Here is a 57,671-nt window from a genome sequence, read left to right on the forward strand (position 1 = left end):
AATAATCTGCGTCCTGAGGCGCGCTTCACGCGCTTGCGCACCGCGCAGCTCGTTGCGCTCCATGCCGTTAACGAACACATCTCCTTCGGTCGCGGGAAGCATCCCTGCAATGACACGACCAAGCGTGGACTTGCCGCAGCCGGACTCTCCAACCAGGCCAACGACCTCACCCTTTCGCACCACCAGATCAACGCCGTCCAAGGCATGCACCACCTTGCGCGTCGAGACTGCACCAAGCCTGGAAGCTACGCGTTCGGCGAAATCCGGTTCATGCGTAAAGCGTTTCGAGACGTTGCGAACTTCTGCAAAGATTTCATTCATCGGGCTGCCTCCGCAGTTTCGGCTTGCAATGGATTGAAGCAGCGCCAGCGATGGTTGCTTGCAGACAAGGTTTCAGCAGGTTCCTGAAAGCAGGCTTGCGAAGCGAAATCGCATCGTGTGCGGAATGAACAGCCCTCCGGTCGGCGAAGGGGATGTGGTGCGGAACCACGTATCTGGGTCAACCGTTTGCCACGGCTGTTTGCTGCGGGAGCCGAGCCTATCAGACCGGCGGTGTAGGGATGCCGTGGACGGTCGAGTACGTCATCAACACGTCCCTCTTCAACGATCCTTCCCGAATACATCACAGCAATTCGATCTGCGAGACCTGCCACGACGCCTAGATCGTGACTGATCCAGATCAGTCCCATGCCCAACTCCCGGCACAGCGTCTGGACTTCCGATAGAATCTGACTCTGGATCGTCACGTCAAGTGCGGTAGTAGGCTCATCTGCTATGATCAGATCGGGTTTATGCAATAGCGCAATGGCGATCGCTACGCGCTGTCGCATGCCACCGGAAAACTCGTGCGGATAGCTGTCGATACGAGATTCCGGCTGCGAAATTCCCACCATGCGCAAGGCTTCTATTGAACGTCTGAGCGCTTCAGTTCTGGATACGCTTTCATGGGCGAGGACTGTTTCGACCATGTGCGTCCTCACCGTGAGGACCGGATTCAGGGTCATCATCGGATCCTGAAAAATCATCGCGATCCGGTTACCACGTAAAGAGCGCAAACGCTCTTGCGACGCCGTAAGAAGCTCTTCACCTCTGAACAGTATAGACCCTCCAACATTGCGTCCGGGAGGGTCAACCAGACCAAGGATCGAGAAACCGGTGATCGATTTGCCGGAGCCGGATTCTCCCACCAGTCCGACGATCTCTCCACGGCGGACTGTCAGACTCACATTATCTACAGATTTGACGACCCCGGCGCTGGTAAAGAAATGCGTCTGCAGATCACTAACTTCCAGGACAACCTCGGACGTTTCAGGGATTGTTGTCATTTCACCAGCCTCGGATTCAATACTTCGCGCAGGCGATCGCCAACGATGTTGATGGAAAACACGAGCGTAAGAAGAAGAAGTCCGGGATAGACACTGATCCAGTAAAGCCCGGCGAGCAGCACCTGATAGCCATTGGCGATCAGAAGGCCGAGAGACGGTTCGGTAATTGGCAAACCTATGCCGAGAAAGCTGAGTGTAGCTTCGGTGGCGATTGCCTGTGCGATCTGAATTGTCCCGATAACGATCAGCGGTGGCATGCAATTCGGCAGAAGCTGACCAAACAGAATCCTTGTCCGGCTGAGGCCGAGACAACGCGCTGCCTCGACATACTCTTTATTAACCTCAACCAGTGCAGCAGCACGTGATGCCCGTGCAAAATAAGCCCATTGGACGAGCACAAGCGCAAAAATCACCTTCCACGTACCCTGTCCGAGCACGGCGAGGATCAGGAGCGCGATAAGGATCGTGGGGAAGCCCAGCATCAGGTCCACGACACGCATGATGAATGCATCTGGACGACCTCCCGAATATGCGGCAATCAGGCCAAGCGATGAACCGATAACCAGCGCCAGCAATCCGGCAGTGAGACCGACGCCAAGGCTTGTACGCAGGCCGTAGAGCATGGCGGAGAGCATGTCGCGGCCCTGAGTGTCAGTGCCGAGCCAATAGTGCACACCGTTGAAACCTTCAGACAAAGGTGGAAGCCTGGCGTCAAAAATGTCGATCTGCATAAGGTCGTAGGGGTTCTGCGGAGCAATGAACGGCGCAAGGATCGCTGCCAGAACCAGCGCAATACAAACAATTGAAGCAACGGTTGCCTTGACGCTTCCGAATATGCCGGAGACTGCAATTGCAACGACACCGTCCCCCAGGAGACGTCGAGAAAGAATACTCATCGCGCTTTGCTCCTTATCCGTGGATCGAGGACCGAATAGAGGATATCGACGAGGAGATTTATGAGGATGAACATGGTCACAACGACAAGAATGTAGGCCACCACGACCGGGCGATCGAGAATGTTGATACTGTCAATGATCAGTTTGCCGACACCGGGCCAGGCAAAGATCGTCTCGGTCACGACTGCGAAAGCGATCAGCGAACCGAACTCGACGCCTATGACCGTGACGATCGGGATCAGGATGTTCTTCAACACGTGTACAAAAACGATGCGTCGTGAAGAAAGGCCTCTGGCACGCGCAAACTTGACGAAGTCGAGCGGCATGGTCTCCTGAACTCCAGTGCGTGTCAGGCGAATGACCAGAGAAATCTTGGCAAGTGACAGGTTCAGCGCGGGGAGAATCAGGTGTCGGATACCGTCCCAGGTGGCCAAACTGGTTTCAATCCCCAGAATGCTTCCCGTCTGCCCCCTTCCAGTCGAGGGAAGCCAGCCGAGATAAACCGAAAAAATCATGATCAGCATCATACCCTGCCAGAAGTTCGGCAGGCTGAAACCAAGGATCGAACCGGTCATGATAGTTTCGTCAGTCGCGGTGCCTGATTTCAGGCCCGCAATCAGTCCCAGCGGGATACCAATCACGATCGCAAGCACAAGCGCGCAAAAGGCCAGTTCCAGTGTGGCGGGCAGACGCCCGAGAATGACACTGATGGATGGCTGGTTATAAACGAACGATGTGCCAAGATCGCCTTTCAGAAGGTTCAAAAGGAAGTGCCCGTATTGTACAACCAACGGCCTGTCGAGGCCGAGAGCCTGTGTGACCTGAGCGCGTTCAGCGATCGTGGCATCCGGCGGCAGCAAAATTTCCAGCGGATCGCCGATCGCATAGATTCCGGCAAACACGATGAACGACGTTGCAAGCAGAACAATAGCCGCCTGGAAAAGCCGCCTTATAATGAATGCCGTCATCGCGCCTGCCTTTGTGGCAGGCGAAGCGGTGAGGTGTTCATGAGTGCTCCCGATATGTTCCTGATTCTTGTTTTGTTTAGATCTGCATATCGAAATGGCACTTGCAATATTATGAGATAAACTGAATTATCTATGCGTTTTATGCATAGAGGCGAGGCGATGAAGATTAAGGATCTGGAAGCGTTCCGGGCTGTTATGAGCACCGGCTCCACACAGGCTGCCGCCGAACTGCTGGGTATATCTCAATCAGCCGTGAGCCGCCGTCTCACCCAGCTCGAAAGCGATTTCGAACAGGAGCTTTTCTTTCGGGACGGCTCGCGTTTGATGCCTTCGCGTATAAACGGCCTGCTGGAACCGCGTATCGCTGATGTGCTCGAGCGTGTCAGCATGCTCCAGCAGGCCGTCAACGATCTGAAAACAGGGCGTTTTTCGGAAGCACTCCTCAGAGTGGCAGTGCCCCCTGGTATCTCCAAAGTCATTATGCCGAAGATCATTGCAGATTTCCTGCGTGAAAACCCTGAAGCCCGCTTCGAGGTTTTGCACGGGACCTACAATGTCATTGAGCGCATGCTGGAAGAAAAGCAGGCCGAAATTGGCTTCCTGCGCCTCCCGTTCGCCGATAAGAACCTCCATAGTTCCGAACTCATCCGTGCACGCTCCGTATGCGCCATTCCAATTGGGCATCGCCTGACGTCAAAGGACGTAATCCGACCGAGCGACCTTCATAATGAGCCGTTGGTCATGCTTGGCAGAGGACGTCCACCTCGCCACGACATCGATCTGACGTTCTCGTCGAACGGCCTGGCACCGCACATCCGCCTGGAAGCCCATTCAGTAAGTTCGGCCTGCGGTTTCGCAGCCCAGGGAATAGGGATTGCGCTTGTAAATTCCTTGTTGATCCGGGATTGTGAGCAACTGGAAATCGCCATCCGACCGTTTGTACCTGATATCCCTCACCATTTCGCCTTCGCATTTCCCGCAAAACCCGAGTTGCCGGAGATGGCGAAACACTTCATCGAACATGCCGTTGGTGCGCTCAAAAGCTTTGATCGCGAATTGCAGTAGGCAGTCCGGGTAATCACCCGATGACGAGCGTGAAAAGCAGCAAAAAACTCCGTCCTTATTATCCCATATCCCTGTGGAACCAGGCATGCGGGTCTCAACGACAGAATTCGATGTGCACCGGGTTCATTTGGTTTAGCGCCTCACGATACGGCCAGAGTGGAAAGCAACTGATCCGCGCTCGCCCTGCCTGGCAAGTTCGCCCGGGTGTTGCATCTTCCCGGTACCTGTTAAGAACGTTCCGCCGCTGACACGCCAATCCTGATGCCTTCAAAGTGAAAATGGCGGCCTTGATGCGATAGATCATTCTTCGTCGCAAGACTCGCAAGCCTCACGTCGCGCAAATGTTAATATCCTGATGTATCGTGTCACTGGCTCGATGCCGCAAGCTGGCAAGAGACATCGAGAATCCAGTTTCTGCCCGGAAAAGGTCCGAAACAATATAAGAATTAATTTACGTGATATCTTTCGGCGGCATTTCATTCACCGAAACATCCCCGTCAAGTTCCATTTCGATCACATGACTACTTCTATCGCTATAAAACCTACAATCCGCAAGAATTCTAAGTTTTTTTCCATCAACAACTGTAGATAATATCTCTCCCGAGAAATCCTTCTCGAGATCATTTATATCGCCTTCTATTACGCTAAATTCCTTCTGTTTTACTTCTATTGAAAGAGGGTAATCCATATTTTCATCATTTCTATGGGGATCATCAACATGAAAAAGATTAAACCATATGGTTACTTTCCCATCCCCTATATTGACGCCACTGATCTCACGGTCAACGAGCCTATACTGCGAGGTAATTTCACTTGCATTGAAAATTTTTGTCATGATCCGGCTCCTCCGGAGCCCAATGTTGAACCAGGTGGTATATGAGAAGGCCCAGATCCCCGACGAACGGGGTCGCCATTTAGGTCCAGGTACTCATCGTGACGGCTCGTGCTGTCTGGGTTTGGACGGTGATAATGGTCCTGGCCTTCCCATCCGGGTTGTCCGGGTTTCCCTTTGTCAAATACCAGTTCTTCTCCAGTTTTGGGGTTACGGAATGTACGCCGTCCCGCCTCCTTGGCCTTGGGATGGCTTGTTTCCTCCCACCCGTCCTCCAAAAGATCATCTGGATTGTCCGGGAGCGGCTTTTCGCAACCTTCTGTACATTCTTCAGGCTTCTTGTCAGGCTTGGGCTCCGCTTCAGCGCTCTCCGACATTGCGTTGTAAAGCTGATAGCCATCATAAAGTGTCAGTGCACCGATTGCTACCCAGCCCAAAGGACCAAGAGCCGCAAGCGGCCCCCTGGCGGCTGCACGTGCACCTGCCCCCAAGAGCGCGCGACCGAGGACAGCTTCGCCAGCCATTACCGAACCCCTTTTGCTGCAGCTTCCGCCATGGCTTCCGATAACAAATGAATACGCGAGTTAGCCGATCCCGCTCCAGAAGCCAAATAGTCTTTAACGCCGGCCTGGTGGAGAAACCGATCATTACTGTTCAACATTAACCAGCAAAATCGCTTCTGAGCGCGCTCTTCGTTAATGCCCAGTGTCGCCGCGACGTTCATTCGCTTCGTCACTTCTTCGGTGAGTTCCTGATCCGTCATTTGATCAATCTGACCGGCGCTTGTTTGACGTATGAAGCGGGTTATCCGCAGCGCAGAGCTTTTAACTCTGATGGCAACCAGCTCGCGAATCTGCTCAGGATTCATTCTCAGCGCCCCCCTTGTTGGCTCATGCATATTCCCGGGCCTCATGCAGCGCTTGAGTCCACCATAATCGGTTGCATTCATTACGATAGCATCTGCGGGACCCATCAAGCGTGCGAACTGGCCGGCGGTTAAGATCGATAAGATAGGGCCCAGAATATTCGGATCCCAGTGACGAAACATAACCCTTTCGTATTTTACAGGTTGAGGCGACTTTCCAGCACTGCCAGCAGCCCGATCTTCCGGGACAAGGATATAGTTTATGCTTCGAAGGTGCCGCCACAACACTTCATCGCCGGCCGAACACGACCAGAATACGGCACAGGGGGCTTTCGTTGCCAAAGCTTCGACATGTGCCTCCGTTCGCCTGTTCGCCAGTTCCACGAGCCACGGACCGTCCCGGCGCAGCTCCTCATCTCCACCACTTCGAAACAACGATCGGCTCGCTATGTGCTCATCCGCAAACTCGTCTTCCAGATCGTCGAAGTATGATCCGTCAAAAACTGCGAAACGCGGGGTAGGCAGTTCAGCAAGCACTTCATGTAGCACATGCCTTGTGCCATCGTTATCTGCAGGTTCAAACATCGATGTTTCCATGGCCTGGTTATCTTGGGAATGGTATACGGAGCTCGAACAGACAAGCCTTGAGGCTTTCTATTCAAATGTCAGCCAGCTTTCGCCCTGCACGAGTCGACCGCCGTGCTCACAGGCATCACCGGCGCGAGCTACTTCACGGCCATTTATTTTGGCCACTGACGAGCCGCCAGTGATTGCAGCAGTTGTGGGGACACCGCTACAAAGGCACCTGTCCCCGACCGTAGCGATGGGAACGCCATTCACAGTGACGAAATTCTGACTGGTAGTTTGAACCGGTCCACCGATGTGAGGTTTGGGGCCCGGATCGCACATAGGACAAACATGCATCTGGCCGCGAAGTGTGACGGGGCGACTCATTTTTTTCTCCTCAAGCGTCCTGTAGTCCTGACAAGATCCAGCTTGGTCTTTCCGGGACGTTCTGCAGTCGAACTCAGTATGCAGGCAATTTTATCTCGTGTCGAATTTTCTCCTACGCAAGCGCACGGGTCAGCGTTTCATGTTTGACGGCGAGAGATGTCCAGGCTCTGCAAAGCTCCAAGATTCGACTGTTTCTATAAGCCGGGAATTACAACGATTCCCGTCAAGCTGGCTTTGTTGTCACTTAGCCTCCGATCACCCGTACTGGTTGCGGCGGGAACGGGTCGTTGTCCATCAATTCCAGTCGATGTGCCTGAGCCATAATCGCCATATGCGGCAGCGCGTCGTAAATCGTCAGACTGTCCAGGGTCCGGTTCCCGCCAAGCGCCACAATAGGCCTGAAACCGTAAATTTGTCCCACACCGAGCTTCCCAAGTTTTGAGCGTGCCGGCTTGAAAAGCTTTTTGGCGTTTGAATCATACTCATCGAACGTCGAACCATCGAGCAGCATCAAGCTGCTGGTAACGGCGATATTCGGGTTATAGGTCTCCCCATCGATCAACGCCTGGCATGAAACTTTCCCGCCCACGAGATCGATATCAACGTTCTGATAAACCTCATTCCACGCGAAGATCGTTCCAAACGCACCAAAACCAAGAACGTGAGTTTTCTCCGCTTCGATGTCGGGATCACCGTCGAAGACAAATTTCATAATCGAGGCATATTTATCGGGATCGCAAAATTGAAAATATCCGTTCAATATGATCCCGGTCCCATTTTGCTGCCAAAACTCGATCATTGCATCTGGCACTTTGCCTCGGTAGCGCTCCACATCAATGGGACCATCTGCACCCTGCGGCGCACCGAAGTCCTCGACGATTGATGCAAGCCTTACCTGATAATCCTTCATCGGGTCTCCATTCGGTATTGAAAATACGTAATACAGTATTATGACATCGGAACATCGCTGGGACCAGCCTGCCCCTGGCCCGAACCACTTGAACCTTCCGGCTGGCTATTAGGCTTAGTCGATCCCCCCTCGTCGCAGATTTTCAACTCAGCATTGGAACGTTCGCCCTTTTCTTTGGCTTTCTGGGCATGTTCCTTGAGTTGTTCCAGCCGGGTCTTTCCATCTGGGTTACTTCCCGCCTTTGACCATTGTGAACCGATTGACCTGTTAGCTGATCGCGGACCCATCCCGCCATTCTCCGTCGATATCCGCCCGGACCCGCCGGCAGAGAGATCCGGCGTGTGAATGACGTCCATCGTTTTCAGCTCATTCTTTGCCGCATTTTGCGCTGCTTGCGCCGACATACGAGGATCCTCATTGAGAAGTTTACGTGCTTTATTCTTGATCCAGTTATCGCGTGCCCGTGCTCGATCCGCTGCATCCTTGGCACCGCGACCAAGCTTCTCGTAATTCTCCATATTCTGGACCAGTTGGTCAGACGGAATGTCATTAATTGCGTCCTGCTGTTCCTTGAGCTGACGCTTGAACTCTTCTATTTCATCAGGTGTCGATTCCGGCGGTGGATTGAAACAGTCGATTTCCCCGCAATCTTCACAGGGGACGGCCGCTTCTTTATCTTGTGTCTCTTCTTCGGCTTGTGCGTTCGCATCTTCCATATAATCCGCGACCGCAGATGCAGCCGCACGACCCGCCATACCACCTACACGGGAGCCAATTGCCCGCCCAATCCAGGCACCGATAGGGCCGCCGAATATGCCACCGATTGCTCCACCGAGAACACCCCCGGCGACCCGCCCCCCAATCTCACCAGCAGTTCCAGCAGCAGCGCTCATGCCAACGCTCCATTGGCTAGGCCCCCAGTCCGGATCGCATTGGCGGTATGCTGTATCAGCGATTTGACACGATTATCAGGACTGTCTCGACCGTCTTGAATATAACTCCGAACTTCCTTTAACTTTGCTGCTTTGCCATCCGACAACATCATTACGTAAGCCCATCTGGCTCTGCCACGCTCAGTCTTTATGCCGAGCTCATCCGCACTGCTTTCGCTTGCTAATGTGGCGCCCCACAAAAACTTGTCATCGATACCCGAAAAATTTGGTGGGACCTGGCCTTTCAAAAACCTGGCTATGCGTATTCTTGATGAATGGAGCATTGCTTTTTTAAGCTCCTCAATCTGAGATGGCCTTATACGCAAAGGACCATTCAGACCACCCGGAAGCTCCGGGGGTCTTATTGCCCGCTTGAGACCGTCATAATTGGACCCATTCATCAGAATAACTTCAGCTGGGCCGAATAAGCAGGCCAGTTGCTGCTGATCCAGCAACGGCAATACGCTTGCCAACACATTCGGGTCCCAATGACGAAAGATCACCCGCTCGTATTTAATCGGAAGGCCAGATTTTTCGTTATTGTCAGGAATGCGGGTATCTGGAATCAGAATTTGGTTCAGGGTTCGCAGATGCCGCCACAATGCCTCCTCGCCTTTAGGACATGACCAAAACACCGTGCAGGGCCGTTCAAGTGCCAGCGCCTCCATATGTTCCCGCGAATGGTCATCCACCAGTTGTACAAGCCATGGGCCATCCCGACGCAGAGCCTCGTCACCACCGTCTCGAAACAAAGACCTGCTCGCTATGCCCTTGTCTGCAAGTTCGTCTGCCAGATCATCAAAACACCCACCGTCCACGACAGCAAAAAGTGGGCGGTGGATCCTGGAAAGAACTTCGTGCTGTACATCAGCCAGTTGATCATTTCCTGCAAGATCAAGCACAGGTGTTTCCATGGCTCTGCTAGAGCCTCACAAACGGTGTCTGTGATTGGGACATCTTCTTGAGGCAGGAGGCGCCCTTTCCCGGCCCCCCTTTCTTGAAATTAATGCGATTACCCTCAATATCTATTTTCAATGCATAAAGTTTGATGCCTTTTTTGTTTATCTCAATATATCCACCGGGGGCGGATAACCGAATTGTATCATCAACAAAAACCTCCCATGTCTTGGCTTCTCCATGGAATTTATCGTGTGTTACGAGATTGTATAATTCGCCAACCTCGACATCGATTTTCTTTCCAACATCAGTCCGCATTTCCTGACCGACACGAACCATATAGGCTGATCCGACATTCGTTACTTTACTTACACCAATCTGTTCGGCCTGACCGACGCCGATTGAAGTGGATTTGAAGAGGCTGATAATCGTGTTCTCTATACCGGATAACGGGAAGAGACTGGACGCAGCCTCCCCGACACCAGTGCCAGAACCGGCCAGACTTGTGCCGGCATCAGCTCGCGGGTTAGGGCCGGACACAACCCCTTCGCGGGCCGAGAGACCGCCTGCACCCAGAAAGCCGAGAGCCGATGAAGCCAGAGTCGTCGCAAAGGCGGCCACACCCGGTCCGCTCCCACCTGCAATCTGTGCAGCCTGTGAGAAAAGTCCTGCTGTCTGACCAGAAAGGGCCTGAACACCCGCCATTGCCAAAGTTGCCATCGGCCCGGTTCCACCGATCACAGTGTTCACAGATCCGCCGATTTCATGTTTCTGGTTACCGCTCACCTCAACCGTGCGATTACCTCCAACCGATGCCACCTCATGGCGATCAATCCGTTTGGTGCGGTCATTGAGAACACGTTCGGTGCGGTCTTTCTGGGCATGAAAGAACTGGTTCTCCTTGCCTGCTTCGTCTTCAAAGGTAATCTCGTTGAAGCCCTGCCCCTTGTGCGTATTGGACCGAAGTACCATGCGGGTTTTATTGGCGGGCAGATCATAGGCGGGCATATTATCGGGATTGGGCACGACACCGACAACGAGTGGCCGGTCGGGATCGCCATCGATGTACGATACGAGAACTTCCATGCCGATGCGCGGAATAACCTGGGCACCCCATGTTCCGCCACCCCAGACCTGACTGACACGAACCCAGCAGGTATCAGACCCGTCTCTTTTGGCGCGTCTGTCCCAGGGAAAAGCAAGTTTGATGCGTCCGTATTTGTCTGTATGGATCTCTTCACCGGGGGGGCCTGCCACGATCGCGATCTGGTTACCTTCGACCTTGGGGCGGCGTGCATTTCGGTGTGGCGTCAACGGTACGCGTGAGGGAACCGCTTCAAAAGCATTCTGGTATTCAAGCATCCCGTCAGCTGTTTCATAGGTCGTATCCACGATCTGATGACGAATGCGCGTGATAACATGCTCCTCATAGGAGGCGTCCGGATTTACCACATCATATGGCTGGAATCGCCGTCCGGCCTCCAGGAAACGGATATTGGAGGCAGCCTGGATGGTTTCGTGATCAGCTTCGCTGGCCTGCATACGCAGCTTACCGGCAAGCTCTGCTTCTTCCACCGTTGCTGTGCGAGAGGGATACTCAAATATCTCGCGCCTGGCATTATCAGTCAGCGAGACGAGCGAGGGCGTAGCCGCCCGAACATCTGTTCTGGGTGTTTCAAAATTCCAGTCAGCACCAGCGCGCGCGCCAGGAACATAGGTGAAGTGTTGCTGCCAGCTGTTGATATGGTTACGATCTGTGCTACCCAGCGCCAGACGGACCCGGCTTTCACCACCCGCGGACGCCGAAGGTTCAAGCCAGCCTGAAGCGTGATTGGCCACATGAAGCTTGTGCTGGCCCTTATCGTGGGCAAACCACCAGAACAGGCCAACCTCCTCCATACGGCGCACAACGTAGGAAAGATCGCTTTCACCATGCTGGACGCTATAGTGCAGCTTCGGAAGAGACCCCACAACGCCTGACAGGTCGGGACCCGGCAATCCGTGTTCGTTCAACAGTTTTTCAAGTACTTCTGTAGCAGTCTGATCAAGCCAGATGCGATGATCTGTGCGCTGCGACAAAAGCCAGAACTGGGGGCGGAGGGTCAATGCATAGCTGCGCAGTCCACGAGATGCTTTCGGTCCTACCTGGATATCTGTAACGAGACCGTTGATCGGTCGATAAACTCCATCGTTCCCCGAAACCTCGACCTCAAGATCAACCAGTTTTCCGATCAGGTCTGAAGGTTTGATGTCCTGTTTCGAACGAACGGAGACATTGACTTCAAAAAGAGCGTTTACTCCCTCGTCAAGGGTCACTCTTTCAGGTAGCAGGATGTCCTCTCCAACAGGAGAAGACATTCGCAAGACGCGCGTCGCCTGAACAAATTCGTCTATGTCTCGTTGTTCATTCATTGCGGTCAGACCACCCTGTTGTTTCAAGCTACGGCAAATTGAGCTTGCCGTTCCTTATGTCTGTTAACGATACTCACCCACCAGATAAGCGTACTGGAAACGGGTTCCCCGGTTTGGAATCGCGTCGACGCTCGGCCCATAAAGTTTTTCTGCCGTTAGAATCTGACCGGCATCCTTGGTAGACGGGACGGTACCCAGAAGATAGATATCGCGGGCCATGAACTGCCGGGTTTCGAAGCTGTCGGAGACTGCGTAATTGACCTGCAGAACGAAAGCGGCGTGACCGTGCTGTTGCATCTTCTGGGTGATGGTGGCTTCATTATTCTGAAGCCACTTTCGTAGCCAGACGCCAAGCGACCGTTCATTCAGCGCTTCCATCCCCATACGAAAGAGCGATGCAGCGCCACCGACGGCATTGGCGCGCGTCGCCATCTGGCGGGGGCCATTTTCGTATGAGAGGTAATCGAAGGAAGGACCGCGGCCCATGCGCTTTATCGGCGGCAGCTCGTTTTGCTGAACCGGCCTTACTTGCAACCTGTCCGATGATGTAGAGAAGTTTGGCATGGCGGTCCTATCTGTCCTTCAGTTTGTAATAATTGCGACCAATGTGGATGTTCTTGCCTGTCAGGAAACCGTTCCTGCTCGCAAAGGCCAGAACCAGATCGATTCGGAGCGGTAATAACAACCAGATGCACATTGGGCAGCGTCGATTGCGCCGAGTACCAGATCAATGTGACCGCCGCCGCTAAAGCCCGGAATCTTGTTGAAAGCGACCACACCTTTCCGCGAGCCGATACCGCGTTGCGCGGTTTCAGGCGTAAATGGCTCATAAGCGCCCAGATAGTGTGGCGTAGCCAGCAAGTCAGCCAGCTTGCGCATGTTGACCTGAACCCCCTTGCCGCTATGGGGCCCCTTCAGAATATTGTGCGACCTGAGCGAGATCTTGTGCCCCGCCCCGAGAAAAGCCAGGCTGACACGCAGCGCACAGGTATTCTCATAGTTCGGGTTACCAAGATACATCTCCCAACCTATCTGGGTGAACAGGTCGCGTTGTCCGACATAACTGGAGCGGGACATATCACTGCTGGAGTAGTTTCTGTAGAGCTCATCGAACGTGACGTTCATATCCGATCCTCTCAATCAGTCCTTTGACGGGTTACCGGGGCAAGGAAACTCTTTCGATAAAGCCTGGCTGACCAGCAAAGCAGCGTTCTCATCCAGTCTCTCAGGTGCCAGATCCTTGAGGTATGTAAATACGCGGTCATTGATTTCATGCGGAAGAATGGCTCCGGCTCCACACCATTCGCGGTTCTGCAGCACATCGGCCACTCCGGACACATATGCACTCGCGCGCGCCGTTGACAGCAATCGTTTGAGTTCCTTGTCAGAGGTCTCTGGCGCGAAGTCCCCTTTCAGTGCAGCAATCAAATCCGCCCCACTGAGGATCCAGGTCCTTTCCTGTGCAAGAACCAGCTCAGGTGAACCGAGTAAGAACACGCACAATGCCAGACCCGATAACATGGGACGCATGATATCCTCCGCCAAAGATCGAGGATCCGGAGCTGGCATAACCAGCTCCGGAAAAGAGATTGGTCAAGCCGACTTCGTCGTTGCCAGATCGTAGGATGCAATCATTGGCGACTGCGGCGACTGGTTTTCGTCGTAAGGGGTGTACTTGACTTCCATCTTGGTGAAATTGAGCTTGATTGTCTCTATCGGGCGATCACCGCTGGTGTCGACCGAATAGTTGGAAATCAGCGTGTTGGTCAGCGAGTATTCAATATAGGTCTCACCGGGGCTGCCTGTGGTGACCAGGTGAACAACGGCACGCTTGCCGGTACGGCCAGTGCAGGCTTCCTGGAAAAGCTTCGTCGACGAGGAGTCGCTCACCTTGGTGAGGATAACTTCAGAGATCGTGGGCTCGGAGGCTTCACGATTGGCGGCCGAACCGGCCGAGGTGTTCATGTTGCGCGAAACGTTCCAGTGAAGCGCTTCGATATCCATCCATTTGCGATGCTGTTCGTGTGTGGCGTCGCCCTGGATGCCATCGATCTGCAGGTAAATCGGCATATGGTATCTCCTGTTTTCCTAAAACGTGCTGATTTCATTCCTCAAGGCGTTACCGCCTTTCCGGCATTTCCTGCGGAGGGTGCCAATTCGTCACCGTCCGGCTCCTGCTTATCCGCCGTTGCCACAGCGGATTCCTTGTCGACAGCCAATTCCCCTACCTGGAAAAGCTGACCATCAAAACCTATGCTGACACCTTTCACGACACGCTCGTCGATAAGTGCATCGAGGAAGAAAGCCGACAATACCGGCATGAGATCTCTTGCGATCATTGCTTCGATCGCCCGCGCTCCCATCTCGCTGGATTTTGCCCGCGCAATCAGCGCTTCAACGGCTGTTTTCGATAACTCCAGCAGCGCACCATAGCTTGCCCCCACACGGTCCTGGATGCGCTCGATCTGAATCTGAACGATGCCGGCAAGTGCTTCTGTGCTCAAAGGCATGAACGGCAGAATTGTCGTGCGCCCAAGAAACGCCGGCTTGAACTGCTTTTGCAGTTCCGGCAGAAGCATGGTCTCGAGTGCCTCGCCTTCCGGCATGGTGTCAGGATCCGCGGCAAGAACAGACAGCAGCTCAGAGCCGGTGTTTGCCGTCATGATTATCGTCGTATTCTTGAAATCGATGTCGCGTCCCTCGCCATCGCGAAGAGCACCTTTATCAAATACCTGATAGAAAATCTCCTGGACCCCAGGATGGGCCTTGTCGATTTCGTCCAGCAGCAGGACGCCATAAGGGCGCCTGCGAACCGCCTCGGTCAGAATGCCTCCCTCTCCGTAACCGACATAGCCAGGAGGAGAACCAAGTAGCAGGGATACCTTATGCTCTTCCTTGAACTCCGACATATTTATGGTCGTCAGATACTGACTGCTGCCGTAAAGTATATCAGCGAGTGCCAGGGCGGTTTCCGTCTTGCCAGTGCCTGACATTCCCGCGAACAGAAATACAGCCGGCGGTCGACGCGGATCTGACAGGCCCGCCCGTGAAATCCGCATTGCGGCGGCAACCCGGCTGATAACAGCGTCCTGGCCTATCACCCGTCTGCCGAGCCGCTCTTCAAGAGTATTAACTGCCTGTATCTGGTCCGAGAGGAGTTTGCCGACCGGAATACCGGTCCAGCGGGCTACAACCGCTGCTATGACCTCACGATCGACAACGCGGGGAACCAGGGGCTCTTCCTCCACGATTGCGTCCAGCTGCGACTGAATAGCGTCGAGTTCGGCCGTCGCCACCTGTCTGGTTGACCGGGTCCGATCGGGGAATGCGGTAACATTATCCAGGCCCGCAGCGCTGAGCGCGTATGCGTCATCGCCGTCGCCTTCATTGATTGCCAGGTTATCCTCAAGCTCGTCCGCCTTGCGAATGAGCGTCAGCTCAGCGGCGTGGCGCTCTTCCAGCGCCTCCATCTCCGCCTGAAGCTCATCCCTGCGCGGTCGCAACTGGTTCAGACGCAATTCGTTGACGTCACAGTCGGGTTCCTGGCGCAGCCAATGAATTTCCGTGTCAATCAAACGCAGCTCATTGCCGAGCGCACCCAATGCCTCGGGAATAGTCTGCCGCGCAAGAGCCACCGACGCGGCTGCCGTATCGATCAGGCTGATTGCCTTGTCAGGCAATTGTCGTGACGGGATGTAACGGGCCGAAAGCCTCACTGCAGCGTCCAGTGCGCTTTCGCGTATACGAACACCATGGTGCTTGCGAAACACATCCGCAATGCCACGCAGCATGCGTATGGCGGTTTCTTCGTCTGGCTCGTCCACCTTAACCGGCTGAAAACGGCGCGCCAGAGCGGCGTCCTTTTCGAAATAGCGCTTATATTCACTCCACGTCGTGGCCGCTATTGTTCGCAACTCGCCACGAGCCAGTGCCGGCTTGAGAATATTGGCTGCATCGCCTTGCCCGGCTTGTCCGCCTGCACCAATCAGACCATGTGCTTCATCAATGAACAGAATGATCGGCTCGGGCGAGGCACGAACAGCATCAACGACACCGTGGAGACGTCGCTCGAACTCACCCTTTACTCCTGCACCTGCCTGTAGCAGGCTGAGGTCGAGCATCAGGAGCCTCACAGCCCGAAGCATTTCGGGGACATTTTCATCTGCGATTGCCAGAGCAAAGGCTTCGGCAACGGCGGTCTTTCCAACACCAGCCTCGCCGACCAGGATCGGATTGTTCTGACGTCGGCGCATGAGCACGTCAATCAGCTGACGCAACTCGCGCTCACGCCCAATGACGGGATCGATTTTCCCCGCGCGGGCATCTTCCGTGAGGTCATGCGTATAAAGTTTGAGGAATTCATCATCCCGCGGGGCGTTGCGAGACGGATTTCCTGATGGTTCGTCGTCTGCCTTTTCCTGCGCCTGAGCAAGTTCTTCCAACCGGCCGGTGTCGAGATTGCGAAAATCAGGAGCGATACCGCGAACCAGCATGCGCAGTGCCGGGTCGGAGTTCACTGCAATGAGAAGATCCCAGAAACTGATCGTTTTCCTGCCAAACTGCATCGATGCCACGAGCCATGCTTCACGAGCGAGCGCCAGCACACTGGACGATAATGTAAGTGAGGCACCGTCTTGCCGTGGCAGATCGGCAATGACTTCATCCAGAGCGACGCGAATTCGTCCGGCATCAAGGCCGACAAGGGCAAACCGGTCCGTTATGACCCCGTCATCCAAAAGGGCGCGCAACCAGTGCGCGACCTCTACGGTGGGGTGCGCATGACGGGCCGCCAGCGATGCAGCAGCCTCCAGACCGCCATGCAGCTGAGGCTCCAGAGTCTGCACAAGACGGTGGACATCGATCTGCGTCATCGGTGTTTCTGTCCCCCGTCAATTAACATTAGAAACGTTCCAATAATCATGCATATACAATTTTACGTCGGTAGAATTCTCTTGCCACAACTATCCGCTTTGTGTGAAATGGGAAGCAACAAACCAATCACAATTTATTACATTCAACAACAAATCGGTTCATGATGCTGACACAAATCTGAAATGATTGACAAGGCTTGATTATCCTTACAAATTAAGTATTTGAGCAACCACATCGCTCCAGTTACGGGTTGAAACATTTTGGATATCCGCGCGCTTATAGCACCAGTTTCGCAGACAGAACCTTGTGGAATTGATGTTCGTCCTGATCCGCAAATGCAGGCTGTTTATTATGAACTTAAGGATGCTCGCAACTCTGCCCGAACAACTGAACGATCGGCAGTGGGAGATGACCCCATTGGCATTGTTCCGTTATGGAACAGTGTAAATACTTCTGCTATACAGCTGACGGAACTACATACCAAAGATCTGGAAGTTCTGTGCTGGCTGGCAGAAGCTCAGATTCGCCTCAGGGGATTTGAAGGACTTGCCGATTCTCTGGAGCTCATTACTTCACTCGTCACGACCCATTGGCCGGACCTTCATTCTGTTGCCCGCGAACCGCTCGAGGATAAGGTTGCGCCCCTGACTGGACTGAACGGCTTGGGAGGGGAAGGTGTCCTGATCCAGTCATTGCGTCTGGCACCACTGATCCCGGGCGAGACTTACGGCAGGTTCGGACTCTGGGATTATCAAAAAGCTCAGCGTCCAGGCGAAACTTCGTTACGCGATAGCCTGTATCAGGCGGCATCGGAAGCTGGTGGAGCAGAAATGCGAACCCAACTGGCTCATATTGACCGCTGCGTCTCGCATTTTTCCGCCCTGACCGAGATGCTGGATGAAACCTGCGGCAAGGACGCTCCGCCATCGTCCAACATTCGGCATGTCCTGCAGGAAGCGTCCCAGGCAATCCGCGAAATGGCGGGGATCGAAAATCAGGCCGAAGAATCCGGCAGCGCCAAGGATGTGGCAGAAGCGGGCGAACCTGCAAAAACCGATGTCAGCATCGCGCCGCCAAGACAAGGATCAATTCAGTCGAGGGAAGAGGCATTCGAAATTCTGCTTGGCGTCGCACGTTTCTTTCGGCGTACAGAACCGCATTCTCCGACCGCTCAGGCGCTTGAAACACTTGTCAGACGCGGACGCATGGATTTTCAGGAACTTTTGAATGAATTGCTTCCTGACGCGTCAACTCGCGCTTCGGTATTGACCGCAGCCGGCATTCAGCCGAAGGTTGACAAGAACGGTGGATAGAGATTTTTCAGATAGACACGACTGGCCGCGGCACAATAAGTCGCCTTCAGGCTGGAGCATTGAGGAGAGTTAGATGGCAAGCGTACATGAAAAACTGGACCGGGTTCGCAAGCCGCGCGTTCATATCAAGTATGAAGTTGAGACCGAGGGCGCGATGGTCGTCAAGGAGCTCCCGTTCGTGGTTGGAGTGCTCGGTGACTTTTCGGGCAATCCGACAGAACCACTGAAACCTTTTGGCGAACGCAAGTTTGTGCAGATTGATCGCGACAATTTTGATGAAGTCATGCGCAAGATGACACCGGGTCTGGAGTTTCGCGTCAAGAACACGATCGAGGATAACGGTTCCGATCTGGCGGTATCTCTCAAGTTCGAAAGCATGCAGGACTTCGAGCCGGGTGCAGTAGTTGAGCAGGTTCCCGCGCTCAAGGCGCTTCTGGATGCCCGTAACGAATTGCGTGATCTGCTAAGCAAGGCGGACCGCTCGGAGGACCTGGAGCGTCTGCTCGAGGATGTGCTGCAGAACAAGGCCGACCTTTCCAAACTGGCGCAGGAACTGGCACAGTTGAAGGAAGGCAAGGCCTGACCGTCGCGGGTTTCGATCCAAACTTCCAGCGCGCCGACGGAAGAGTTCAGGCGCAATTTCAGGGATCCCACATATGAGCACCAAAACGCGAAGCCAGAGTGCAGCCACTCTCGAGGCGGCTCCTGCGGAAAGTCTACTGGCAAAAGTTGTTGATGCAACCAAACAGACCGAGCCTGATCGCGCCAAGCATCTGCTACGCACATTAACAGATCAGGCCCTGAAGGGCACGGTTCGCTATGACCGTAATCTGACTGTGACGCTCAACAGTGCCATTGCCGAGCTTGACCGCGTTATTTCGCTTCAGCTTGCCGAGATCATGCAATCGGAAGCATTCACCAAACTCGAAGGTGCCTGGCGTGGCCTCAACTACCTCGTGAAGAATTCCGAGACGAGTGCCAATCTCAAGATCCGCGTCCTCAACGCTTCAAAGCGTGAACTGGGCAAGGACATAGCCAAAGCGGTGGAATTCGACCAGTCCCGCATGTTCAAGGCCATCTATGAGGACGAGTTCGGCACCCCCGGTGGCGAGCCAATGGGCGCCCTCATCGGTGATTATGAGTTCGATAACTCCTTCGAAGACCTTCAGCTCCTGCAGGGTGTCTCCTCGATTGCTGCGGCCGCTTTCGCACCGTTCATCTCGGCTGCAGGCCCGCGCATGTTCGGTTTTGAGGACTATAGGGAACTTTCCCGACCACGTGATCTGGAGAAGATTTTCGAAACGAAGGAATATACAAAATGGCGTTCATTGCGTGAAAGCGATGACTCGCGTTTTGTCGCGCTCACCATGCCGCGTGTTCTGGCACGCCTGCCCTACGGACCGAAAACAATCACGATTGATGAGTTTTCGTTCGACGAAACCGGCGGTGCGAAGAATGGTGAACTGTCCCACAACAATTATTGCTGGATGAACGCAGCTTATGTGATGGGTGCCCGCCTCACGGACGCTTTCGCCAAGAGTGGCTGGTGCACAGCAATTCGTGGCGCCGAAAACGGCGGAAAGGTGGAAAACCTTCCGATGCACGTATTCACGAGTGACGACGGTGACCTTGATCTGAAATGCCCGACCGAAGTCGGCATTACCGACCGGCGCGATGCAGAGTTGGGCAAGCTCGGTTTTCTGCCCCTGTGTCATTACAAGAATACGGACTACGCCGTCTTCTTTGGTGCGCAAACCGCTCACAAGCCAAAGATCTATGATCGTCCTGAAGCAACCGCCAATGCTGCCGTGTCCGCGCGTCTGCCCTATATGATGGCGACATCGCGTTTCGCCCATTATCTCAAGGTGATGGGTCGTGACAAGATTGGCTCCTTTATGGAAGCCGCGGATTGCGAAGCCTGGCTTAACCGCTGGATTTCCAACTACGTCAACGCCAACGATGCTGCAGGCGAGGAATCTCGCGCCAAGTATCCGTTGCGCGAGGCAAAAGTGACTGTGGAAGAAGTCGCGGGCAGACCTGGATCGTATAATGCGGTTGCCTGGATGCGCCCATGGCTGCAGATGGAGGAACTTACCACATCGCTTCGCATGGTTGCCCGCATTCCGAGCAAGAACTGATGGAAACAGGATGCGAGGCATTCACGCCTCGCATCCAATACAGAGCCAAGTACCATGACGGCCTCAAGCGATTTGAGACGCCGGGTTGATCATCTGATTGCGCTGATCGATGAAACGCTTAACCGGCAGGTCAACGAGATACTTCATGATCCCCGCTTCCAGGCCCTGGAGTCCTCGTGGCGGGGGTTGGCTTTGCTCGTCCGCATGGCAGGCCAGGGCAGTGACATCAAAGTCAAGGTGCTCAATGTCAGCTGGAGACTTTTGGCGCGGGAGATGGAGCGCGCGAGCGATTTCGATCAAAGTCATCTTTTCCACCTGGTCTATAGCCGGGAATTTGGCATGCCTGGCGGCGAACCGTTTGGGCTTATTGTAGGCAATTACGAACTTGCTCCTGGCATGAAAGATGGCCATGACGTGATTTCCACGCTTACTCAGGTCAGCATGGCAGCTGCAGCCGCATTCTGTCCATTCATCGCGGGAGCGGGGCCCGGGACTGTCGGGCTTCATGACTTCTCCGAACTCAGCCGTGCCCCTGACATATCAAAGACTGTAAAAGATCCCCTGCGTCTGCGATGGGATAGCTTCCGTATGCGTGATGACACACGCTTTCTTGGTCTTGTTGGACCACGCATCCTCATGCGGATGCCTTATCGCTTCGCAACGCGTGAGCGTGTTGATCCGTTTCCCTTTCAGGAATCGCATCTGCCCGATGGCGGACATCTGCTGTGGGGAAATGGTGCTTTTGCGTTCGCGTTGATTGTCATACGCAATTATCTGGTGTCGGGCTGGTTTGCCGACATCCGGGGTGTTTCTCAAGACGCGGAAGATGGCGGTTATCTCCCCGCCAGATTGCTTGCCCCTTACGATCCCGGGCACGAAAGCGATGGACTTTCAGCACAGCCCCCGGTCGAGATACGCCTGACCACGGCGCAAGAACAACAATTATGCGACCTCGGTATCATACCTGTCGCAACCACCTATATGTCTTCGTCCGTCATATTCAATTCGAACCAGTCGCTTCACGCCCCACCACACTACAGTAATCGCAACGCACAACAGAATGCGCGCCTGGCCGCGATGCTCCAGTACGTATTGTGCGCTTCAAGATTCTCCCATTATCTCAAAGTCATCATGCGTGACGAGATTGGTACCGTAGCCGATGCCGATACTGTCAGAAGAAGGCTGGAGGACTGGCTTTCTGCCTATACACTTGGCAACGATGATGCGGATATTTCATTGCGCACCCGTTATCCGTTGCGTTCCGCCGGTATTCAGGTTCACGAGGTGCCAGGGCGTCCGGGAACTTATAGCTGTACGGTGCAGCTCCAGCCGCATTTCCAGCTGGACGACGTTTCGACAACATTCCAGCTTGTGGCAGATGCCACGCCGGCTACAGCCCTTCCGCTTAACGAAACAGCTTCTGAAAGAAGAACCGCATGATTTTTGCCGATACGATCGCAGCCCTGCTCGAAAACGGTGCGCTGGAAGCTGCTCGCCAGGCAACGCAGGACCAGGTGAAGGCCGCACCTGGCGATAGACTCGCCCGCCATCTCTATATAGACCTGCTCATTTTGTCCGGTTCTTACGAACGCGCGGATGCGCAATGCAACCTCGCCACCACACTGTCGCCAGAAGATGCGGTGGGATTTGGCCTGCTTCGCCATCAATTGCGCGCCATGGCGGCGCGAGAGGCGTGGTTTAGTCACGGAGCGATCCCGCAATTTATCGGCGAGCCATCACAGCGCGAACAAGATAGCCTTAGACTGGCTGTTGCAATACGCGAACAGGCGTTCGACGAGGCGGTCGGGTTTCTCGCCGAGCTGGATGCACTTGATGAACCCCTCCGGTTTGAGGTCTCGGGCAAGTTCGTCGACTTCCTGCGTGATGGTGATGATCGCACGCCTTACATTCTGGAAGTACTGACGACCGGTGGCGGCTATTTATGGGTCGGTTTTGACCGGATAGCCGCTCTTGATCCTGAACCGCTCACACGTCCCAGGGATTATGCGTTCCGACCAGCGCGTCTGACCCTCCATGATGGAGCATCAGCGTCAGTCCTGCTACCTGCAATCTATAACGGCACGCCGGAGGACGAAACGATGCTTCTGGCGCGCCAGACGGTCTGGGAGCAAGATGTTCCAGGACTCACATTCGGACGTGGTCAGCGTTGCCTGCTTGCAGGCGATGAACTGGTACCGTTGCACGAGCTGGCTAACCTTCGCGCTCTTGCTGGTGATGCCGGGATGACACCGCATGGCTGATCCACTGCTCAAATACCTTGGCCAGGATCGTGTTATCGCGACATCGGTATTTGATCGCCTCCTTGACAGCGAACCTGATCGTCCGACTGATGGACCGATCAGCGTCCCAGCCCAAACGCGCCTGCTGCAAGAGAGTATTCGCAGGGATCTGGAAGCGCTCCTCAATACCAGACGTTCACCGGCTTCGCCTCCGGGCTCTTTCGGCGAACTGTCGGATTCCGTCCTCAGTTACGGCGTGGACGGTTTTGTTTCGGCCAATCTGGTTACGGATGAGGCGAAGATTGCCCTTGCACGGTCTCTTGAACATCGTATCGCCAGCACCGAGACGAGGCTGGATAATGTCCGCGTGACCATCCTCAAAAGCCGGACAACCGGCGAACGCACATTGAAAATGCGTATTGAAGCAAATTACAGGCTGCAGGAAGGTGCGCCTCCAATTCATTTCGAAACAACAATAGACCCCTCTTCGCAGCGCTTCTCGATTGAGGCCGCACATGAGTGAAGGCTTTCTGCAGCGCTATAATGAAGAACTAGCCGCATTACGAAAGAAAGCGGCTCGGTTCGCGGAAGCTTTCCCAAAGATCGCAGGGCGTCTCCGGCTGACGGCGGACGTCGCGGATGACCCACAAGTGGAGCGCATGATTCAAAGCTTTGCCTATTCGGCGGCTCGCGTTCGACATAAGATCGATGACGAGTTTCCAGAACTGACGAACGAGCTTCTCGAAACGCTGTATCCGCATTTTCTTGCCCCCCTGCCTTCAATGAGCATTGTCAGCTTCCAACCTTCGGAACAACTTGGCTCGGTTCAGAGGATTCCGCGACTGACTGAAATCGCCTCAGAAGCAGTCGCTGGCGAAACATGCCGCTTTCGCACCACGCAAAACGTTGAGCTTGCTCCAGTGGAGCTGGTTTCGGCCAGATTATCCGGCCAGCCAATCGAGGCCCCTGTCGCTCCGTTTTCAGGAACTGCTTCCTGCCTTCAGCTTTCTCTTCGCCCGTCCAACGGCAGGCTGTCTTTCAAGGAGCTTGGACTCAAGCGTTTGCGGCTGTTCCTTGCTGCTCCCTGGCGCCAGGCTACAGGACTTTATGAGTTGTTGTGCAATCACACGCTCGGTATTGCCGTGGCGCGGCATTCCAGTGATCTGGATGCTCGTTTTCTGCCAGAAAACAGCCTGAGGCCCGTGGGATTCGGACCAGAAGAAGCAATGCTTCCTTATCCCGCTGTCAGCTTTAATGGTTACAGGCTGCTGACAGAATTTTTCGCGCTGCCACAAAAATTCCTGTTTATCGATATCGACAATATCGAGGTACCAGACGGCGATAAACTGGAAATATTTGTCTATCTTGATGAAACCGATCGCAAGCTTGAACGATCAGTCACGGTCAGGGATATCGAGCTGCACGCGTCACCCGTGGTCAATTTGTTCCATCAGCCCTGCGAACCTGTCGTCATCGACGGAACACGGACCGAATATCGACTTCTTCCAGACGCCCGGAGACACCGCAGCCGGGAAGTGTATTCGGTTGAAAGGGTTTTGCTCTCCGACAAGAATGGCGGTGAGCGCTTTTGCCAACCCTTTTTCGGCAGAACACAAAAAAGCGAAACCACTGGCACATTCTGGCAAATCACACGCCACTATGATCCAGACGACAGCACTGGAGATGTCGACATTGCGTTCGTCGATCGTCAGCGTCATCCAACAGACGCGCGGGAAATGGTCGCAAGCGTCGATGCACTCTGCACCAACCGCAGTCTGGCTGAAAGACTCCCGTTTGGCGGCGGACATCCTCACCTCAATGCAATCGGCGGAAATGATGGCATTGCAGCAATCCGGGCACTGATACCGCCGACACCATCGATACGACGAACCGAGCACACAGGTCGCGAATGGCGCCTGATATCACATCTGTTGCTCAACCACGCCTCGCTTTCCGATAAAAGCGGTACGGCGCTAAAGGATATTCTGGCGCTCTATTCGATAAGGGACACACCGGAAACACGGTTTTTTGTTGATGCCATTACCCGCGTGGAAACCAGTCATTCGACAGCCCGTCTGAACGGTGGCGCAGTCGTACCTGGAACTGACATCACAATAGAGTTCGATCCAAACCGCACGGATAATGCAAGCGCGTTTCTTTTCGGATCGGTACTCGACCATTTTCTCGGACTTTACACGTCGATCAACAGTTTCACGCGACTGACCGCCAGGCTGCGTGGACAGTCACGCCCCGTCGCACGCTGGCCAGCCCGTGCTGCTGACCGTCCGCTATTGTGATGGAGATTGCAGATGGCGCGTGAACCACAGTTCGAGCTGATTGACCTTCTGGAGCGGGAACCAAATCGTTTCGATCCGGTCACCGCGCTTCGGGTTGCCCAGTATTCAGGTGAAGAAACACAGATACAATCGCATGTCGGTGTCTCACTCGGCGTGTTTCCCGTTGATAACGTTACGCGTGAGCAGGACACTGTGAGGCTGCGCACGACACTTGCTGCCATCTCAGGCCCCACAGGTACGCTGCCACCGGCCTATAACGAGATCGCAATCAAAGAACGGCGCAATCGGTCACATGCCTTTTCTGCCTTTATCGACCTGTTCAATGCAAGGCTCGCCACACTCTTCGCCGATGCGAGCGAAAAGTACAGATTTGCCCGATTACTGCGCTGGCGCGGATCGGGGAAAAACGCGTTCATCACGGCCATTCTTTCACTCGCCGGTTTCGGTACGGCCCGCCTGGTTGAGGAGTCCCGGGTCGATCAGGATGTCCTGCTGCGTTATAGTGGCTTCTTTGCATCCAGAGTTCGCAACGGTGCAAATCTTCAGGCGCTGCTTGCCGACTTCAGCGGACTGCCAATACGCATCGAACAATTTCGCCAGCGCTGGCTTGCTGTTTCAACGCAGGAACAGACCAGGCCAGGCAAGGCCAACTGTCGTCTGGGTGTCGATAGCATGGCCGGGTCCGCGATACTTGACCGCAGTAGCAGCTTCCGTGTCGTCATAGGTCCGGTAGGCTACGACGATTACCTTTCCCTTCGTCCCGACAGCAGACGTATCAGGGACCTTTACGCAGTAACGCGCCTTTACGCCGGAGACGCGCTGACGTTCGATTTCCAGGTTATACTCAGGAAGGAAGACATACCCTGTTCCCAGCTGGGAAATGGAACGGTACGTTTAGGCTGGAACAGCTGGGCCCGGATTGCGCCGGCTGATCGTGATAGCGCGGATGCCATAATCATTCCTGGACCCGCTTTGCTGGAGGATGATCGGTGATGCGGCTGAGACTGAAACAGAGCGCTGGTCATTTGCAAACGCCTGTATCAAAGGGCGACTGGCATCTGGAGCGCGGTCGACGGACCCTTGGCCGCTCCAGTGAATGCGACTGGCAAATCCATGACAACACCCGTTCCATTTCAAAACGGCATTGCACGATCGAACGACGTATGGACGGCTTTGTCCTGCATGATGAAAGCGCGAACGGAACAAACGTCGACGGCAGGACAGTTGTTGCCGGAGAAAGTGCCGGGCTGCATGACGGATCGAGAATTGTCATGGGACAGTTTGCATTCGACGTTCTTGTGTCCGGCCCGGCCCTTGATGGCGTTGGCGATCCGGATGAGCGCCTGAGGCTTAGCGACGAACCTTTGACCATATCGTCGATACTGGCCAACGTTACACCAACAGGTGTCGGAGGACATGGAATACTGGCCAGCGACCGGCAACCAGCCGACCTCCCCCAGAGCACTACCCCCCGGACACAGGTCACGATCGGCTGGGAGGGTCCGCCTCCTTCTGAAGGCCTGCGACCGGTATTGCCGGATGACTGGGATCAGGATTCCGGTTTGAGCTCAACGCTTGAGCATCAGGCCGCAACACGGACGCATTCGCCACGATTGCAAGTGGAACGACCTATTGTCGAGAAGCCGGACGAGATTGTCCCCTTCGCGACATTGAACGAAACACCGCAAATTGGTGCTGCCGACCTTGCGCGGATAGAGGCCGCAATATATCGGCTCGAACAAATGACAACTGCAAACGAAGCGCTTTTTGGTCTAGCCCCGGTCGACCTGCCTGACGAGGGTTCCGGAATATCTGACGAAGCGCTCATCGTGCGACGGCTGCAAGAAATGGAACACCGTCAGGCATCATTGATGCATGCCGCCGAGCGACTGTTCGAAAGAGCAGCGGAGCTGTTTGACCCTGCGCGCCTGGAAACCCGTACTGATGCTCGATCACGCCATTTACCGGGTCTTGCAGCCTTGACGTACTGGAGAGCTTATCACAATCAGTTTTCCGACAAGGGGCAGCGTTTAAGCGTACGCGATCTGCTCTTGCATGGTGGCACGTCAGTCGAAGACAACGAAAAGACACAAACACGCAACGAAGAGACGGACAAACCTCATGAAATTTGAAAACAGAGTTGCGTGGAGCGAAGGAATGTTCCTTCGTGTTCAACATTTCCAGCAGGCTGATCGATGGACAGAACGCCTCATTCGCATGACCGGCGAAATGTTAAACGCGTATCCCTGGGGGGTGGCTGAAATCAATGTCGATCGGAGCGCGCTGGCAATCGGACAGTTTGCCCTGTCGAGTCTGCGGGGTATCCTGCCTGATGGAACCGTTTTCGAAGCTCCGGTAGACACGGATTTGCCAGCACCTCTGAAACTCGACGAAAAGATCCATAATGCGGTGGTCTATCTCGCGCTACCAGTGCGGCAACCCGGAAAAGCGGAAGTCACTGTCAATGGAGGCGAGGCCGCGAAAGCCAGGCTGGTGGCTTCGCACTATGAAGCTCCTGATGCCAACATCGATACAGATTTTGTCGCTCCAATCGACGTTGGGCGACTTAACTTCCGACTGCTCAAAAGCGGAGACGATCTCGCCGGCTATAGTCTGATCGGCCTTGGCAGAATCATTGAGGTTCGCTCTGACAAGTCAGTAGTCCTTGATGCCGACTATATTGCCCCCTCCCTTAATTGTGCGGCCGAACCGCGCCTGAAAGAGCTTTTAACAGAGCTTTTGGGAATTGTGGGGCACCGGGCCGAAGCTATTGCAACGCGTATTGGTGATCCAACCGTCCGCGGTACAGCCGAAATCGGCGATTATTTCCTGCTTCATATACTGAACCGCGCGGAGCCTCTGCTTGCGCATATCGCGGCGAATGCAACACGCATCCATCCGATGGTGCTTTACGAACACTGTATTCAGCTGGCGGGTGAACTTTCAACCTTCACAACCGAACGCAAGCGGGCGACCGACTTTCCTCCCTACCGTCACGACGACCTCAAAACAACCTTTGCGGCCGTCTTTGACGATTTGCGAACCTCTCTTTCCGTCGTGCTGGAACAGTCAGCGGTGGCAATCGAACTTGCTGAACGGCGTCACGGTGTCAGGGTTGGAACGATCAATGATCGGACTCTCCTGAAAGGAGCAGGCTTTGTTCTTGCGGTGCGCGCGGAAATGCCTGCGGAGGAGCTACGCAGAAAGCTTCCTGCACAAATCAAAGTCGGACCGGTTGAACGCATTGCCGAACTGGTAAACGTCGCTCTTCCAGGCATACCCGTACGACCGCTTCCGGTGTTGCCACGACAGCTTCCCTATCGATCTGGTACGGTTTATTTCGAACTCGACACCAGAAACCCTCTCTGGCACCAGTTGGATTCATCAGGCGCAATTGCACTGCATCTGGCCGGTGAATTTCCCAGTATTGAAATGGAACTGTGGGCACTTCGCGAATGACCAAGGACAATTCTAAACCCTGGCAGGATCTGCCCACAATCGTTGAAATCAACGACGAGGGACGCAAGAACGAACAGATGGCCAAGAAGATGGCTGGTGTGCTCGAAGACATCATCGTGCCATCAGCGTCCAAATCCCGGGAGGCTGGAAGCGGATGGTCCGTCGACCAGCTGGTGCGCTCATTTCGCATGGGAAGCGATGAAGTACCGGTGCTGGTGGCATCTGCGGCCCCGCTCATCAATCTGGCGCATGCCCTCCGTCAGTCGGAAGAGCAACCCGACCTGGGGGAATTGCGCAAGGTCACGATCGATGCAGTGACGCGTTATGAACGCGACCTGGCGTCTGCCCGCATCAGTCCCGAACGTGCGCGTGCCGCCCACTACGTCGTTTGCGCGACGATTGATGACGTGGTTTTAAGCAAGCCATGGGGCGTTCGTGCAGGATGGGCGCAATCGGGTCTGGTTTCCACCTTCCACATGGATGTGACCGGCGGTGATCGTGTTTTCGAATTGCTGGATTATTTCCACCAGAGCCCAGGCACCCACAAGGACCTGCTGCTGCTGATCTATCTGTGCCTTTCGCTGGCATTTGAAGGCCGCACACGCGTTTCGGCGCGAGGTCCACTCGAACTCAGTCGAGTAAGGGACAGTCTATACAAAACCCTTCTGGGACAATATGGCGTTTTCGAGCGTGAATTGTCCCCGCATTGGCGCGGCGTGACAGCACGGCACAAGCCTTTGCGCACCTCGGCGCTCCTGTGGACCGTCCTTTCCCTGCTTGCTCTGATACTCGGCCTCGGGTACCTGTTTTTTACCCTCTCGCTCAACAGCGCATCCGATCGAACTTTTGAGCGGCTGGCGGGTCTGCCGCCACGTGAGCCCGCCTCCGTTGCGCTTCCCTCCCGGACGCCTGATCCTGCGCCTCAGCCACCGGTAGTGCAAGATGCGCAACCGGATGTTCCGGTGGCGAGGCAACCGAGCCGTCTTGATAATCTCCTCGCATTCTTGCAGCCCGAGGTTGAGAAAAATCTTGTCAGTCTGGCTGACTCCAACGGCCGACTTCTTGTGCGGATAAACAATTCCGGACTCTTCGCCACCGCCAGCGCCGAAGTCAGCCCTCAGTTCCAGGACTTGCTCCAACGTATCGGGGGCGCTCTGGCAGCGGAAAAATTCCGGGCCGTTGTAATTGGTTATACGGACAACATCCCCATTCGCAACGTTCAGTTCCCGTCAAACTGGCACCTTTCTGCAGCGCGCGCCAAAGCAGTGGCTGATATCCTGTCCGCATATACCGGACCCGGGGCTATCCTGTCTGAGGGACGGGCCGACAGCAATCCGCTGGCTGACAACGCGACAGAGCCGGGTCGTGAGAAAAACCGTCGAACCGAGATTCTGGTTTTGACCGATCCGGATGAAAAGCTGGACGCGGTCGGCATAACACCCGCACAAGAGGCGCCCGCTCCACAAGCCGGATCGGCTACCCCAGGAGATCGTCCGTGAATCCTCTAAATCTGTTCTACACTATCAGATCCTATGTGGATTCGTATGCCGGTTTCCTCGGACGACGTTTTCTGTCCGTTATCTGGCTTGTCGCGATTTGCGTGATTATCTGGTTTTACGGTTATCTGGTCGGATACGGCACGTTCAAACCACTGGAAAGCGCGACGAACCGACTAATCGTGATCGGCATTGTTATCGTGGTTTGGGCGATCTTTATGATCGTCTCCCTCTTGCGGGCACGAAAGCGTGACAGGGAACTTGTTGATGACCTGGAGAGCGACGTTGAAGCTGGAAAGTCGGCGGAAGTCGGCGAAATCCGCACGCGTCTGAAGGAAGCAATCACACTTCTGCGAAAGGTCACACGCAAGCGGTTCGGTTACATTTATGAATTGCCTTGGTATGTGATCTTCGGCGCACCCGGTTCCGGAAAAACAACAGCGTTGTCGAATTCCGGTCTGAAGTTCCCTCTAGGTGAAGCTTCCGGGTCGAGTGCAGTTTCGGGGATTGGCGGAACGAGAAACTGCAACTGGTGGTTTGCCGAAGAAGCAATCCTGGTTGACACTGCCGGACGCTACACCACCCAGGACGATGGTACCGGCGCAGCGAAAGCTGGATGGGAAGGTTTCCTGAACCTGCTCAGGAAACATCGTCGTTCTCAGCCCATCAACGGCGCGATCGTCACCCTTTCGGTTGCTGACCTGATGCAGCGGGATCCGGACAACATGCAGGAAGAACTGCGGGCGGTCCGGCAACGTCTAAGCGAACTCGACACACTTTTGAATGCGCGGGTGCCTGTCTACGTCCTGCTGACAAAGGCGGATCTTCTCACTGGTTTCATTGATTTTTTTGACGGATTTTCCCGATCCGACCGGGACCAGGTCTGGGGCACTACATTTTCTCTTGAAGAGAGCCAGAACCCCGGTGGCACTCTTCCGGACCGCTTCCTGGAAGAGTTTTCGCTTCTACAGGCACGTGTGGATGCAATGTTGCTGGAACGTTTGCAGCAAGAGCCTGATATCGAGACACGCGGCAGAATATTCCGGTTTCCGGCCGAGTTAGCTGCATTGCGTGACCGCCTTCATCTGGCCGTCTCTGAACTTGCATCGGGTTCGAAACTGATGGAGCCTGCCTTCATCCGCGGCATTTATCTTGCGTCGGGTACACAGCCTAACGCGCAGGTTTCACGAGAGCGCAGAAGCTATTTCCTCCCACGATTGTTCCGCGATGTAATTTTCGAGGAGGCATCGCTTGTTGCGCACGACAAACGCCTCTCCAGGCGTCAGCGACTGATCCGGCGTGGAGCGGTCGCTTTGGCGGGGTTCGTAATCGCAGTTGTGCTTGCCGGCTGGATTGCTGCTTATTCTCAAAACAAACGTGCGATCAACGAGGCAGAATCCCAAATCGACAGCTATGAAAGACTGAGCAGGGGAATTCCCGTGCAGAATGTCGATGACACGGATTTTGTCAGGATTTTGCCAGCTCTGGACAGTTTGAGAAGAGTTACAGCCGGCTTTGATCAGGAGCGCCCGCTTATCGCAAGTTTTGGGCTCAGTCAGGCATCGAAACTCGAAGGACGGCAACAAATCGCCTATCGCAATGCACTCAACGGTCTGCTTCTGCCACGACTACTGGTGCGCATACAACGTACGCTTGACCAGAATGACGACGTTAACAAAACATTTGATGCACTCAAATTCTATGGGATGCTTGCGGGTCTGGGCGATGTAGATCGCGATTTCATTGCCGTACAGGCACAGGACATGTTCGCTGCGCTTTATCCCGGCGATACCCGGGCAGATGCGCGCCGGTCACTGGTACAGCATGTCGACAGCCTCGTTTCAGGCGTAATTGATCCGATCAGGATCGATGATGTGCGTATTGCGGATGCCCGCGAGAAAATCCGGGAGGAAAGCGTCTCGGCACGTGCATTTAACCTCCTCCTCAACAGGCGGGACGGTCGCTCACTACCTGCCTGGACTCCAGGCGATGCACTGGGACCAATCGGCGAAAAGGCGTTCGAGCGCAAGTCCGGGAAGCCCTGGCGGGAGGGAATTGCCGGCATCTACACCCGCGAGGGTTATAGCAAGGTGGTAGTCCCATATCTCGACGACGCGGTTAGGGAAGCGCTGAACGAAGGCTGGGTAAGAGGAGAACCAACGGCAGACGACAATCAATCTATCGAGACAATCTCGAGTGCTGTACTGCAGCAATATTATGATTCATTTCAGAAAAACTGGCAGAGTGTTCTTTCCGATATCAGGATACGCAAACCCGAAAGTCTGAGTGACGCCTCGGAGATCGTTCGTATTCTTGCCAGCAATCCGAGCCCATTGGAAAACCTGGCACAATCGATCACTTCAGCGACCCAGTTGCGTTCAATAGAAGGCGACGCGGTCGATATAGACCGGATTCCTGCACCTGCGATTACGGGACTGCCCGACGTCCCGGACATCTATGAGGGGTTACGCAATGCACTGAAGCCTTCGGAGCCGGGCAACGAACCAACCGGAGACAATGACGCCAAGGCCCGTTCCAGGATCGCGTCACTCACCCCACCACTGCAGGCGCTTTTCGGGCAGCTTTCACGCGCTGCCACTTCAAATGCGGAAGTTGCCCGGGTTTTCGACGTTGATAGTCAATTGAACCAGGCGAACCAGGCTGTCGTCGAGGAAGCCAGACAGCTGCCACTTCCTCTCGACGCGTGGATTGCCGGGTTAACGGCAGACATCAGCGCACTTGTTATCGATACCGCGCGCACAAGTATTCGCGACCAATGGTCAGCAAATAATCGCCATCTGTGTTCAAGCATTGTCGATGGTCGCTACCCGTTCGAACGCGGTTCAACGAGAGACGTCTCGATGAGCGATTTTATCAGGTTGTTTGGCCCTTCAGGTGTCATGCAGACCTTCTTCAAGGAGCGAATGGAGCCCTTCGTGGACACAGGTGCCTCGCCCTGGCGGTGGCGCGGAACATTTGGCGCCGACGGTTCGCAAAGTCAGGCAATTGCCCAGTTTGAGAATGCGGACAAAATACGCCGCGCCTTTTTTCCAGCTGGTTCCGAAAAGCCAGCCATCGGTATCAATATTAGACCGGTCGCGCTCAGTTCATCCGCCAATGCTGTCATGCTGGAACTTGAAGGGGAGCGAGTTGTTTATTTCCATGGACCTGTACAGGCGAAGTCAATCACCTGGCCCTCGCAACAAAGTGTCAACCTTTCACGGGTAGCTTTCCAACCTGGCGGCTGGCAACAAGCACTGACTGTCAATGGCGACTGGTCACCTTTCCGTCTGTTCGATCAGGCCGAACTGTCCCAAACCGACGGCGACAGTTTTCGAGCCAAGTTCAACAACGGGCAATATGACGCCGAGTTCGATGTGCAGTTCGGTTCAGTCCTCAACCCCTTTCGAATGAAAGCACTGGAGGACTTTGTCTGTCCAGAGCAATTTTGATGGAGGAACACGTGTATGGTGCCTGCGGAACACCCCGGATATCGTATCGTGGAGAACGATACACGGGTTCGATGAAGGATCAGGGTCGTGGATGATCAGCGACACAACCGGAACGCAGGTCCGCTTCATCCGGGCTTTTTCGGAAAGGTTCCAACCCATGGAGATTTTGTCTCGGTGGGCTTGCCAGGAGCACTGCGTTCGACAGTTGACCAGTGGATCGACAACGGGCTGAACCTGATTAAGGATAGTGAGGACTGGGAGCATCGATTCCATAAAATGCCCAGTTGGCGGTTCGTCATTCAGGCACCTATCTGGGACGATGCGACAATCGCCGGTGTCCTTATGCCGAGCCGCGACAGGGTCGGACGCAGCTTCCCGCTCGTTATTGCCGCACAGATTACCGATTTCGTCGGGAACCCGCAATCGCTATGCTTCGACCGCTCATGGTTCATGGCCGCCGAAGCGCTAGGCGAAACAACCCGTTTCAAGGATTTCGATCTCGAGCGTTTTCGGAATAGCCTCCAGCGGCTTCGTCTGCCACACCAGCGCGAAGACAAGTCGGCATCGGGTAGCGATACCCCAAGGTCCATCTGGTGGAATATTGACAATGACAGCGGCATCGCCGGTGGCTTCATGACAATTGGAAAACTCGAAGCTGAGACGTTTGAAAAACTGCTGCCCTCAACCATGATCACGTCCACTCCTCGCGAATTGTACGTGCCGACGCCAACTCCCGTTCCAGCCAGTCAGCCAAAAATCCAGCTCAGCCGCTCTTATGCCACTCATGCAGGGACCCGCCTCCACAACAATTCAGACTCTCTCCTTCTTTCAAGCCATCCTGACCTGTTCGCGGTTACGGACGGCTTCGGCAACGAACAGTTTTCGAGGCACGCAGCCCGTCTTGCTACCAACACGCTCGCCGAAACACAGCCATGCGAAACACATGGCGACTTCATACGCGAGATCAAGGGTAAGCTCGGGAAAGCCAGCAGCCTTCTTCTATCCTCCATCAGTGCAGCCGAACGCGAACCAACCGGGGCAAGCGTGGCAGTACTTGCCTTCTTTCGCGAGACTGTCACAATACTTTGGGCAGGCGACGCACGATGCTATCTGATCAGGGATGGAATGATGCGTTGCCTAACCACGGATCATATCGAGATAGGTCTTAAACGTCACTTGTCCCGGTTTATTGGCGCTAACCAGCAATTCGTTCCGGATACGACTTCTATGCCAGTGGAACCAGGTGATCGATATGTATTGTGCACATCCGGCCTGTGGGAATCTCTTGGGGAGCGTTCAATTGCCGATGTTTTATTGAACGAGGAATTGGACAGCGCGGCGGATCGGCTTATTCAGGAGGCGCTGATAAGCAATGCGAAGAAAAATATCAGCGTCATCGTTGTCGACGCTGGCTGCATCAATGAATGACGAAGATTTTGAAAGGGTTTCGGCCTGCTACCGTGACCTTATTGAAGCACTTGGCAACGATGGTGTAAGACCCCGTCCACCTGCCCAGACCCGCATTTTGACTGATCTCGTTCGGCGTGCCCTGGATTTGGCAAGTGAGAAATTCGCATATGCGCCGTCAGAGCTGTTATGCAACAGTTTTTGGCAAGACCGTACACTTTACCAGAGCCCGGCAATAAATGTGGTTCGGGTACTGCAGCGTGATCTGGAACAATCGTATGTAATGAAGACGCTGGCGTCGGATTGTGGCGACAGTCCGCAGGCACGCATTCGGCTGCTAAGAGAGGCAGAGATCCATACGCAAATAGTTCACCCGTCAGTTATACGGCTGCACACTGTCTTGCGACTTGAGGACGGGCGTCCGGCACTTCTCCTTGAAGAAGCGCGGGAATCTCTTTTGCAATTCGTGAGCCGGGAACGATTAACCGTCGTGAACCTCATCAATATCATATTGCAGCTTCTCGAAGGTCTCGAGGCAGTTCATCGGGCCGGGTTCGTGCATGCTGATGTCTGTCCCGCCAATATCCTGATAGCAGTCAATACAGACCTGACGGTGAAGGTCGCAGATTTCAGCATCAGTATCCCAAAAGGAACGACGCATGAGGCACTGGGTTATGATCGAGCCTTCAATTACGATTATTCCGCCCCCGAACAACAACGCGGATCGACGATTGGCCCAAGTGCGGATCTTTATTCCTGTGGGCGTGTCATAGAACGACTTGCGGACGAAGTAGAACTGTCTCGAACACAAAAGCCCCGACTTGCGGCCCTCATAGAACAATGGACCCATGACACCCCTGAAAAACGTCCGGCATCATGCGTCAGAGGTGCTGAGATGTTGCACCAATTGCTGCTGGACTTCTAACCCGGGCCAAACCGGTCAATTACCTGCCGCGGCTCCGGGTTGCGGCGCTGCCGCAGTTGGAGCACTCTTCTGGAAAACGGTCAGGAGCTTGGCTGCATTAACCAAAGGTGCGTTTGTTCCAAACAACATATCTCCGTCGCGCATATAGAATTGCTGCATCAGGACAAAGTTGGAGACTTCACGCAGATTAATCCGATAGATAATCGGGCTACCAATCGCTCCTGGATTCTTTGCTCGCGCGACCGGATCAGCAACTGCATTCGAGCGGAACAAATACAGATTGCGGGCATCTGCGCGGTCATCAAGAAGCCCTCCTGCACGCGCCACAGCCTGAGCAAGTGTTAGCTTACCTGGCTCAAAATCAAATTCACCAGCGCTCTTGAACGAGCCGAGGGCGGTGAAGCTAGATCCGTTGCCACCAACCAGAATCTGATCACCAGGCTGCAGGAAGATGTTCTGACTATTATCGTTCATCAGCCGATCAATTGAAGTAGATGCACGGTGACCATTGCGAACAACCGTCACTTCTCCATTTTTCCCTGACGCCCCACCTGCTTGCGCGAGTACATCCAGAACGCGTTCGCGTCCTGATGACAATGCAAACTGGCCGGGTGTACGTACTGAACCGTTGACCGTTACAACACTTGAAGGCTTCTCAACGACTGTAACAACAGCCTGAGGATTGACCGTTGAGCCGCGCAATCCCTCAACTACCTGCTTCTGCAGTCCTTCCGGGGTAGAGCTGGATACCTTCTTCTTGCCGACAAAAGGTAATGTTACCGCTCCGCTACGATCAACCGTGAAGCGTCCCAGATTAAGCGTCTTGCTGTTAGCCGAAGCGAAAAGACCATCTTCACCTGTGTCAAATACAGTCACTTCTATTACGTCACCAGGGCGCAAGAGCGCACTTGCACGCCCCTGACGCAAATCCCTCAACCCTCCGCCCGTCACGTTGCCACTTGACGTCAGAGCATTGTAATCGACCGCAGACGCATTTTTTAGCTCAACGATCGGAATACGATTGTTGGAATGCGGAAAGGACGCACTGGTAATATTTGTTGCATTGGGACCATCGGCCGGCATGGCACAGGCGCTTAGTATGGACACCGATCCCAAAAGCAGCAATTTACGCATCGAATAACCTCATCAAGAAATCGCTTATACTGGCTTATACAGGCTGAGTAACTGTGAACAACCAAGCAATGAACTTTTTGCGAGGACAATCAAACGATAGTTTAATGATGTGTTAATCATGCAACCATCGGTCCTGAATGCGCATCCCGATCACAGCTCAAGAATCGAAACGACACTGAAGGCAACGAGCCTGAAACAACATGATAACTGCCAGTCCTCGCGCCTGATCGACGAGATGGTCAGCACAACCGCAGCGCGACGGAAGCAGACAATGCCCCGACCAGTTCAGGATTGCACCAACTGTCGTTAAGCTATTGCGGTATTGCATCCTGAATTCCGGGAAAGCCGACATTGATCTTCCCCCGTGGATTTGGCTTGGGCAGATAAAGGAGAGCCGGCGAAGCCACCATCATGTAATTTCTGGCCGCCGTGAAACCTGCCTGCGGTTTTTGCAAGCGTTCCGCCGCCTGATGCACGCATTGCGTCCGACGGGGTGCGTCCGGATGCCATTGATATTCATTTTGACCGTGCACACGAACCGTCACGATCGGCAGGCCGGTTTGACCGACAAATTCGTTCACAAATTCCCATTCCATTAAAAATGAGCCAATGGCAAAGAGCCAGTCCCGGTTCCTGAAATCCATTGGTTGTTGCCGCAACCAGACTTTACCGCGTATGCTGGGATTCACGCGTCCGGTGACCGGATCGAGATTATTTGCAAGTGTTGCAGAAATCGAACTGGTCAGCCTGGCACGCACGCCGGGATCTTCGTTGATCAGAAGGTGTGCCCCAAATGTCTTTGGCAATCCACTACCGAGGAGATAGTGACGAAGATGCGCTTCAGCTCTTCCGTCTCTGGGCATGGTCTTGTCACGCGCAGCGCTCATAATGGCGAGGTCTATTTCAGTTTGAGACCAGCCATTGAGTTTACCTGCGAACTGTAACGACCTACAGGCCAGATCAATATCTGACTTCGAAAGCATAACGTATTCCTTCGACAAGACCTCATTGCTTTATGAGTACGGATATTCATACAGGAACGCAAGCGCGACAGGGAGCGCGACATAAAGGCGGCTGATACACTGAGCGTGGGGGGTGCCCCTTGCAATCAAAGGGCACGGAGAAAAACTTTGATCTGCCTATCAGCTCGCTTGTTTGAAGAGATTGCGGAATTGCCTTGGCTGCGAACGCAGAAACTGCGGTGCGGCTTCTATCGTCTCACCAAAATGTGCTGCTGCATGCCATGGCCATCGCGGGTCGTACAAGATGGTACGGGCAAGCCCAATAAGATCAGCATCGCCCGTTGACAGAACAGCTTCGGCCTGTTCGAAATCTGTGATCAATCCGACGGCGACGACCGGTATATTGACTGCCGCTTTAACAGCGCGTGCCAACGGTACCTGATAGCTTGGTCCAATCGGTATTTTCTGCCTTGGATCAAGTCCGCCGCTAGAAACGTGAATTGCTGCGCAGCCCCTTGCGGCCAATGCATGCGACAACGTCACAGTCTGTTCGATGTCCCAGCCACTTTCCACCCAGTCAGTCCCGGAAACACGCATCGTAACGGGGCGGTCGTCTGGAAATGCGTTGCGAACGGCGTCGAATACTTCGAGTGGGAACCGCAAACGGTTTTCCAGTGAGCCACCATATTCGTCGGTGCGCTTGTTCGAGAGAGGAGATAGAAACTGGTGCAGAAGATAGCCGTGCGCTCCGTGAATCTGGATCGCGTCGAGACCAAGTCTTGCTGCGCGTCCGGCAGCCTTAACGAATGCTTCGCGAATGCGATTCAGTTCGCTTTTGTCCATTGAGGTGGGGGCGTTATCCGCGGAATTGAACGGCAATGGAGACGGTGCAATGGTCTGCCAGCCGTTTTTATGCTCAGGCGCTATCTGGGCTCCGCCTTTCCATGGCAGATCGGTAGATGCTTTGCGCCCCGCGTGAGCGAGTTGTATGGCGATTGGCATAGACGACCAGCGGCGAACGCAGTCGAGCGTGCGTTCCAGTGCTGCTTCAGTTTCGTCGGAATAAAGACCAACGTCCGCATAACTGATCCTGCCTTCCGGACTGACTGCTGTTGCTTCGATAGTTAACAGCCCTGCCCCTGACTGGGCCAGACTGCCCAGATGCATCAGGTGCCAGTCAGTCATCTCGCCGTTTTCGGCGGAATACTGGCACATCGGAGCAATAACAATGCGGTTTTTCAGATGCAAACCGCCCACCTCCATTGGAGAAAACAGCTTTGTCTGGCTCATGGACGATATTCCTTTTTAGCGATGACTCACGAAATTGATACAATCTGTACCAGGTTTCGCAATCAAGGTTTGACCAGCTGCATCTCAATATTCCTGACCTAAAATCATCCCCTGTTCAATAACGAAGAGAGCGAAGGGCTTGCCGACTGCACATCTTCGTCCGCGCGCGGCGTGCAGATGATCGTCTCCTTCTTCACTCTCCATGCGGAGCGTGCTCTTGCTGACCGGTGCCTCACGGTCGTGGAGGCATCGCGCAACTGTCGGCGGACATCTGGCGCAGGTAGCTCGCCCTAAGCAGACAGTTAGTCAGCTTGACCACTTACCAGACAATGTCAGCCACTGGATGGCACAACGAACCGCATTGACGCGCAACAAATATGCGTTATAGTTCTCATAAATGAAACATAAGTTCCATTTAATGGAACAATTGAGGCGGAATGACAATACTAGCGGCTGCGGCAGACGTATTGCGTTGCTTTTCAAGCACGCGCCACGACGTCAGTGTAACGGATCTCGTCAATCTTCTGGGAATGCCCAAAAGCAATGCGTCGCGATTGTTGCGCACGATGCGTGATGAGGGATTTCTGGAGATGGTCGGGGATACGAAACGCTATCGGCCATCGCTGTTGATCAGCCAGGTTGGCCAGCTTTATCGCTATGCAGCCTCGATTGTAGATCACGCAGACAACGCGGTTTCCAAAGTGACCCAGCTTGTCGGTCACACTGGTTATGTGAGCGTGCGCCGCGGCCAGGATGTCATCGGCGTAACAGCACACCCCGGAACACATGCATTACGTGTTTTTACCACGATTGGCGACCGTATTCCGGCATTTGCATCGAGTACCGGGCGCGTTCTTCTCGCCAGACTATCCGACCTCGAGGTGCAGGAACTTTACAAGGACGGCTTTGTACCGCCATCCGCGACATCGCCCCAGAACATTCCGGATCTCCTGGCCCGGCTGGCTGACACCCGTCGACAGGGATATGCCGAGTCCATAGATGAGGCGGTGCGTGGTGTGCGAGCAATCTCTGTTGCAGTTGGCGATCCGCGAACCGGAGACGAGGCCGCACTTTGTATATCCTTTCCTGATGCAATCGTCAGCTCTGAGGAAAGACAGGTGATCATCCGTCACCTGAGCGAGGGCGCAGAGCAGATCGCCGCGCTTGTAAAGGATACGAAATTCATCCCCGTAGCGAATTAAATGTTAGTGGAGGCAGATAAATGAGTTCGCGTTGGCGTATTGGTTTTGATATTGGCGGAACATTCACCGATTTCATTTTATACGATAAACTTGAAGGGACGGTCAGGCTTCATAAACGCCTGACTACCCCGCATGATCCGTCGGAGGCGGCGCTGATCGGGCTCGGCGAACTTACCGGGCAGGCTGGTATAACACTGGCCGACGTCGGGGATATCGTGCATGGAACGACACTCGTTACCAATGCTGTCATCGAGAGAAAAGGCGCCAGGCTCGGCCTGATCACGACGCAGGGTTTCCGTGATATTCTCGAAATGGGCACGGAACAGCGTTATGATATTTATGACCTGTTCCTTACATTTCCCGAGCCTCTCGTCTCACGCGACCTGCGTCTTGAGGTAAAAGAGCGCATCGACAGCGGTGGCAATGTCGTTGATACGCTCGATGACGAGGCGGTTCGCAAGGCGGCAGACATCCTGGTTGCGCAGGGCTGCGAAGCAATTGCCATCTGCTTTCTCAACAGCTACCGCAATTCAGCTCACGAACAGGCAGCCGGACGCATTGTCCAGCAGGCCCATCCAGGCATTGCTGTTTCACTGTCAAGCGAAGTGGTCGCGGAAATTTGGGAGTATCAACGTTTCGTGACGACAGCGGCGAATGCATATGTGCAACCGCTGATGCATCGTTATCTGGAACGTCTGGAACGCGAGCTTACCCTGCGATCATTCAGGGGCGAACTGCGCCTCATGCACTCGGCGGGTGGGCTTGTTTCGCCGGAAACGGCTCGAACTTTCCCGATCCGGCTTCTCGAAAGCGGCCCTGCTGGTGGCGGACTTGCAACCGCATTGTTCGGTGAACTGGCTGGCCACAAGGACGTAATTTCCTTTGACATGGGAGGCACGACTGCAAAGGCCTGCATGATAGAAGATGGCGCGGCCGAGATAGCACCGATGCTGGAAGCGGGGCGTGTTAACCGGTTTGCAAAAGGTTCGGGATTGCCGATCAAGGCGCCAGTCATCGATATGATCGAAATCGGTGCAGGTGGTGGTTCAATTGCTGCTATCGATGAGGTTGGCCTTCTGAAGGTCGGACCACACTCGGCCAGTTCGGATCCGGGGCCAGCCTGCTATGGGTTAGGGGGCACCAAACCGACCGTCACCGACGCCAATCTGGCTTTGGGTTATTACGATCCCGGGTTCTTCCTTGGCGGGCGTATGTCACTTGACGTTGATGCAGCCCGCAAGGCAATTGAGACTGTAGCCACTCCGCTTGATCTTTCGGTAGAAGAGGCCGCCTGGGGCATTCATAAGGTTGTGGTGGAAAGCATGGGAGCGGCTGCCCGCGTCCATCTTGTCGAGAAAGGCAAGGATCCGCGTCATTACGCAATGGTCGGCTTTGGCGGTGCAGGCCCGGCTCATGCAGTCGATGTGGCCCGCGTGCTGGGCGTAAAGCAGGTTATCATTCCACCTGCCTCGGGAGCCGCGTCGGCGCTAGGGTTCCTTAGCGCTCCGTTGTCTTTTGATATGGTTCGCTCGCTGCCGGTCGAATTTTCTGAAGGATTTGACGCAGGCACCGTGAACACTTTGCTGGCCGAACTTGAAGCGGAGGGCCGCAGGCATCTTATTGAAGCTGGCGTCAGGGAGTGTGACATCGCCGTTGCAAGGTCCGCCGATATGCGCCTTGTCGGACAGATGCACGATATCGCAGTACCTTTTCCAGCGGGCCAGATCGATGCGACCAGTCTCGATGCTGTGCGGGCTGCGTTCTCGAAAGCTTATTCGGCACGCTACACTTCCGTCTACGACGGAGCTCGTCTCGAGGCCATCAATTTCCGCGTCCATTGCGAGGGGCCAAAGCCGGAACTGTCCTTGTCCGGCGCAACCGGAGGCGGCGACGCAAAAGCAAAAGTCAAAGGGCACCGCCGCGCATGGTTCGAGGGCGGGTGGCAAGATGCTACCGTCTATGACCGGTATGCCCTGCAAACAGGCGACAGGCTTGCAGGACCGGCCATTATCGAGGAACGAGAGGCAACGACGATTGTGCCTCCTGGTGACAATGTCAGCATCGATGCCGTACTCAACCTGGTCATCGAGGTCGCGCAGGCCGGCGCGGCCGAAGTTACAATTCCAGCCGACATGCCGCTTGCTGAAGCAACCCGACTTATTGAAGCGGACCCGATCTCTCTGGAAATCATGTGGAGCCGTCTGGTCAACGTTGTCGAAGAGATGTGGTTGACCGTCTGTCGAACTGCTTTCTCGCTGGTAATCTCCGAAGCTCAGGATTTTGCCTGTGAGCTCCTGGACCCGGAGGGAGAGACACTAGCTCATTCACCGCGAGCCATGCCTGTGTTCAACCTTACTCTGCCGCGCGCCGTGAAAGCTTTGCTTGAACGCTATCCAGCCGATACGCTGAAGCCGGGCGACGTGTTGATTACCAATGACCCGTGGCTTTGTGCGGGACACCTGTTTGATATTGCAGTCGTAACACCGGTATTCCTGGGGGGCCGGGTGGTCGGCCTCATGGGGACGGTTGGTCACGTTTCGGATATCGGCGGAACAAAAGACAGTTTGCGGGCGCGCGAAATCTACGAAGAAGGTTTTCAGATCCCGCCTATGAAACTTTACGAGGCCGGGAAACTCAACGAAACGCTGACACGCCTTTTGGGCGAGAATGTACGCAATTCCGAACAGGTGCTGGGTGATCTGCATTCCTTCGTTGCAGCTAACCGGATAGGCGCTGAACGTCTGCAAGCATTTTTGCAGGATTATGGAATGCAGGACCTCCGCGCGCTGGCCTCGGTGGTACAGGACCGTTCTGAAAAGGCGATGCGCGATGCAATATCGGCTCTGGCCGACGGTACCTATCATGGCAGCGTATCAAACAATCCTCTCGGCACCAGGATGACCTACCCCCTGGCGCTGACAGTCAGGGACGATACTATTCACCTCGACTTTACCGGTGCGCCACCGCAATTGCCGCAAGGCGGCCTTAATTGCACACTCAACTATACAATGGCTCACGCTACCTATCCGCTGAAATGTATGCTGACGCCGAATGTACGGGGGAATGCGGGTTGCTATCGTGCCTTCTCCATCGAAGCGCCGGAAGGATCAATCCTTAATTGTGACAAACCGCTTGCCGTGAACCTGAGAACCAGGACCGGCTGGTATATTGCGCCGAACATCTTCCGCGCGCTTTCAGAAGCTGCTCCACGACAGGTGCAGGCTTTCACCGGACTGCCGGTTGCCGCCAGTGTCTATGGTCGCGATACCAACGGCAATACCTATTCCGACATGTTATTCGTCGGAGGCGGCCAGGGTGGTTCTGCCCATGGAGATGGCAAGTCAGGCCTGCTTTATCCAACGTCAGCAGCAAATACTTCAATTGAAACATTTGAGGCTCGCGTTCCTGTCCTGGTGATAGAAAAGTCGTATCTCACCGACTCCGGCGGAGCCGGCAAACATCGTGGTGGTCTTGGACAACGCGTCCGCTTGCGCAAGATAGCCGATGACGATCTGGCAACACTCGTTTCGCTTTATCCGGAAGGCGTAAACAACCCCATTCCGGGACTGTTCGGGGGGCATGCCGGTGGAGGAGCATCCGGTCGGGTTATTGATAGCTCAGGCCAAACGCTTCGCGATGTCGGCACAGGCGACCTGGTACAGGTTACGCGGGCCGACGAGATAGTTGAACTCGTTCTGGCGGGCGGGGCCGGTTATGGCGCACTGTCCGAGCGTGACCCCGATGCGATCGCGCGCGACATCGCACTGGAACTTGTATCGCCGGAGGCTGCAAACCGGGATTACGGCGTGAAAATACCATCCACGCCCCAGCTGATCCCGGCACGGGAAAACACGGGAGCCTCCTCCTGAACGCGTGAAAACACCTGAAGATGTCAGAATAATCCTGGGGAACCGATATGACAGACCAAACAGGGGGGGCGCCGCGGCGTCACCCCAGCCTCTTCGAGCCGTCGACGCTTCTGCTGATTACAGTGCTTTGCGTCTTCGGTTCGATCATTGGCATCCAGTTACTTGTATCGCTGGGTGTTTCAGCCAATACTTCACTCATCGGTGCAATGGCTGCCATGGCGCTAGCCCGTGTACCAGTTGGTATCTTTGCACGATACCGCTCGATCCATGTACAAAATCTGGCCCAAAGCGCTATATCCGCGTCCACGTTCGGTGCATCGAACAGTCTGCTGCTTCCGATCGGAATACCGTTTGTTCTCGGGCGTTCCGATCTGATCATGCCGATGTTCATTGGCGCGTTTCTCGCGATGTTGCTGGACGCCTACCTTCTGTACCGCATGTTTGATTCCCGTATATTTCCGGCAGAGGGCGCATGGCCACCTGGCGTTGCGGCAGCTGAGGCGATCAAAGCGGGCGACGAAGGCGGCAAGAAAGCCGTTCTTATGGGAGCAGGTTTTATTGTCGGGATCATCGGCGCATTTTTCAAGGTTCCGATGTCTGCATTCGGCGTTGCGTTCATCGGGAACATCTGGGCGCTGTCCATGTTCGGGGTAGGCCTGTTACTGAGAGGTTATTCACCGCAACTGTTCGGCGGCGTGCTTCCCGACGGCGATCTGATGGCTGCCTATATTCCCCACGGCTTTATGATCGGGGCTGGATTAGTAGCACTCTTTCAGGTTATCGCCCTGTTTGTGCATCGGGACAAGGGTTCCGTCGAGACGAGCCGGTCAGCGGCTACATCCAACAAAGAAGTGCGCCAGGCGCTTGGGTTGGGTGCTGTACTTTATATCGCAATCGCAATTCTCATTGCATTGATTGGTGGGCTGATCGGAGAGATGTCGTTCGGTATGCTGCTGATTTTTGTCCTCTATGCTGCAACAGCCGCCTATGTTCACGAGTTGATTGTCGGCTTGGCAGCTATGCATTCAGGGTGGTTTCCGGCCTTCGCGGTTGCATTAATTACCTTGATCATCGGCATGTTAATTGGCTTTCCTGCACCGGCACTTGCCCTTTTGGTCGGATTTTCGGCCGCCACGGGGCCGGCCTTTGCTGATATGGGATATGATCTCAAAGCTGGCTATATTCTCAGACGAAAGGAAAATGATCCTGTCTTCGAAAGGGATGGCCGAAGACAGCAGCTGCTTGCTTCGATGTTCGCGCTGGTTGTTGCTGGAGCGGTGGTTTTCTTTTCGTATCAGTATTATTTCGACCAGGGACTTGTTGCGCCTGTGAACAAAGTCTATGCGGCCACAATTGAAGCCGGTGTGGCACCGGGAGTCGGATGGTCTTTGTTTCTCTGGGCGATTCCAGGCGCCCTGCTTCAATTCATCGGCGGCTCAAAACGCCAGATCGGTGTGCTCTTTGCGACCGGTCTGCTGATCAGTTTTCCGGCAGCTGGCTGGGCCGTCCTGGCAGGTATTGTCATTCGGATTGTGTGGACAAGAGTAGCAGGTGAAGAAGGAAAACACGGAATGGAGGTTTTTGCGGCAGGTGCGATTGCTGGTGATGCCATTTTCAGCTTTTTTGACTCCGCAGTGAAAAGTTTCCGGCGCTGATCCTTGCTTTTGATCAGTACGCAAATCAAAGGCGACTGACCGAACGTAGAAGCGCTCGACCAGGTTGACCCGGATGGGACCATCCGGGTCAACGACCACCCGTCTGAGCCTGTTCATTCGCGTGGCTGACGATGGACTTCCTGCTGGGGATCAGCGGGGACGGGTTGCATTCAGGATACATCACTGACGCTGACAATTGATGGAATCCGGGTAAAATCTCGCGCACGGAACCATGACCTGATCGTGCCTGAATTCGCCAGTGGTTCCGCGACTTCCTTCGGTTTGGGCGTTTCACCTGGCATCACAGTGCCGCCTTCCGCTCGCCTTTTTCATCCCACCGACGATATCTCAGCGGAAGTAACGCCAGTTTTCTGGGGATTTCTGCCCAACTTTGCTTTGCCAACGGCATCCTTGTGTATCGCGGCGGACCATTCGTAACCATAATCACAGCATAAGGCTTCATCGAAAGGGAGTGAAACTCGTGACCACAGCAACTGAAATTGCAGAGAAACTTGCCAGCGAACAGAACCTGAGCAAATCGCAGGCAAAATCTGTCGTCGATAGCGTGTTCCGCCAGATTGCCGACGCGGCAAAATCCGGCGCGGAGACCAATATACCCGGATTCGGGAAATTCAAGGTAAAGGAAACGGCTGAGCGTGAAGGACGCAATCCGGGCACTGGCGCTACGATCAAAATCGCGGCGTCGAAAAAGCTTGCTTTTACGCCTGCGAAAGCTGTCAAGGACGCGCTCAACGGCTGACCAGATACCTGAAGACAATTGTCCACGGGGACTATTGGACCGGGAACGCAATCGCAAGGCGTTCCCGGTTTTGTTTTCAGAGTGTACAATCGTTCTGACATAATTTCGTCTCCAGAAAGAGACGCCGCATTAAAATTTCTTCCACCTGGAAAGTATATGGCAGACGCTGTTTCGCGCGGCGTCTGCCTGCTCGGTTCAATTAATCCTTCACGAATGCCAGCAGGTCGGCGTTGAGGACATCCGCATTAACGGTCAGCATGCCATGTGAAAATCCTGGATAGGTCTTGAGGGTACCGTTCTTGAGCAACCTGATCGCCTTATGTGCAGCATCTGCAATCGGTACAATCTGGTCGTCTTCACCGTGAAGCACCAGTGTAGGCACACCGATAGCCTTCAGGTCTTCTGTCTGATCAGTTTCCGAAAATGCCTTGATGCCGTCAAAATGCGCCTTTGCTCCACCCATCATGCCCTGACGCCACCAATTCTGGATCACACCTTCCTGAACCGTAGCACCCTCACGGTTGAAACCATAAAACGGACCGGCGGGAACATCGCGGAAAAACTGTGCACGATTTGCAGCAAGCGCCGAACGGAAACCATCGAATACGTCAATCGGCAAGCCTTCCGGATTGGACTCCGTCTTCAGCATGAGCGGAGGAACTGCGGAGACAAGGACAGCCTTGGCGACCCGACCTGCCGGTTCACCATGCCTTGCGACATAGCGGGCGACTTCACCACCACCCGTCGAATGGCCGATATGGACCGCGTTTCTGAGATCCAAGGCCTCGACGACTGCAAATGCGTCAGAAGCATAATGGTCCATATCATGACCTTCTGAAACCTGTGCAGAGCGGCCGTGCCCCCGGCGATCATGAGCGATAACGCGATAGCCATTAGAAAGGAAGAACAGCATCTGTGCGTCCCAGTCGTCCGAGCTCAGCGGCCAGCCATGGTGGAACATGATCGGCTGGGCGTTTTTTGGACCCCAGTCCTTGTAAAAGATTTCGACGCCGTCTTTGGTGGTGGTCGTAGCCATTGTGATATCTCCTTGGGTTGCAGAAAAAGCCATACGTGGCAGTGCAGCTGTGGCCGCGGTGGAGGCCACCAGTCTTAGCACTGTGCGCCGGTTCATTGGGAAATCCATCGCATGTCCTTTCGGTTTCGGTGTAGACAAAGGTAAGTCTTTCCTCGCAAAGATGGACGTGGCGAAAATGACAAATGTCGGGGCAAAACAGACAATGGATCCATCAGCAGAAGTCGGTCTCCTGATTTACTCCGGCTGCCAGATGGCAGCGATACACGGACTGACGGATCTGTTTCGCATCGCTGGCGAGTGGAGCGGAGACAAATCCCGTTTCATCCGGGTCACTCACTGGCAACCCAGGGGGAGCAACGTCGAATGTGTCTGGGAGAGCCATCCAGGTGTTTCGCATAGACTGAGCTATCTGATCTCTCCGCCAAGCATCATCATGCCTGAACATATGGCGCCGGAACCTGTGGCGGCGCGCTGGTTACGTGCACATCATGATGACGGGGTGGTTTTGTGTTCGGTTTGCGCGGGGGCATTCGTGCTCGCAGAAACGGGCCTGATGGACGGGCGTCCGGCCACAACGCACTGGGCCTTTGCCGAACAGCTGGCGCGCCGGTTTCCTGCGGTTCTGGTCGCCGCAGAACATATGGTGCTTGACGATGGTGACATCCTGACCGCGGGCGGCATCCTGGCATGGACCGATCTGGGCCTGACCATAGTCGAACGGGTCCTCGGCCCGGCTACCATGCTTGCCACGGCGCGTTTTTTGCTGATTGATCCGCCAAGATCCAGCCAGCGGCCCTTTGTAGCTTTCGTTCCGAATTTCGATCACAGTGACGATGCGATCCGGCGTGCGCAGCATTATATCCATGCCCATTTCCGCCAGAATCTGAGCCTGCCACAGTTACATGCTATTGCTGGTATGACCGAACGCACTTTTCTGCGCCGTTTTACCGCTGCGAGCGGTCATCGTCCCAACGATTACCTTCAAAATGTCCGCATTGCCAAGGCGCGGGAAGCACTCGAACGCACGCTCAGCCCGGTCAACAGGATTGCGTGGGAAGTCGGGTATTCAGATCCCGCAGCGTTCCGGAAACTGTTTCTCAGACTAACGGGAATATCGCCAGCTACCTACAGGCAACGCTTTGGGATGAGCGAGACACACGACCGACAGGGTACGATACTTCCAGATGAAGGCTGACATCCTACTTTGGGAACATGTCCCGTGAAGGGCAGGCCAATCATTTCGTCATTCAACAGCAGAACCCTCCGCGCGCCAGTACCTTTGACGACCAAGTGCAATCTCGCAGAGAAGGGAGTTACCCGATTGCTGTTACCAGTGACGTAATGTTCTTCTCAAAGTACTCGGAAAACACCGCAATTCGCGGAGGAAGTTTTTGATAGGGCGGATAATAGAGTGTCAGCCAAAGTTGGGGCGGCTGCCAGTCCGGCAGAATGGTGATGAGTTGTCCTGCCGCCAGAAATTCGGACACGATAAACGTGGGCAGAAGAGCAACGCCGTTTCCGTCGGCGGCCATACGGGCGAGAACTTCTCCATTGTTGGAACTGACGCAACTTCCGGCAATTATTGTATGGTTTGTGCCAGCGTTGGACAATTGCCAGAGTTCAGGACCGCTTTCTGAGCTGTAGCCGAAGCAAGCTTCGGCTGCGATTTCCTTCGGATGGCTTATCATGGCAAAAGTCGTCCCAGGTGCGGCCACCATGACGCGCCGTACAGCACAAATTTTCCTCCAGATCGTAAACTTGTCTGAGGGTGGTTCCGAGATACGAACAGCCAGATCGAAATCCTCATCAATCATATCCAGCAGCTCATCCGTCAATGAAATTTCCAACTTGATCTTCGGGTAGATTGATCTGAAGCCGCACAGTATCTGTGCCAGAACGCGCTGACCGAGCGACATCGGAGCATTAATCCTGATGCGCCCCTCATCAGCCTTGTGCGCCGCCATCAGCTCGGCGCGAGCGTTGTCAAAAGCCTCCATTGCCGGTTCAATACGCGCCGCGAACACCGCGCCATCGTTGGTTAATGACACCTGCCGGGTAGTGCGAACAAATAGCTGTACACCCAGTTCGGCCTCAAGCGCGGCGATAGTTCGGGTTACAGAAGCAGGCGTTACGTCAAGCTTTTTCGCAGCCTGTGCGAAGTTTCGCTTTTCCGCAGCAGTGAGAAATGTGCGAAGCGCTTTTAATTCGTCCATTTCAATTATTACACCTGGCGCAATTGAATGCCAATTATTGTGACAATTATTCGCAATCGTCAACGATGTTACCATCCACTCGCGATCAATCTGTCTTTGGTAACCGGCGGCCTTAAATCCATCTGCGACCGCAATCCACTGAGGAATTTGTCTCAATGAGCCAGTTGCACCCCTATCTCGTTTCGCTTGCGGTCGGCATGGTCGTCGGCGCTCTTTATGCCGGACTTTCGGTCAGGTCGCCGGCCCCTCCAATTATCGCACTTCTCGGGCTCCTCGGTATGGTTGCCGGAGAAGCTGGCGTGCAATGGCTGAAAGGCCAGACGGGTATCGTTCAGTCATGCCTGCATGAGAAATCATTTGCCATACGGAACAGTGCCAACACGCCAAAAGATGCCGATCAGGTCTGATCGCGAATTCTCAACCTTACAAACCACCGGAGTTCCTGATGTCCAGCAAGCTCGAAGTTCTAACGCCACAAAACAGCCAGCTCATTTTCATCGACCAGCAGCCCCAGATGGCATTCGGTGTCCAGTCGATTGACCGGCAGGTTTTGAAAAACAATGTCGTGGGCCTTGCCAAGGCTGCAAAGGCTTTCCAGGTTCCGACCACTATAACCACCGTGGAGACCGAGAGCTTTTCCGGAAACACTTTCCCTGAACTGTTGGCCGTCTTTCCTGACAACAAGCTTCTGGAGCGGACCTCGATGAATTCCTGGGACGACCAGAATGTGCGCGACGCGCTGGCCGCAAACGCCGCAAACGGTCACAAGAAGATTGTCGTTTCCGGGCTGTGGACCGAAGTGTGTAACCTGACATTCGCCCTGTCGTGTCTGCACGACACTGACTACGACATCTATATGGTGGGCGACGCTTCAGGTGGTACGTCCGCCGATGCTCACAAATATGCGATGGACCGCATGTTCCAGGCCGGAATAGTGCCGGTAACCTGGCAACAAGTCCTGCTGGAATGGCAGCGCGACTGGGCCCGGCGCGATACTTATGACGCTGTGATGGAGATAGTGAGAGAACATTCCGGCGCTTATGGCATGGGCGTCGACTATGCCTACACCATGGTTCACAAAGCTCCCGAACGGGTCGCCCATGCAGAACGCATCGGCCCCAACCCGGCCAAATAATCCGGCAGTGCCAGCGGCCTGCAGGAAAGGGTCGCCTGGCCATTGCGCCTAATCATTCAAACGCAATCCTGATAATAGCCGGAGTTGTCAGAATGTCATTCAAGTTACACGAGAACGGCTCCGCATCAAGAACCGTACATTTTCTGGCTCATCTGGGATTATGCGCCGCATATATACAGGGCGGCCTCGTCAAACTGACGGACTTCCAAAGCGCAATCGGCGAGATGACGCATTTCGGGCTCAATCCACCAGCTGTTTTCGCCGGAGCGGTAATCATTCTGGAACTGGTTGCTTCCGCGATGATCCTGACGGGATGGGGGCGCTGGCTGGGGGCGCTGGCGCTCGGCGGATTTACCCTTATGGCCACACTCGTCGCATTACGATTCTGGGAAATGCCGTTCGGTCAGGAACGCTTCATGGCCGCCAATTCCTTCTTCGAGCATCTGGGACTGACGGGAGGTTTTCTCCTCGTAGCGTGGCTGGATCTGATCAGAAGGCCACAACAATGAATTTGGATGATCTGCAGGAGAAGGAGCCCATCGGTGGCTTCGCCGGGAAATAATGTGAGGAGGCTAAAATGTATCGTCCGAACCGTCGCCAAGCGCTCGCAGGCCTTGCTGCCTCGGCTCTGCTGTCTTCGTCACGCGGCTTTGCACAGGAAACTACAATGCAGGAAAACGACCTGATTATCGTCAACGCAAAGATCACAACGCTCGACCGGCAAAACCCGTCAGCCGAAGCAGTGGCGATCAGAGATGGCAAGTTCCTGGCAGTCGGAACCGAGGCCGAGATACGTGCTATGGCACCCACTGCAACAGTCATCGACGTCCGGGGCCGCCGCCTCATTCCGGGACTGATCGATAGCCACACGCATGTCATTCGAGGCGGCCTGAACTACAATATGGAATTGCGCTGGGATGGCGTTCCCAGCCTTGCCGACGCGCTTGCCATGCTCAGGCAACAGGTAGATCGCACTCCGGCGCCGCAATGGGTCCGCGTCGTCGGTGGCTTTACCGAGCATCAGTTCACTGAAAAGCGCTTACCTACACTCGATGAAATAAACTCCATTGCGCCGGACACGCCAGTCTTCATCCTGCATCTTTATGATCGCGCACTTCTCAACGCCGCAGCGCTGCGCGTAGTGGGCTATACGAAAGATACACCGAACCCTCCCGGAGGAGAAATCGTGCGCGATGCAGCGGGCAATCCTACCGGTCTCCTGCTTGCCCAACCCAACGCTACGATCCTTTACGCGACGTTGGCCAAAGGTCCAAAACTTCCGCCGGAGTATCAGGTCAACTCCACACGTCATTTCATGCGGGAGATCAATGGACTTGGTGTGACCAGTGTCATCGACGCAGGCGGTGGCTTTCAGAACTATCCAGACGACTACGAGATAGTCGAAAAACTGCACGCCGACGGCGAGTTAACAGTCCGTATCAGTTATAATCTCTTCACGCAGAAGCCGAAGGAAGAACTTGCCGACTTCTCGTCGTGGGTCAAGCAGGTTTCACCAGGACAAGGTGATGACACGTACCGGCATAATGGTGCGGGTGAGATGCTTGTCTATTCTGCTGCCGATTTTGAGGACTTCCGCGTCGAGCGTCCGGAAATGCCACCTGATATGGAACGCGACCTTGAGCCGGTTGTCCGCCTTTTGGCGGAGAACAAATGGCCATGGCGTCTGCACGCCACTTATGACGAGACGATCAGCCGGGCCCTTGATGTTTTCGAGAAGGTAAACCGCGATGTGCCGATTTCCGGCATAAACTGGTTCTTCGATCATGCAGAGACCATCAGTGATCGAAATATTGATCGTATTGCGGCACTGGGCGGTGGTATTGCGGTCCAGCATCGTATGGCCTATCAGGGCGAATATTTTGTCGAGCGTTACGGTGCGAAGGCTGCCGAGCGTACACCGCCGATCCAGAAGATGCTCGCTGCCGGTATTCCTGTTGGCGGCGGTACTGATGCTACCCGCGTGGCCAGTTATAACCCGTGGGTCTCGCTCTCCTGGTTAGTGACATCCAGGACAGTAGGCGGGCTTGCGCTCTACCCGGTGGCCAATCGTCTCGACCGCGAGACTGCATTACGGCTGTGGACCGAGGCCAACACCTGGTTTTCGAATGAGCAAGGCAAGAAGGGCCAGATTAAGGTCGGGCAACTTGCCGATCTCGCTGTACTTTCCGACGACTATTTTTCGGTACCCGAGAACGATATCGTGCATCTCCGTTCCGTCTTGACGGTGCTTGGCGGCAGGATCGTTCACGGCGATGGCGATTACGCGTCGCTCGCGCCTGAATTGCCTGCGCCAATGCCCGACTGGTCACCAGTTGCCACTTTCGGCGGGTATTATCAAACGAAGGAAGCACGACGGAAACTGTCTCTGCATTGCGGTTGCGCAAACAACTGTTCGGTGCATGGCCATGATCACGCAGCCGCCCTGGGTGCGAATGTACCGGTATCAGACGCCGGAACTTTCTGGGGCACATTGGGCTGCGGATGCTGGGCGGTCTGAACCGCCCCTCTTTGCCAATCAGAGAGGGAGCGAACATATCGCACCCACTCAAAAGCCCATTTCTCGCTTCCACCGGGAAGGAGCCAGGATGACGATACCTCAGTCAGAAACACCTTCAACCAGAAGTCCATTGAGCTTTCCTGTCTTCAGAGCGCTATGGATTGCGACGATTATCTCCAATATCGGAACATGGATGAACGACGTCGGTTCCGCGTGGCTGATGACCTCGCTGTCTCCGAGCCCATTGCTGGTTGCGATGGTTCAGGCGGCTACGACACTTCCGATGTTTCTCCTGGCGCTACCGGCGGGAGCGCTGGCTGACATCATTGACCGCCGGAGAATGCTGCTGGCCGCACAGTTACTTGGTTTGACAGCGGCGGCCATCCTCTCCCTGCTAACCCTGAGCGGCTTGACAACGCCCTGGGTTCTGCTTGGCGTGACATTCATGTTAGGTATTTCGGCGGCACTCAGTGCACCGGTGTTCCAGGCCATAGTACCGGAACTGGTAGATAAACCAGCCCTGCCTGACGCTATTGCGCTGAATAGCCTCGGCATCAATATTTCACGTGCAATTGGCCCGGCTCTTGGAGGCGTAATTGTCGCAATCGCAGGAACACCGGCTGTGTTTGCGCTGAACGCCCTTTCAGTCGTTGCCGTTCTTGGGGTCTTGTTCGTTTGGAAGCGTCAGGCGTATGTCAGCAGCCTGCCACCTGAACATTTCTTTGGCGCCCTGAAAGCCGGGTATCGATATGCCCGGCACTCAGCTGCGATGCGACTGGTGCTAATCCGGGCATTCAGTTTTTTCCTGTTCGGCAGTGCACTTTGGGCCATGCTGCCATTGATAGGACGTCGAGCTCTTGGACTGGATGCGGCCGGCTACGGCGCGCTTCTGGGGGCAATGGGGATTGGCGCGATTGCAGGCGCTTTGCTGCTGAAGCGCATACGCAAGAAAGTTGAGGCCAATACGATCTCGATCTGGGCGACCTGCCTGTTCGCTCTTGCGACCCTGATGCTGTCTGTTGTGCCCAATGCCTGGCTCGCAGGGGCGGCGATGTTCGCAGGTGGCCTCGCCTGGATCGGAATGCTGACCTCCTTGAATGTTGCCGCACAAATGGCCGCTCCGGGATGGGTCAAAGCGCGAGCACTTGCCGTGTATCTCCTGGTTTTCCAGGGCGCTATGACTGGCGGCAGTATATTGTGGGGTACGCTGGCGACGAAAGCCAATGTCGCTACTGCGTTGACCGTCGCTGCAGCCGGATTGGCATCAACTGTTCTGCTCGCGCGCATCTGGCAATTGCCAAAAGACGCAGCTGTGGATCTCGCCCCCTCCAACCACTGGGTCGAGCCGGTGGTCGCTACCCCTCCCGAAAATGATCGCGGACCGGTCCTGATTGAAATCGAGTATCGCGTAGATCCTGACCGTCAACCTGACTTTATCGCAGCGTTGATCAGTTTCAGTTCTGCTCGTCAACGCGATGGCGCGATCCGCTGGGACGTGTGGGAGGACGTTGCCGATCCCGGCAAGGTAGTAGAGGCTTTCATCGTCGAAAGCTGGATAGAACATCAGCGCCAGCACAGACGTGTGACGCATACCGACCAGCTTGACCAGGAGACACTGCACGCGTTCCATATCGGTGAAGCAGGACCTGTTGTAAGGCATTTCCTGAAACCTGTGTCCGCTTCCGGAGGTAACAGGTGAGCGTTCATTCGCCTCTCAAGCTGCCCCCTCTACTTTGGTATGCAAAGCAGATACGATTTTCCGATCACCCCGCTGGCCACTCCGGTACGGGTTCACTGTATCAGGACACGTCGGCCTGCCTGTCCCAGAGCGACCGCAGGGAGCTATCAATCGATCACTGCAATTACGCAGGAACATATGTCAACCTGATCACATCATCCGAGATGCGATCACTTCCTTTGAAACGCAAAGGCGGTTGCGGGCCGCAAAACAGCGGCTTGCCACCGCCGAGCACAACGGGATGGATGTATAAACGATACTCATCGACGAGACCCAGTCTGGACAAACTGCCCGCCAATTCCGGGCCGGAAACTTCAATTACCCCCGCGAGTCGGGCTTTCAGCCCGGTTATGAATACCTCAACGTCATCGTCAATGAGAGTGGCATTCGGGCCAACGGACTTTAATGAGCGTGACACGACCCACTTCGGCTGGCTGCGCCAGGCTCGCGCATACTCTCTTTCTGCCTCGCCCCACTCGCTGTGATCCTCGTCCCAGTACCGCATGACGTCGTACATTCGCCGACCGTAGACCATGCCGGTCAGGCTTCGCTGATCATTGATGAAATGACGGAAAACAACTGGATCAGGCACAAAAGCCATGTGATCAACATAGCCATCCAGTGACTGGTTCAATGCAAAGACGAGATTTGCCATCCAGGACCTTCTCCATTCAATAGCGGTGAAAACTGGCAGAAACGTACAAAAAACCGCGATCGCTCAACCAGAATGGCCACCTAAACTGACGCTAGCCGGGTCTGGCGTACGGGAAACGGACGGAATGTCATCAGGATCAAGACCGCCGCCAGACCCATGCCCCAGGAACCAACATACATCAGCGCGTAAGAGCCGAAACGATCATAGACCAGCCCACCCAGGAGCGGACCGGTCGACATCCCGAGGCTGCCAGCCATTGCCGTACCACCAATGATCGTGCCCATCATCTTCAACGGAAAATTCTCCCGTATGATCACGGCGTAGAGCGGCATTGTGCCAGCATAAATGAAGCCGACCAGAGCGGCGACGGCGTAAAAGGGTCCAAGCGTCGAGACGAACACATAGGCGAGTACGCCAAATGCCTGTGCAAGAAGTCCGATCACCAGCACACGCTGGGCGCCGAAGCGGTCTCCGGCAAGACCGAACCCGATACGACCAAACATACCGGCCAATCCCTCGACGCTGTAGATCGAAACGGCCGCGATCATGGGGATGCCGCAAGTCACAGCATAACTCACCGTATGGAAGATCGGCCCGGAATGAGTTGCGCAGCAAAAGAAGTTCGCCAACATCAGTGTGATGAATTGCGGCGATCGCACCGCCTGCCGCACACCCATATCCGCGTGGGGCTCATCCACCACCATTTCTCGCGACCCCTCATCGAGGGCTGGCGGTCGACGCACCAGAAGCGCTGCGGGGACCATGAGGGATGCCGCGATTCCGGCAACAATCAACATGGCAGTCCGCCAATCGTGGATAGTCACCAGCCACGCCGCCAACGGTGCCATGGTCATTGGCGCCATGCCCATACCCGCCGAAACGAGCGAGACTGCCAGACCACGTTGTGTTTCGAACCAGCCTGTCACGCACGCCATCATGGGCGCAAAGACAGCGGCAGTCGCCGTGCCAACCAGAAGACCGAAGAGGAGTTGGAATTCACCAAGCGTTCCTGCCCGGCTGGCGAGAGCGAGACTAGACGCCAGAACGAGCGATCCCGTCAACACAACGGGGCGCGGACCAAACCGGTCGGAAAGACTACCCCACACCATGCTCGCGGCTGCCATGGCGAGGAAGCCAAAAGTCATTGCCGCGGATATTCCGGTAACGGACCAGCCGGTATCCTGCGCCATAGGCCGCAGGAAGACCGGAAGCGAAAACATCGCTCCGATGGCGACGCACCCCAAGAGACCACCTGCAGCCACGATAACCCAGCGATAGGATATGCTCATAGTACTACCCGACATGTGCTTTCTGGCGCCAATAAAAGCTGGAGCACACTATATTCCCCGGACGCGCGCGGTTCGGTGCAGCCGGCAACCAATCCATTTTTGACTGGTGTTTCAGGATCAGCCCTGTGCCGGTTTCCAGTCGGGCGACGGAATGGTATTGACCATCCAGGGAATGCCGAATTTGTCGACGAGGGAACCGAAGCCGGGAGACCAGAAGGTCTCGCCGAAGGGCATGACCGCCTTGCCACCATCAGACAGCTGATCGAACCAGCGCTGGCCCTCGGCCTTGTCCCCGGTGTGTAAAGTGACATCGAAGCCGTTTTTTGGCTTGTCGATATTCCGGGCCCAATCAACATCCATATCTGCGCCCATCAGAGCCTGATCACCAACTTCCAGCCAGCAGTGCATCAGCCAGGTTTTGTACTTCTCGTTTTTGATAGGCATGTCTGGAGGACCGTCGCCATAGGGCATTGCAGCGGTAATCTTTCCGCCCAGGACCCGAGCGTAGAATTCAAAGGCTTCCCGGCACTGGCCCTGAAAGCTCAGACTGGTCACAATCT

The 57,671-nt window shown here is 54.8% G+C and carries 49 protein-coding genes and 1 pseudogene (2 of these 50 running past the window's edge); 25 read left to right on the forward strand and 25 right to left on the reverse strand.

Features of this window, described 5'->3' with window-relative positions; all coding sequences use genetic code 11:
• The 4 genes in view from AAE521_RS13585 to AAE521_RS13600 are tightly spaced (each overlapping or abutting the next) and all read right to left on the reverse strand, a layout consistent with a single transcriptional unit that may run on beyond the window.
• Positions 1 to 321, reverse strand: partial view of an ABC transporter ATP-binding protein gene (locus AAE521_RS13585; protein ID WP_071633297.1) — the 5' portion only. Its footprint begins 708 nt before the window's first position; only the first 321 of its 1,029 coding nucleotides appear in the window; its start codon is at positions 319 to 321; its stop codon lies off the left edge, out of view.
• Positions 318 to 1,325 (reverse strand): ABC transporter ATP-binding protein, encoded by a 1,008-nt coding sequence (locus AAE521_RS13590; RefSeq protein WP_071633298.1) that lies wholly within the window; start codon positions 1,323 to 1,325, stop codon positions 318 to 320. The genes AAE521_RS13585 and AAE521_RS13590 overlap by 4 nt, the downstream gene beginning before the upstream one ends.
• Positions 1,322 to 2,221, reverse strand: coding sequence for an ABC transporter permease (locus tag AAE521_RS13595; protein WP_071633299.1), 900 nt, complete (start codon positions 2,219 to 2,221; stop codon positions 1,322 to 1,324). Before AAE521_RS13595 ends, AAE521_RS13590 begins: the two co-directional genes overlap by 4 nt.
• Entirely contained in the window at positions 2,218 to 3,189 is a 972-nt protein-coding gene (locus AAE521_RS13600; protein ID WP_071633300.1) for an ABC transporter permease, read from the reverse strand. The genes AAE521_RS13595 and AAE521_RS13600 overlap by 4 nt, the downstream gene beginning before the upstream one ends.
• A gap of 159 nt (positions 3,190 to 3,348) precedes the next feature.
• On the opposite strand from AAE521_RS13600, the gene AAE521_RS13605 reads away from it, so the two are divergent.
• On the forward strand, positions 3,349 to 4,254 hold the full coding sequence (locus AAE521_RS13605; RefSeq protein WP_167375566.1) for a LysR family transcriptional regulator: 906 nt from the start codon (positions 3,349 to 3,351) through the stop codon (positions 4,252 to 4,254).
• A gap of 451 nt (positions 4,255 to 4,705) precedes the next feature.
• Here the strand turns inward: AAE521_RS13605 and AAE521_RS13610 are convergent, their stop codons facing one another.
• From AAE521_RS13610 to tssH, 13 genes are all read right to left on the reverse strand, one after another.
• Positions 4,706 to 5,089 (reverse strand): hypothetical protein, encoded by a 384-nt coding sequence (locus AAE521_RS13610; RefSeq protein ID WP_071633302.1) that lies wholly within the window; start codon positions 5,087 to 5,089, stop codon positions 4,706 to 4,708.
• The gene (locus tag AAE521_RS13615) at positions 5,086 to 5,610 is read right to left on the reverse strand and encodes a hypothetical protein (RefSeq protein WP_071633303.1); all 525 of its coding nucleotides are present in this window, start codon (positions 5,608 to 5,610) and stop codon (positions 5,086 to 5,088) included. The genes AAE521_RS13610 and AAE521_RS13615 overlap by 4 nt, the downstream gene beginning before the upstream one ends.
• A complete protein-coding gene (locus tag AAE521_RS13620) occupies positions 5,610 to 6,536 on the reverse strand; it encodes a DUF4123 domain-containing protein (RefSeq protein WP_071633304.1) in 927 nt (308 codons plus the stop codon). Before AAE521_RS13620 ends, AAE521_RS13615 begins: the two co-directional genes overlap by 1 nt.
• Before the next feature lie 69 nt (positions 6,537 to 6,605).
• Complete coding sequence (locus tag AAE521_RS13625; protein ID WP_071633305.1) at positions 6,606 to 6,905, reverse strand: PAAR domain-containing protein; 300 nt, start codon at positions 6,903 to 6,905, stop codon at positions 6,606 to 6,608.
• Positions 6,906 to 7,149: 244 nt separating this feature from the next.
• The gene (locus AAE521_RS13630; RefSeq protein ID WP_071633306.1) at positions 7,150 to 7,815 is read right to left on the reverse strand and encodes a GAD-like domain-containing protein; all 666 of its coding nucleotides are present in this window, start codon (positions 7,813 to 7,815) and stop codon (positions 7,150 to 7,152) included.
• 38 nt (positions 7,816 to 7,853) lie between these two features.
• Entirely contained in the window at positions 7,854 to 8,708 is an 855-nt protein-coding gene (locus tag AAE521_RS13635) for a polymorphic toxin type 15 domain-containing protein (RefSeq protein ID WP_084094363.1), read from the reverse strand.
• Positions 8,705 to 9,649 carry a DUF4123 domain-containing protein gene (locus AAE521_RS13640; RefSeq protein WP_235817702.1) on the reverse strand — a complete coding sequence of 315 codons (945 nt, stop codon included), beginning with the start codon at positions 9,647 to 9,649 and terminating at the stop codon, positions 8,705 to 8,707. The genes AAE521_RS13635 and AAE521_RS13640 overlap by 4 nt, the downstream gene beginning before the upstream one ends.
• A 19-nt stretch (positions 9,650 to 9,668) precedes the next feature.
• Positions 9,669 to 12,056, reverse strand: a complete 2,388-nt coding sequence (locus tag AAE521_RS13645; protein WP_071633308.1) for a type VI secretion system Vgr family protein — start codon at positions 12,054 to 12,056, stop codon at positions 9,669 to 9,671.
• 63 nt (positions 12,057 to 12,119) lie between these two features.
• Positions 12,120 to 12,542, reverse strand: a complete 423-nt coding sequence (locus AAE521_RS13650) for a hypothetical protein (protein WP_071633309.1) — start codon at positions 12,540 to 12,542, stop codon at positions 12,120 to 12,122.
• A gap of 138 nt (positions 12,543 to 12,680) precedes the next feature.
• On the reverse strand, positions 12,681 to 13,181 hold the full coding sequence (locus tag AAE521_RS13655; protein ID WP_071633310.1) for a T6SS effector amidase Tae4 family protein: 501 nt from the start codon (positions 13,179 to 13,181) through the stop codon (positions 12,681 to 12,683).
• A 15-nt stretch (positions 13,182 to 13,196) separates the two neighbouring features.
• Positions 13,197 to 13,586, reverse strand: coding sequence for a Rap1a/Tai family immunity protein (locus AAE521_RS13660; RefSeq protein ID WP_071633311.1), 390 nt, complete (start codon positions 13,584 to 13,586; stop codon positions 13,197 to 13,199).
• A gap of 63 nt (positions 13,587 to 13,649) precedes the next feature.
• A complete protein-coding gene (locus tag AAE521_RS13665; RefSeq protein ID WP_071633312.1) occupies positions 13,650 to 14,126 on the reverse strand; it encodes an Hcp family type VI secretion system effector in 477 nt (158 codons plus the stop codon).
• A 41-nt stretch (positions 14,127 to 14,167) separates the two neighbouring features.
• Positions 14,168 to 16,927 carry a type VI secretion system ATPase TssH gene (gene tssH / locus AAE521_RS13670; RefSeq protein ID WP_071633313.1) on the reverse strand — a complete coding sequence of 920 codons (2,760 nt, stop codon included), beginning with the start codon at positions 16,925 to 16,927 and terminating at the stop codon, positions 14,168 to 14,170.
• Positions 16,928 to 17,188: 261 nt separating this feature from the next.
• Between tssH and tssA the strand changes: the two genes are divergently transcribed.
• From tssA to AAE521_RS13740, 14 genes and pseudogenes are all read left to right on the forward strand, one after another.
• Positions 17,189 to 18,241, forward strand: coding sequence for a type VI secretion system protein TssA (gene tssA, locus AAE521_RS13675; RefSeq protein WP_342061583.1), 1,053 nt, complete (start codon positions 17,189 to 17,191; stop codon positions 18,239 to 18,241).
• Positions 18,242 to 18,314: 73 nt separating this feature from the next.
• Positions 18,315 to 18,824 carry a type VI secretion system contractile sheath small subunit gene (tssB, locus tag AAE521_RS13680; protein ID WP_071633315.1) on the forward strand — a complete coding sequence of 170 codons (510 nt, stop codon included), beginning with the start codon at positions 18,315 to 18,317 and terminating at the stop codon, positions 18,822 to 18,824.
• Between the two features lie 73 nt (positions 18,825 to 18,897).
• Complete coding sequence (gene tssC / locus AAE521_RS13685; protein ID WP_342061584.1) at positions 18,898 to 20,379, forward strand: type VI secretion system contractile sheath large subunit; 1,482 nt, start codon at positions 18,898 to 18,900, stop codon at positions 20,377 to 20,379.
• A 36-nt stretch (positions 20,380 to 20,415) separates the two neighbouring features.
• Positions 20,416 to 21,819: pseudogene (tssC, locus tag AAE521_RS13690) on the forward strand (type VI secretion system contractile sheath large subunit); the annotation flags it as partial.
• On the forward strand, positions 21,816 to 22,640 hold the full coding sequence (locus AAE521_RS13695) for a type VI secretion system accessory protein TagJ (RefSeq protein ID WP_342061585.1): 825 nt from the start codon (positions 21,816 to 21,818) through the stop codon (positions 22,638 to 22,640). The pseudogene tssC (AAE521_RS13690) and the gene AAE521_RS13695, both read left to right, overlap by 4 nt.
• Positions 22,633 to 23,142 (forward strand): type VI secretion system baseplate subunit TssE, encoded by a 510-nt coding sequence (gene tssE / locus AAE521_RS13700; protein ID WP_342061586.1) that lies wholly within the window; start codon positions 22,633 to 22,635, stop codon positions 23,140 to 23,142. Before AAE521_RS13695 ends, tssE begins: the two co-directional genes overlap by 8 nt.
• Complete coding sequence (gene tssF, locus AAE521_RS13705) at positions 23,135 to 24,916, forward strand: type VI secretion system baseplate subunit TssF (RefSeq protein ID WP_342061587.1); 1,782 nt, start codon at positions 23,135 to 23,137, stop codon at positions 24,914 to 24,916. The genes tssE and tssF overlap by 8 nt, the downstream gene beginning before the upstream one ends.
• A 12-nt stretch (positions 24,917 to 24,928) precedes the next feature.
• Positions 24,929 to 25,909: a type VI secretion system baseplate subunit TssG gene (gene tssG / locus AAE521_RS13710; protein WP_342061588.1), complete on the forward strand. Its 981-nt coding sequence runs from the start codon at positions 24,929 to 24,931 to the stop codon at positions 25,907 to 25,909.
• Positions 25,909 to 27,048, forward strand: a complete 1,140-nt coding sequence (locus AAE521_RS13715) for an FHA domain-containing protein (protein WP_071633322.1) — start codon at positions 25,909 to 25,911, stop codon at positions 27,046 to 27,048. Before tssG ends, AAE521_RS13715 begins: the two co-directional genes overlap by 1 nt.
• Positions 27,038 to 28,375, forward strand: a complete 1,338-nt coding sequence (tssK, locus tag AAE521_RS13720; protein WP_071633323.1) for a type VI secretion system baseplate subunit TssK — start codon at positions 27,038 to 27,040, stop codon at positions 28,373 to 28,375. Before AAE521_RS13715 ends, tssK begins: the two co-directional genes overlap by 11 nt.
• Positions 28,372 to 29,874: a type VI secretion system protein TssL, long form gene (gene tssL, locus AAE521_RS13725; RefSeq protein WP_342061589.1), complete on the forward strand. Its 1,503-nt coding sequence runs from the start codon at positions 28,372 to 28,374 to the stop codon at positions 29,872 to 29,874. The genes tssK and tssL overlap by 4 nt, the downstream gene beginning before the upstream one ends.
• Positions 29,871 to 33,323 (forward strand): type VI secretion system membrane subunit TssM, encoded by a 3,453-nt coding sequence (tssM, locus tag AAE521_RS13730; protein WP_071633325.1) that lies wholly within the window; start codon positions 29,871 to 29,873, stop codon positions 33,321 to 33,323. The genes tssL and tssM overlap by 4 nt, the downstream gene beginning before the upstream one ends.
• A gap of 87 nt (positions 33,324 to 33,410) precedes the next feature.
• Complete coding sequence (gene tagF, locus AAE521_RS13735; RefSeq protein WP_342061590.1) at positions 33,411 to 34,751, forward strand: type VI secretion system-associated protein TagF; 1,341 nt, start codon at positions 33,411 to 33,413, stop codon at positions 34,749 to 34,751.
• On the forward strand, positions 34,744 to 35,655 hold the full coding sequence (locus tag AAE521_RS13740) for a protein kinase domain-containing protein (RefSeq protein WP_071633327.1): 912 nt from the start codon (positions 34,744 to 34,746) through the stop codon (positions 35,653 to 35,655). Before tagF ends, AAE521_RS13740 begins: the two co-directional genes overlap by 8 nt.
• A gap of 15 nt (positions 35,656 to 35,670) precedes the next feature.
• Here AAE521_RS13740 and AAE521_RS13745 read toward each other — a convergent pair whose 3' ends face one another.
• From AAE521_RS13745 to AAE521_RS13755, 3 genes are all read right to left on the reverse strand, one after another.
• Positions 35,671 to 36,789: a polysaccharide biosynthesis/export family protein gene (locus AAE521_RS13745; RefSeq protein WP_342061591.1), complete on the reverse strand. Its 1,119-nt coding sequence runs from the start codon at positions 36,787 to 36,789 to the stop codon at positions 35,671 to 35,673.
• 311 nt (positions 36,790 to 37,100) lie between these two features.
• Positions 37,101 to 37,772: a hypothetical protein gene (locus AAE521_RS13750; RefSeq protein ID WP_342061592.1), complete on the reverse strand. Its 672-nt coding sequence runs from the start codon at positions 37,770 to 37,772 to the stop codon at positions 37,101 to 37,103.
• Positions 37,773 to 37,931: 159 nt separating this feature from the next.
• Entirely contained in the window at positions 37,932 to 39,041 is a 1,110-nt protein-coding gene (locus AAE521_RS13755; protein ID WP_342061593.1) for an NADH:flavin oxidoreductase/NADH oxidase, read from the reverse strand.
• Between the two features lie 437 nt (positions 39,042 to 39,478).
• Here AAE521_RS13755 and AAE521_RS13760 point away from each other — a divergent pair, with 437 nt between their 5' ends.
• The 4 genes from AAE521_RS13760 to AAE521_RS13775 all read left to right on the forward strand — a co-directional run bounded on the left by AAE521_RS13760 (position 39,479) and on the right by AAE521_RS13775 (position 46,527).
• Entirely contained in the window at positions 39,479 to 40,243 is a 765-nt protein-coding gene (locus tag AAE521_RS13760) for an IclR family transcriptional regulator (RefSeq protein ID WP_342061594.1), read from the forward strand.
• Positions 40,244 to 40,263: 20 nt separating this feature from the next.
• Positions 40,264 to 44,112, forward strand: a complete 3,849-nt coding sequence (locus AAE521_RS13765) for a hydantoinase B/oxoprolinase family protein (RefSeq protein WP_071633332.1) — start codon at positions 40,264 to 40,266, stop codon at positions 44,110 to 44,112.
• 47 nt (positions 44,113 to 44,159) lie between these two features.
• A complete protein-coding gene (locus AAE521_RS13770; RefSeq protein ID WP_342061595.1) occupies positions 44,160 to 45,767 on the forward strand; it encodes an OPT/YSL family transporter in 1,608 nt (535 codons plus the stop codon).
• A 481-nt stretch (positions 45,768 to 46,248) separates the two neighbouring features.
• A complete protein-coding gene (locus AAE521_RS13775; RefSeq protein WP_071633334.1) occupies positions 46,249 to 46,527 on the forward strand; it encodes an HU family DNA-binding protein in 279 nt (92 codons plus the stop codon).
• Positions 46,528 to 46,726: 199 nt separating this feature from the next.
• Here AAE521_RS13775 and AAE521_RS13780 read toward each other — a convergent pair whose 3' ends face one another.
• Entirely contained in the window at positions 46,727 to 47,563 is an 837-nt protein-coding gene (locus tag AAE521_RS13780; RefSeq protein WP_342061596.1) for an alpha/beta fold hydrolase, read from the reverse strand.
• 175 nt (positions 47,564 to 47,738) lie between these two features.
• Between AAE521_RS13780 and AAE521_RS13785 the strand changes: the two genes are divergently transcribed.
• Positions 47,739 to 48,758 carry a GlxA family transcriptional regulator gene (locus tag AAE521_RS13785; protein WP_342061597.1) on the forward strand — a complete coding sequence of 340 codons (1,020 nt, stop codon included), beginning with the start codon at positions 47,739 to 47,741 and terminating at the stop codon, positions 48,756 to 48,758.
• 118 nt (positions 48,759 to 48,876) lie between these two features.
• Here AAE521_RS13785 and AAE521_RS13790 read toward each other — a convergent pair whose 3' ends face one another.
• Positions 48,877 to 49,776 carry a LysR family transcriptional regulator gene (locus tag AAE521_RS13790; protein ID WP_342061598.1) on the reverse strand — a complete coding sequence of 300 codons (900 nt, stop codon included), beginning with the start codon at positions 49,774 to 49,776 and terminating at the stop codon, positions 48,877 to 48,879.
• A gap of 155 nt (positions 49,777 to 49,931) precedes the next feature.
• Between AAE521_RS13790 and AAE521_RS13795 the strand changes: the two genes are divergently transcribed.
• From AAE521_RS13795 to AAE521_RS13815, 5 genes are all read left to right on the forward strand, one after another.
• Entirely contained in the window at positions 49,932 to 50,183 is a 252-nt protein-coding gene (locus AAE521_RS13795) for a DUF1427 family protein (protein ID WP_071633337.1), read from the forward strand.
• A 38-nt stretch (positions 50,184 to 50,221) separates the two neighbouring features.
• Complete coding sequence (locus AAE521_RS13800; RefSeq protein ID WP_342061599.1) at positions 50,222 to 50,911, forward strand: hydrolase; 690 nt, start codon at positions 50,222 to 50,224, stop codon at positions 50,909 to 50,911.
• A 92-nt stretch (positions 50,912 to 51,003) separates the two neighbouring features.
• Positions 51,004 to 51,420, forward strand: a complete 417-nt coding sequence (locus tag AAE521_RS13805; protein WP_071633339.1) for a DoxX family protein — start codon at positions 51,004 to 51,006, stop codon at positions 51,418 to 51,420.
• Between the two features lie 68 nt (positions 51,421 to 51,488).
• Positions 51,489 to 53,429, forward strand: a complete 1,941-nt coding sequence (locus tag AAE521_RS13810) for an amidohydrolase (RefSeq protein ID WP_374864747.1) — start codon at positions 51,489 to 51,491, stop codon at positions 53,427 to 53,429.
• Between the two features lie 88 nt (positions 53,430 to 53,517).
• Positions 53,518 to 55,128 (forward strand): MFS transporter, encoded by a 1,611-nt coding sequence (locus AAE521_RS13815; protein WP_342061600.1) that lies wholly within the window; start codon positions 53,518 to 53,520, stop codon positions 55,126 to 55,128.
• A 163-nt stretch (positions 55,129 to 55,291) separates the two neighbouring features.
• On the opposite strand, the gene AAE521_RS13820 is transcribed toward AAE521_RS13815, so the two are convergent.
• The 3 genes from AAE521_RS13820 to AAE521_RS13830 form a co-directional block, all read right to left on the reverse strand.
• Complete coding sequence (locus AAE521_RS13820) at positions 55,292 to 55,822, reverse strand: dihydrofolate reductase family protein (RefSeq protein ID WP_342061601.1); 531 nt, start codon at positions 55,820 to 55,822, stop codon at positions 55,292 to 55,294.
• Positions 55,823 to 55,902: 80 nt separating this feature from the next.
• On the reverse strand, positions 55,903 to 57,111 hold the full coding sequence (locus tag AAE521_RS13825; RefSeq protein WP_342061606.1) for an MFS transporter: 1,209 nt from the start codon (positions 57,109 to 57,111) through the stop codon (positions 55,903 to 55,905).
• Between the two features lie 117 nt (positions 57,112 to 57,228).
• Positions 57,229 to 57,671: the 3' portion of a VOC family protein gene (locus AAE521_RS13830; RefSeq protein ID WP_071633343.1), read on the reverse strand. The gene runs 4 nt beyond the window's last position; only the last 443 of its 447 coding nucleotides appear in the window; the start codon falls outside the window, past its right edge; the stop codon is at positions 57,229 to 57,231.

The organism is Brucella cytisi (assembly GCF_038433355.1).
Classification (GTDB): Bacteria; Pseudomonadota; Alphaproteobacteria; order Rhizobiales; family Rhizobiaceae; genus Brucella; species Brucella cytisi.

Excerpts from the sequence above, each read along its gene's own strand:
- AAE521_RS13590 (WP_071633298.1), bottom strand. The coding sequence starts at position 1,325 with ATGACAACAATCCCTGAAACGTCCGAGGTTGTCCTGGAAGTTAGTGAT.
- AAE521_RS13595 (WP_071633299.1), bottom strand. The coding sequence starts at position 2,221 with ATGAGTATTCTTTCTCGACGTCTCCTGGGGGACGGTGTCGTTGCAATT.
- AAE521_RS13600 (WP_071633300.1), bottom strand. The coding sequence starts at position 3,189 with ATGACGGCATTCATTATAAGGCGGCTTTTCCAGGCGGCTATTGTTCTG.
- AAE521_RS13605 (WP_167375566.1), top strand. The coding sequence starts at position 3,349 with ATGAAGATTAAGGATCTGGAAGCGTTCCGGGCTGTTATGAGCACCGGC.
- AAE521_RS13610 (WP_071633302.1), bottom strand. The coding sequence starts at position 5,089 with ATGACAAAAATTTTCAATGCAAGTGAAATTACCTCGCAGTATAGGCTC.
- AAE521_RS13615 (WP_071633303.1), bottom strand. The coding sequence starts at position 5,610 with ATGGCTGGCGAAGCTGTCCTCGGTCGCGCGCTCTTGGGGGCAGGTGCA.
- AAE521_RS13620 (WP_071633304.1), bottom strand. The coding sequence starts at position 6,536 with ATGTTTGAACCTGCAGATAACGATGGCACAAGGCATGTGCTACATGAA.
- AAE521_RS13625 (WP_071633305.1), bottom strand. The coding sequence starts at position 6,905 with ATGAGTCGCCCCGTCACACTTCGCGGCCAGATGCATGTTTGTCCTATG.
- AAE521_RS13630 (WP_071633306.1), bottom strand. The coding sequence starts at position 7,815 with ATGAAGGATTATCAGGTAAGGCTTGCATCAATCGTCGAGGACTTCGGT.
- AAE521_RS13635 (WP_084094363.1), bottom strand. The coding sequence starts at position 8,708 with ATGAGCGCTGCTGCTGGAACTGCTGGTGAGATTGGGGGGCGGGTCGCC.
- AAE521_RS13645 (WP_071633308.1), bottom strand. The coding sequence starts at position 12,056 with ATGAATGAACAACGAGACATAGACGAATTTGTTCAGGCGACGCGCGTC.
- AAE521_RS13650 (WP_071633309.1), bottom strand. The coding sequence starts at position 12,542 with ATGGGCCGCGGTCCTTCCTTCGATTACCTCTCATACGAAAATGGCCCC.
- AAE521_RS13655 (WP_071633310.1), bottom strand. The coding sequence starts at position 13,181 with ATGAACGTCACGTTCGATGAGCTCTACAGAAACTACTCCAGCAGTGAT.
- AAE521_RS13660 (WP_071633311.1), bottom strand. The coding sequence starts at position 13,586 with ATGCGTCCCATGTTATCGGGTCTGGCATTGTGCGTGTTCTTACTCGGT.
- AAE521_RS13665 (WP_071633312.1), bottom strand. The coding sequence starts at position 14,126 with ATGCCGATTTACCTGCAGATCGATGGCATCCAGGGCGACGCCACACAC.
- tssH (WP_071633313.1), bottom strand. The coding sequence starts at position 16,927 with ATGACGCAGATCGATGTCCACCGTCTTGTGCAGACTCTGGAGCCTCAG.
- tssB (WP_071633315.1), top strand. The coding sequence starts at position 18,315 with ATGGCAAGCGTACATGAAAAACTGGACCGGGTTCGCAAGCCGCGCGTT.
- tssC (WP_342061584.1), top strand. The coding sequence starts at position 18,898 with ATGAGCACCAAAACGCGAAGCCAGAGTGCAGCCACTCTCGAGGCGGCT.
- AAE521_RS13695 (WP_342061585.1), top strand. The coding sequence starts at position 21,816 with ATGATTTTTGCCGATACGATCGCAGCCCTGCTCGAAAACGGTGCGCTG.
- tssE (WP_342061586.1), top strand. The coding sequence starts at position 22,633 with ATGGCTGATCCACTGCTCAAATACCTTGGCCAGGATCGTGTTATCGCG.
- tssF (WP_342061587.1), top strand. The coding sequence starts at position 23,135 with ATGAGTGAAGGCTTTCTGCAGCGCTATAATGAAGAACTAGCCGCATTA.
- tssG (WP_342061588.1), top strand. The coding sequence starts at position 24,929 with ATGGCGCGTGAACCACAGTTCGAGCTGATTGACCTTCTGGAGCGGGAA.
- AAE521_RS13715 (WP_071633322.1), top strand. The coding sequence starts at position 25,909 with ATGCGGCTGAGACTGAAACAGAGCGCTGGTCATTTGCAAACGCCTGTA.
- tssK (WP_071633323.1), top strand. The coding sequence starts at position 27,038 with ATGAAATTTGAAAACAGAGTTGCGTGGAGCGAAGGAATGTTCCTTCGT.
- tssL (WP_342061589.1), top strand. The coding sequence starts at position 28,372 with ATGACCAAGGACAATTCTAAACCCTGGCAGGATCTGCCCACAATCGTT.
- AAE521_RS13740 (WP_071633327.1), top strand. The coding sequence starts at position 34,744 with ATGAATGACGAAGATTTTGAAAGGGTTTCGGCCTGCTACCGTGACCTT.
- AAE521_RS13745 (WP_342061591.1), bottom strand. The coding sequence starts at position 36,789 with ATGCGTAAATTGCTGCTTTTGGGATCGGTGTCCATACTAAGCGCCTGT.
- AAE521_RS13750 (WP_342061592.1), bottom strand. The coding sequence starts at position 37,772 with ATGCTTTCGAAGTCAGATATTGATCTGGCCTGTAGGTCGTTACAGTTC.
- AAE521_RS13755 (WP_342061593.1), bottom strand. The coding sequence starts at position 39,041 with ATGAGCCAGACAAAGCTGTTTTCTCCAATGGAGGTGGGCGGTTTGCAT.
- AAE521_RS13760 (WP_342061594.1), top strand. The coding sequence starts at position 39,479 with ATGACAATACTAGCGGCTGCGGCAGACGTATTGCGTTGCTTTTCAAGC.
- AAE521_RS13765 (WP_071633332.1), top strand. The coding sequence starts at position 40,264 with ATGAGTTCGCGTTGGCGTATTGGTTTTGATATTGGCGGAACATTCACC.
- AAE521_RS13770 (WP_342061595.1), top strand. The coding sequence starts at position 44,160 with ATGACAGACCAAACAGGGGGGGCGCCGCGGCGTCACCCCAGCCTCTTC.
- AAE521_RS13780 (WP_342061596.1), bottom strand. The coding sequence starts at position 47,563 with ATGGCTACGACCACCACCAAAGACGGCGTCGAAATCTTTTACAAGGAC.
- AAE521_RS13785 (WP_342061597.1), top strand. The coding sequence starts at position 47,739 with ATGACAAATGTCGGGGCAAAACAGACAATGGATCCATCAGCAGAAGTC.
- AAE521_RS13790 (WP_342061598.1), bottom strand. The coding sequence starts at position 49,776 with ATGGACGAATTAAAAGCGCTTCGCACATTTCTCACTGCTGCGGAAAAG.
- AAE521_RS13795 (WP_071633337.1), top strand. The coding sequence starts at position 49,932 with ATGAGCCAGTTGCACCCCTATCTCGTTTCGCTTGCGGTCGGCATGGTC.
- AAE521_RS13800 (WP_342061599.1), top strand. The coding sequence starts at position 50,222 with ATGTCCAGCAAGCTCGAAGTTCTAACGCCACAAAACAGCCAGCTCATT.
- AAE521_RS13805 (WP_071633339.1), top strand. The coding sequence starts at position 51,004 with ATGTCATTCAAGTTACACGAGAACGGCTCCGCATCAAGAACCGTACAT.
- AAE521_RS13810 (WP_374864747.1), top strand. The coding sequence starts at position 51,489 with ATGTATCGTCCGAACCGTCGCCAAGCGCTCGCAGGCCTTGCTGCCTCG.
- AAE521_RS13815 (WP_342061600.1), top strand. The coding sequence starts at position 53,518 with ATGACGATACCTCAGTCAGAAACACCTTCAACCAGAAGTCCATTGAGC.
- AAE521_RS13820 (WP_342061601.1), bottom strand. The coding sequence starts at position 55,822 with ATGGCAAATCTCGTCTTTGCATTGAACCAGTCACTGGATGGCTATGTT.
- AAE521_RS13825 (WP_342061606.1), bottom strand. The coding sequence starts at position 57,111 with ATGAGCATATCCTATCGCTGGGTTATCGTGGCTGCAGGTGGTCTCTTG.